Genomic DNA, 57,001 nt, shown 5'->3' with positions numbered 1-57,001 from the left:
AACCTGACCGACTGGATGGCGGACGAAGGCAAGGATGTCACCAATCCGGGCCTCGATCTCAATGACTTCATCGGCATCAAGTTCACCACCGGCCCGGACGGCAAGCTCTACCAGCTGCCCGATCAGCAGTTCGCGAACCTCTACTGGTTCCGGTATGACTGGTTCAACGACGAGAAGAACAAGGCGGACTTCAAGGAGAAGTACGGCTATGAGCTCGGCGTGCCGGTGAACTGGTCGGCGTATGAGGATATCGCCGAGTTCTTCACCGGCCGGGAAATCGACGGCAAGAAAGTCTATGGCCACATGGACTACGGCAAGAAGGACCCGTCTCTCGGCTGGCGCTTCACCGATGCCTGGCTGTCGATGGCCGGTGCCGGCGACAAGGGCGAGCCGAACGGCCTTCCGGTCGATGAGTGGGGCATCCGCGTCAACGAGAACTTCCAGCCGGTCGGCTCGTGCGTGGCCCGTGGTGGCGACACCAACGGCCCGGCTGCGGTCTACTCGATCGCCAAATACATCGAGTGGCTGAACAAGTATGCGCCTCCGGCCGCTGCCGGCATGGTGTTCGGCGAAGCCGGTCCGGTGCCTGCCCAGGGCGAAATTGCCCAGCAGATCTTCTGGTACACCGCCTTCACCGCCGACATGGTCAAGCCGGGCCTGCCGGTTATGAACGAGGATGGCACGCCGAAGTGGCGCATGGCTCCCTCGCCGCATGGCGTGTACTGGGAAGAGGGCATGAAGGTCGGCTATCAGGACGCTGGCTCCTGGACGCTGATGAAGTCCACCCCGGTGGACCGTGCCAAGGCGGCCTGGCTCTATGCCCAGTTCGTCACTTCCAAGACCGTGGATGTGAAGAAGAGCCATGTCGGCCTGACCTTCATCCGCGAATCCACTCTTGCGCATGACAGCTTCACCGAACGCGCTCCGAAGCTTGGTGGCCTTGTCGAGTTCTACCGCTCGCCTGCCCGCCTGCAGTGGTCGCCGACCGGCACCAACGTTCCGGACTACCCGAAGCTGGCCCAGCTGTGGTGGCAGAACATCGGTGACGCCTCCTCCGGTGCAAAGTCCCCGCAGGAAGCCATGGATGCGCTTTGCGCAGAGCAGGAAAAAGTGCTGGAGCGCCTGGAGCGTGCCGGTGTGCAGGGCGATATCGGCCCGAAGCTGAACGAGGTGCAGAGCGCCGAGTTCTGGTTCGACCAGCCGGGCGCGCCCAAGCGCAAGATCCCGGACGAGAAGGAACAGCCGGTTACCGTTTCCTATGATGAGCTGATTGCCTCGTGGAAATAAGTAATTAGCTATCGACAATCAGGGGCGGGGCCGTAAGGTCCCGCCTTTGGGCTGACCGGATCCTGGCGGAAACCGCCGCGGAGCCCGGTTTCATCGAACAACAAGATGCTCCCGTCTCACACGCCATGGCGGAGGGGGCTTCTGCGGCTGGTGCAATCGAGGAGGCTGACTTGACCCATATTCTTGCCATTGACCAGGGCACGACTTCGAGCCGCGCGATCCTCTTCGACAAGCACATGAAGGTGGTTGCGAGCGCGCAGGAGGAATTTCCGCAGATCTATCCCCAGTCCGGCTGGGTGGAGCATGATCCGGCGGACCTGTGGTCGACGACGGCCGGTTCCTGCCGCGCTGCGATTGAGCGCGCCGGGCGCACGGGCCGCGATATTGCCGCCATCGGCATCACCAACCAGCGTGAGACGACGCTGGTCTGGGACCGGAGCACCGGCCAGCCGGTCTATAACGCCATCGTCTGGCAGGACCGCCGCACGGCGGACCTGTGCCGTGAGCTGAAGGACGAAGGCCATGAAGCCACGGTCAGCGCCCGCACCGGCCTGCTGCTGGACCCCTATTTCTCCGGCACGAAGCTGAAGTGGATCCTCGACAACGTGGAGGGCGCCCGTGCCCGCGCCGAAAAGGGCGAGCTGCTGTTCGGCACGGTGGACAGCTTCCTCATCTGGAAGCTGACGGCAGGTGCCGTTCATGCAACGGACGCCACCAACGCTGCCCGCACGCTGCTGTTCGACATTCACAAGGGCGATTGGAGCGCGGAAATCTGCGAGCTTCTCGATATTCCCATGGGGATGCTGCCGGAAGTGAAGGATTGCGCCGCCAATTACGGAAATGCCCGCGCCGACCTCTTCGGCCACGAAATCCCGATCATGGGTGTGGCCGGTGACCAGCAGGCCGCGACCGTGGGGCAGGCCTGCTTCAAGCCGGGCATGCTGAAGTCCACCTATGGCACCGGCTGCTTTGCCCTGCTCAACACTGGGGACAAGCCGGTCGTCTCGCAGAGCCGGCTGCTCACCACCATTGCCTATCAGATCGGCGGCAAGCGCACCTATGCGCTGGAAGGCTCCATCTTCATCGCCGGTGCCGTGGTGCAGTGGCTGCGCGACGGGCTGAAGATCATCCGCGAAGCCAAGGAAACCCAGCCGCTGGCCGAGCAGGCCGATCCCGGCCAGCACGTGATCATGGTGCCGGCCTTCACCGGCCTCGGTGCGCCTTACTGGCGCCCGGACTGCCGCGGCGCGATCTTTGGCCTCACGCGCAACTCCGGCCCCGCCGAGTTCGCCAAGGCGGCGCTGGAAAGCGTCGGTTATCAGACCCGGGACCTGCTGGAGGCCATGCAGGTGGACTGGACGGATGCAGCCGGAAAGCCCGTGCTGCGCGTCGATGGCGGCATGAGCGCCAGCGACTGGGCCATGCAGTTCCTCTCCGACATCCTCGGCGCCCCTGTCGACCGGCCGCAGGTTCTGGAGACGACGGCGCTGGGTGCTGCCTGGCTCGCGGGCATGGCAGCTGGCGTCTATCCGGACATGGAAGGCTTTGCGGAAAGCTGGGCCATCGAAAAGCGCTTCGAGCCGGCCATCGGCGAAGACGAGCGCCAGCGCAAATACGGCGCCTGGAAATCCGCCGTCGCCGCGACCATGAGCCTTTGAAGGCTGGCTGGGATAGATGGTTTAGCCTCTGGCAAAGGTCTTCAGCCTCTCACATGGGTTGAGGCGGTAGCCCGCAGTGACACATCTGGTTTATGACAGGACGCTTCCGCCCCCCTCCCCCTGGTGGGGAGGGGTTAGGGGCGGGGGGCTCTGAAGCAGCAAATATCTGAAAGATAGACGTTTTCTATACAGACTATCAGAAATAACAGCGTCGGGATTATTGGGTTCTTTGCCCTCCGGAAAGGCATTTCCCCCCACCCCCTTGCCCCTCCCCACCAGGGGGAGGGGGGCTGAAAGGCCGTGCTGGAGCAACCCAAATGCCGCCCTTCCCCACGCCGTGGACGGCTGCAGACAAGATGTATGCATGCAGTAGCTGAAGGTGGGAGAGAATCTGATGCCCAGCCGATCTTGTCTCAATTTGCGCGCTTGTGATGTTGCATCGCAGCGTCTGCCGGGTTAGGTAAAATCCCATAAGTCATCAGGACCCGGTGCAATTCCGGGTGGCTCTTCCGGCCGCCGATCCGCCGGACAATTCACGTGATCCCGCATCCATACAGTTTGAACTGGCCGGTTTTCCGCCAGTGATGCCCCGATCATCTGAACGGATTTCCCATGATCTCACTCTCCGCATACCGGAACCAGTGGTTCGGCAACACCCGCGCCGATCTCGTCTCGGGCCTGCTTGTGGCCCTTGCCCTCATCCCCGAGGCCATTGCCTTTTCGATCATCGCCGGGGTTGATCCCAAGATCGGCCTCTATGCCTCCTTCTCCATTGCCGTCATCACCGCCATTGCAGGCGGGCGTCCGGGCATGATTTCCGCCGCGACGGCGGCAACGGCCGTGCTGATGGTCACACTGGTGAAGGAGCATGGCCTGCAATATCTGCTGGCGGCGACCATCCTTGCCGGTGTGCTGCAGGTGGGGGCAGGGCTGCTGCGGCTGGGCCATGTCATGCGCTTCGTCTCGCGCTCGGTGATGACCGGCTTCGTCAATGCGCTGGCGATCCTTATCTTCATGGCGCAGCTGCCGGAACTGATCGGCGTGACGCCGCTGACCTATGTGATGACGGCGGCCGGTCTCGGGATCATCTATCTGTTCCCCTACATCACCCGTGCGGTGCCATCGCCGCTCGTCTGCATCTTCGTGCTGACAGGCCTTGCCATCTGGTTCGGCCTAGATGTGCGCACGGTCGGCGATATGGGCGAACTGCCCTCTACCCTGCCTGTGTTCCTCCTGCCGGATGTGCCGCTGACGCTGGAAACCTTCCTGATCGTGCTGCCTTACTCGGCGGCTGTTGCGGCCGTGGGCCTGCTGGAATCCCTCATGACCCAGCAGCTGGTCGATGAGCTGACCGATACGCCCTCCGACCGCAATCAGGAGTGCATCGGGCAGGGGCTTGCGAATTTCGCCACCGGCTTCATTGGCGGCATGGCGGGCTGTGCCATGATCGGCCAGTCGATGATCAATGTGAAATCCGGCGGGCGCGGCCGCCTGTCCTGTTTCGCGGCAGGCGTCATCCTGCTGTTTCTCATCGTAGTGCTGGGGGATTGGGTGAAGCAGATCCCCATGCCTGCGCTGGTGGCGATCATGATCATGGTGTCGGTGGGCACCTTCAGCTGGTCATCGATCCTCAATCTGCGCAGCCATCCGCGCTCTTCCTCCATCGTCATGCTGGCAACGGTCATCTGTGTGGTGGCAACCCATAATCTTGCCATCGGCGTGCTGGTGGGCGTGCTGCTGTCGGGCATCTTCTTTGCCTGGAAGATCTCCCAGCTGTTCCGCGTCACCTCGGAGCTTTCCGCCGATGGCCGCAGCCGCACCTATGTGGTGGAAGGGCAGCTGTTCTTTGCCTCGGTCGAGGATTTTTATTCAGCCTTCGACTTTCGCGAAGCGCTGGACCGGGTCACAATCGACGTCAGCCGCGCGCATATCTGGGACATTTCCAGCGTCTCGGCGCTGGACATGGTGGTGCTGAAATTCCGGAGGGAGGGGGCGGATGTCACCATCACGGGCCTCAACGAGGCCAGTGAGACCATCGTCGACAAGCTTGCGCTGCATGACAAGCCGGGCGCGCTCGACAAGCTGACGGCCCACTGATGGAGGACAAAGCCATGACAGCCAGAACCATCATCGCCCTCCTGGACGCCTCGGTCTATGCGCCCAGCGTCTGTGAACATGCGGTCTGGGCGGCCTCCCGCCTTGGCCTGCCCGTGGATCTCGTGCATGTGCTGGTGCGCAAGGCCGTGCACAGTGCCGATTACAGCGGCTCCATCGCGCTGGGTGCGCGCACCGCGCTCTTGAGCGAACTGGCCCGCCTGGATGAGGAGCGGGCGCGGGTGGCCCATGAGCATGGCCGCGCCATTCTGGATGATGCCGAGGCGCTGATGCGTGAGCGCGGGGTTGCCGCCGTCTCCAGCCGCCTGAGGCATGGCGAGGTGGTGGAAGCGGTGACCGGAATTGAAGCCGGTGCCGAACTGATCGTTGTCGGCAAGCGTGGGGAGGCGGCGGATTTCGAGACGTTGCATCTGGGCTCCAATCTGGAGCGCCTGGCCCGCAGCGTGTCCCGGCCGCTGCTGGTCGCAGCCCGCAGCTTCCGTCCGGTGGAAAAGGTGCTCGTCGCCTTTGATGGCGGCCCCAGTGTGGTGAAGGCGGTGGACTATATTGCCCGGAGCCCGCTTTTCTCCGGCCTGCATATCCACCTGCTGATGGCCGGCGAGCCCAACACCGCACAGAAGGCGAGCCTGAGTTCGGCCGAAGACAAGCTGAAATCCGCAGGATTTGATGTGCTCACCGGCATTGTGCCGGGCGATCCGGAGCCGGTGATTTCCTCGAATGTGGAGCACAATGGCATCGGTCTGCTGGTGATGGGGGCTTATGGCCACTCGCGCCTGCGCAGCCTGATCATCGGCTCCACCACGACGCAGATGCTGCGTTCCTGCAAGGTGCCGGTGCTGCTGTTCCGTTAATGCCGGATGGGGCAGGGGCAGCCGTGCTAGCTGCCCCTCATGTCTGCTTTCAGGATCAGAGGAAGACGGCCTCGCCGGTTCCATGCGGCACGGCTTGCGGGCGCTCGCAGGTGGTTTCCAGCGTGATGCGGCGGCCTTCGTCAGAGGCGCGTTCGAGGCTCTCCATGATCTCCAGCACATGCAGAGCCAGCGCGCCATTTGCCCGGTGCGGCCGGCCGGTGCGGATGGCAGCCGCCATATCGAAGACACCCGCCATGCGGTAGTCGGCCACCTCGCGCCCGTCGCGCAAGGGGCGGTTGGGGGCGCCGAAGGGCAGGTGCGAGATGTCCTGCGCTTCCCACTCGCCGTTGAGCGCCGACAGCAGAACCTCGCCGCCGAAGAAGTTCGGATCCGGGTTGAGGATGCTGCCTTCCGTGCCGTAGAACTCGATCGGCTTGCGCCCGTGCTTCCACACGTCCCAGGAGGCGGTGAAGGCGACATTGGCGCCATTGGCGAAGGCGAGCACGCCGTTGACCGTGGTCGGCACCTCCACCGTCAGTTCCTTGCCATTGTGCGGCTCGCTGGTGATGACGCGCGTCTCCCGTCCGCGCGAGGCATGGGCCACGACGCTTTCCACCGGCCCCAGGCAATTGACCAGCTGGGTGATCGGATAGCAGCCGATATCCAGCACCGGCCCGCCGCCCCTCTGGAAGAAGAAGAACGGGTTGGGATGCCACATTTCCATGCCGGGGGTGGCGAAGGTGACGGCACCGCCCACCACCTTGCCGATCCTGCCTTCGTCGATCAGCTCACGGGCGCGCTGATGGGCGGCGCCGAGGAACGTGTCCGGTGCAGAGCCAATCCTCAGCCCCTTGGCATCGGCGGAAGCAACCATTTCCTTCGCCTCCGCATAGGTGACGGCAAAGGGTTTTTCGGAATAGACGTGTTTGCCGGCCGCAAGGATCGATCCGCTGACGGCGGCATGGGCCTGCGGCACCGTCAGGTTGATGATCATCTCGATTTCCGGATCGGCCAGCATGGCCTCCACGGTCATGGCTTCAACGCCATAGGCCTCCGCCTTGGCGCGGGCTGCCTCTGCATTGAGATCCGTCACCGCCTTCACCGAAACGATCTGCGATCTGGCGCCGCCGGTCAGATAGGCATCGGAGATGTTGCCGCAGCCGATGATGCCGAGTTTCATGGTCTTCATTTTGGGGGAGTTCCTTCAGGCGCTGCGGGAGGTCTTGGCGGCTTCGCCGGAAAGGCCGGTGAGATAGGCATAGCTTTCGCGGGCAAAGGCGGCTGCATCGGCGGGCTTGTCATGCTCCAGCACCATGAGGCGGACGCCATGGCTGCGGGCGGCTTCGTGCAGCGCCGGCCAGTCCAGCGTGCCTGCGCCCACATTGGCCCAGCCGTCTTCATCAAGATTCTCGCCCTGCGGCGCGATGTCCTTCACATGGATGGCCGACAGCCGGTCCTTGTGCTTTGCCATCCAGGCGAGCGGATCCGCACCGCCGCGCACCAGCCAGGCAAGATCGGCCTCGATCGTCAGCGGAGAACCGGCGGAAGCCTCGATCAGCAGATCAAAGGGGATCGCGCCATCGGCGCTGGGGAACAGCTCCCAATGGTGGTTGTGATAGCCAAGGCCGATGTTATGGCTCTTCATGCGCACGGCCATTTCGCCCAGTTCCACACCGAGCTTGCGCCAGTAGCCGGCGGGCATGCCCTCGCGCTCGCCGGGGGGAACGGCAGGCATGTAGAGCTGGGAGATGCCGATGGCGGCTGCCTGATCCGCCACCCAGTCGAACCGCTCGCGCAGGTCGGCCAGCCCGACGTGACCGGAGGGGGCGGTCATCCCGTGCTGGTCGAGCAGGGAACGGGTTTCGGCGGCATTGGCCAGATGCGAGCCGATGGTCTCCACATGGCTAAAGCCAATGGAGGCCAGCGTCTCAAGCTGACGGGCGAGGTTTCCATAGTCCCGCAGGGAGTAAAGCTGGATGGAGATGATGTCCTGCATGTCGAATGCTCCAGTGAGATGAGGGAAGAAGGGGCAGGGTCAGAGGCGTTCGCCATCCTCGCCGCCAAAGAGGGAAAGCTGGTCCGCGTCAAAGGCGAGGCTGACGGCGGTGCCGAGCGGATAGCTGATGGTGCCGGGCAGGCGGATCTGCAGCGACAGGCTGTCATTGGCGCACCACATCAGATTGTCGGCGCCGTGGGTCTCCAGCAGATCGACCCGGAAGCCCGGCTGTGCATCGGGGGTGTTGACGCGCACATGCTCCGGCCGCACGCCCAGCGTTGCGGCCATGGGCGCACGCACCGGCTCGCGGAAGCGGTACTGGCTCAGCGGCTGGAGGATGCCCGGTGCCGTGAAAACGGGCGCACCGTCACCCGGCTGCACCGTGCCCTCGATGAAGTTCATGCGCGGGCTGCCGACGAAGCCAGCCACGAAGAGATTGGCCGGATGGTGATAGATCTCTGCCGGGGTGCCGAGCTGCTGGATCTTCTGGTCCTTCATCACGGCAATGCGGTCGGCCAGCGTCAGCGCCTCGATCTGGTCGTGGGTGACGTAGATCATGGTCGTGTTCTGCATCTGCTGGTGCAGGCGCTTGATCTCGACACGCAGTTCATTGCGCAGCTGTGCATCGAGGTTGGACAGGGGCTCGTCGAAGAGGAACACATCCGCATCGCGTACCAGCGCCCGGCCAATGGCGACGCGCTGGCGCTGGCCGCCGGAGAGCTGGTCGGGGCGCCGGTCCAGAAGGTGGCTGATCTGCAGCATGTCCGCCGCACGGCTCACCTTGGCGTCGATGCTGGGCTTGGGTGTCTTGGCCATGCGCAGGCCGAAGGACATGTTCTCCCGCACGCTCATGCGCGGGTAGAGCGCGTAGGACTGGAACACCATGGCGATGCCCCGGTCCTTCGGCTCTTCCCAGGTGACGTTGCGCCCGCCGATGTGGATCTGGCCTTCATTGATATCGAGAAGACCGGCGATGGCGTTGAGCAGGGTTGACTTGCCGCAGCCGGATGGGCCGAGCAGGACGATGAATTCCCCGGCCTCGATATCGAGCGACATGCCGTCGAACACCCGGTGCTGGCCGAATGCAACACTGACGTCACGGACTGAAACAGCAGACATGGCGTTATCCCTTGACCGCGCCGGCGGCGATGCCCCGCACGAACCAGCGTCCCGAGAGGAAATAGACCGCAAGCGGAACCAGCGCCGTGAGCATGGTGGCGGCCATGTCCACGTTGTAGGCGCGCTCGCCCTGGGTCGAATTGACGATATTGTTGAGCTGCACCGTCATCGGCAGGTTCTCCCGCCCGGCGAAGGTGAGGCCGAAGAGGAAGTCGTTCCAGATGCCGGTGACCTGCAGGATGGTGGCGACGATGAGGATCGGCGTCGACATGGGCAGGATCACCCGCAGGAAGATCGTCCAGAAGCCGCCGCCATCCACACGTGCCGCCTTGAACAGCTCGATGGGCAGGCCCGCATAGTAGTTGCGGAACAGCAGGGTCATCAGCGGCAGGCCGAAGATGACGTGAACCAGCACGATGCACAGGAGCGAGTTGTAGATGCCGGTGGTGGCGAAGATGCGGACCAGCGGATAGAGGAACACCTGATAGGGCACGAAAGCGCCGATCAGCAGGATGCCGAACATCAGGTTCGCGCCCCGCACCCGCCAGAAGGACAGGGCATAGCCCGTGACGGCGCCCAATGCGACCGAGAAGAACACCGATGGCACGAGGATCTTCAGCGAGTTCCAGAAGCCCGTGCTGATGCCGGAGCAGTCAAGGCCGGTGCAGGCCGAGGACCAGGCACGCAGCCACGGCTCGAAGGTCAGCGCCTTCGGCCAGGCGAGAATGCTGCCAAGCCGGATTTCCTCCATGTCCTTCAGCGAGGTCATGAGCATGATCCACAGCGGCAGCAGGAAATAGAGCGCGCTGATGACCAGGAAGGCGTAGACACCGGCGCGGGCGAGCGTCAGGCGCTGCGGCTTGCGGCCCGAGGGGATGACGGTCTGGCTCATGCGTGCCTCCCGTGTTGCGGGCGGATGTAGCGGGCATAGACCCAGGGGGCGAGAACGCTGGCGACGGCGATGAGCATGGCCGTGGCGGCAGCGGTGGCGAGGCCGATGTTGTTGCGCTCGAAGAAGTGATCCATGACGAACTTGGCCGGCACTTCGGAGGCAATGCCCGGTCCGCCGAGCGTCATGGCGACAACGAGGTCGTAGAGCTTGACCACGCCCGTTGCGAGCAGGACGACGGCTGTGATGATCATCGGCCCGAGCAGCGGCAGCACCACCGACAGATAGGTGCGCCAGACGGGGATGCCGTCGATGCGGGCGGCCTTCCACAGGTCGGCATCAATGCCGCGCAGGCCCGCCAGCATGATGCACATGACAAGGCCCGCGCCATGCCACAGGCCCGCGATGACCAGCGTGTAGATGACCATCTGCGGATTGACGAGCCAGTCGAAGCGGAAGGTTGAAAAGCCGAGGTCGCGGACGATCTGCTGCAGGCCGAGCGTGGGGTTGAGGAACCACTGCCAGGCAAGGCCGGTGACCACGAAGGACATGGCATAGGGATAGAGGAAAACGGTGCGGAACACCGCCTCGCCACGCACATTCTGGTCGATGAAAACCGCCAGCAGAAAGCCGAGGATCAGGCAGCCGGCGATGAAGAGCACGCCGAAGACGGCGATGTTTTCGACCGAGAGCAGGAAGCGTTCATTGGCGAAGAGGCGGGAATATTGCTGCAGACCCACCCAGTCCAGCACAGGCAGAAGCCTGGAACTGGTGAAGGACAGGCGGATGGTCCAGAGCAGGCAGCCCACAAAGACCACCAGAACGATGAGTGCCGTTGGAACGAGGGCCAGCGTGGCTGCCAGATTCCGCCGCCTGCGCGTGCGCACCCGTTCCGGCCGGCCGGCCGGTAGAGCTATGGTCATGACGAGTACCCCTTGATGGGCTCCGGTTGACGGCTCCGGAGGATGGGCTCCGGCAGTGTCACGGTGACATGCCGGAGCCCTGGCTGGGAGCCTTGGGAGCCTGTGCCGGTTCAGCCGGCGGATTGCATCGCGGAAATGAACCGGGCGATGAAGTCATCCGGGGTCATGGACGGGGTGCTCCAGAACTGGGTCACCACATCGCGGGTCGCGCCGACAAGGTCAGGCGATGCGATGAAGTTGATGCTGGGCACCTGCTGCTCGGGGTCCTTCAGGGCGGCCATGCCGGTCTGTGCGCAGCTGTCCATGCCGCTCACATCCACATCCAGCCGCACCGGAACCGAGCCTTTTTTCGTGTTGAAGGTGATCTGGGTTTCGGGATCCAGCATCAGCGTGGCCATGGCGGCCTGTGCTTCCTGGGCGCCCTTGTCGCTGACCTTGGGGAAGACGAAAACATCGCCGCCCATGACATAGCCGCCGGGCATGACGGTGCAGCCGAAGTCCTTGCCCGCTGTAAGCCCAGCGGCCGTGAACTCGCCCTTGGCCCAGTCGCCCATGAGCTGCATGGCGGCCCTGCCGGTGATCACCATGCTGGTGGTGTCGTTCCAGTTGCGGCCGGGGCTGCCCTCGTCGGTCAATGCGCGCAGGGCGGCGAAGGTTTCAGCTGCCTTGCGGAAGCCTTCGCTTTTGGCGGCCTCTGTATCGCGGTCAGCATAGACCTTGTGGAACACGTCCTGGCCCGCTTCCGCCACCAGGACGGCATCGAACAGCAGATGGTCCTGCCAGTTCTGGCCGCCATGGCCGAAGGGCACGATTCCCGCCTCGCGCAGCTTGCCGCCGGCAGCGATCACGTCGGCAAAGGTCTTCGGCGGTTCGACGCCGGCCTTGGCGAGAGCTTCCGGATTGTACCAGAGCCAGTTCTGGCCATGGATATTGACCGGGACAGCATAGAAACTGCCATTGCGCGTCGTCGCGGTGACGATGTCCGGCGGCAGCACATCCCGCCACTTGTTGGCTTCAGCCACCTCATCAAGGGAGCTCAGCATGCCGGTTGCCACCAGCTCGTCGAACTGAAGGCCGGTGTTGAACTGCATCACCGTCGGAGGATTGCCGCCGACAATGCGGTTGATGCCGGCGGTGCGGGCATTGGGGCCGCCGGCAATGGCGGAATCAATCCACTCACCGCCCTTGGCCTTGAAAGAATCTGCAAAAACCTTGATGGATTCGGACTCTCCCCCCGATGTCCACCAATGTAGCACTTCCGCCTTCATCTCGGCGGCCTGACCGGCCGCGGGCATAACCAGGCACATCGCCGTGGCCAGCAGGGCATGACGAAACTTTTTCATATGGTCTCCTCCCATTGAAACGATTTCATGGCCTCTTTGGGTTCTCTGTAATCGTTTACATCATTTTCATAGCACAGGCATGCGCCGCTTGAAAAGGGTAAATATTCGGAAGGACAACCGGGAGGGCGCCGGGGAGGGGCGGTTCGGGGCAGGCTGCAGCAAGATGGCGGACAGCTGAAGTGCTCCCGATGTAGAAGCAGAAGCACAGCTGCACCAAACACTCAGCGTCACCCCGGGCGAAGCGGAGCGCAGATCCGGGGGCCACTCGTTCGCAGAGCGGTGAAGAGTGCTTCCGGTGATGCCTCTGGCTTCGGGCGGGAGCTTGCCGCCATGCGTGTGGTAGCGGCAGCTCTCTGCACGCGAGTGGATCCCGGCTCGCGCTGCGCTTGGCGGGGGCGACTCAGTGCCTGCTGCCTGTTTGCGCGCTCACCTTTCGCTGGCGGGCATTCCCGTGCTGCCGCGTACGACAAGTTCAACCGGCAGGAGCCGGTGCAGGCTGGGCGGGGTGCCGGTTTCGATCAGGTCCAGCAGCACGTCCATGGCTTCCTCGCCGATTTCGCGGCGGGGCTGGCGCACGGTGGTCAATGGCGGAGTGGTGCAGCTGGAGAACTGGATGTCGTCAAAGCCCATCACGGCCACATCTTCCGGCACTTTCAGGCCGCGCCGGGTCAGTTCCATGATCACGCCGATGGCCATTTCATCATTGGCGCAGAAGAAGGCCGTCGGGGGCTCCTCCATGCCATCCATGCTGGCTGCGGCCCTGACACCGCTTTCGATGGAAAAGTCGCCGGGCAGCAGCAGGCCCGGGTCGAGCGGAATGCCCGCTGCCGCGAGCGCAGCAGCATAGCCGTCCTGCCGCTGGCGCGTCAGGATGTTGCGCGCCGGGCCTGCCACATAGGCGATGCGGCGGTGGCCGGCGGCGATCAGATGTTCCGTGGCGAGCCGTGCCGCGGCCTGATTGTCGATGCCGATGAAGGGCAAGCCGGGCATTTCGATTTCCTCGCAGACCGAAATCATCGGCGGCGGGTTGGCCGGAATGCTGCCCGCGGGCCAGGGCAGGCGGCCCGAAAGCAGCACAAGCCCGTCCACCTTGCCCGAGCGCAGGTAGGAAACATAGGTTTCCTCGATGGCCGGATCATTCTCGCTGTTGCCGATGAGCAGACCATAGCCGCGCTGCTGGGCCACGGCTTCCAGCCCGCGCAGGATGCTGGCGAAGAAGGTGTTGCCGATATCAGGCACGATGACGAGAATCATGCGCGTGCTTTTCAGCCGCAGGCTCTGCGCCATGGCGTTTGCGGTGAAGCCGGTGCTGTCGATGGCCGCCAGCACTTTCTTGCGCGTGGCCTCCGCCACCTTCGCCGGATGGTGCAATGCGCGGCTGACGGTGGCGATGGAAACACCGGCGAGGCGCGCAACGTCCTCGATCGTGGCGGTCTTGCTCTGCATGCTGTTCCCTGTCTCTGCCTTGATGCAAGGCTATATGCAACCTCTGACCTATGCCTTGCCAAACTGCGTCTGTAAATGTTTACAGCAACAGTAAAAAGGTTTACATAAGCCATGTAGGCCGTCTGGAGCATGATAATCCACGGCTTGCATCCGCGTTACCCCTGCCGGATGAAATGCAGAAACATGTTCCAGCACGCCAGCCCGGCGTCCTTCCTCAAATGGGTGAGGCGCCGGAACAGGGGGGATTTTGTCATCGCTCGGGAGGTGCGCATGAAAACGATGAAGGGTCCGGGTCTGTTTCTGGCCCAGTTCGCCGGGGATACGGCGCCGTTCAACTCGCTCAAGTCCATGGTGACCTGGGCGGCGGACCTCGGCTATCGCGGGGTTCAGATTCCGACCTGGGACAGCCGCCTGTTCGATCTGGACAAGGCCGCAGACTCTGTTGGCTATTGCGAGGATGTGGCCGGCATCTGCCGGGAGGCGGGCGTCGAGGTCACCGAGCTTGCAACGCATCTTCAGGGCCAGCTTGTGGCCGTTCATCCGGCCTATGACGTGCCATTCGATGGTTTTGCCCCGGCGGCGGTGCATGGCAATCCGGCCGCGCGGCAGGCCTGGGCGGTGGATCAGATGCTGAAGGCAGCCAAGGCCTCGCGCCATTTCGGCCTCAATTCCAGTGTCAGCTTTCCTGGTGCGCTGGCCTGGCCCTATGTCTACCCTTGGCCGCAGCGGCCGGAGGGGCTGATCGAGGCGGCCTTTGATGAACTGGCCCGGCGCTGGCGGCCCATCCTTGATGCCTATGACGAGGCGGGCGTCGATCTGTGCTACGAAATTCATCCCGGCGAGGATATCTTTGACGGCGCCAGCTTCGAGATGTTCCTGGAGCGAGTCGGCGGCCATCCGCGCTGCTGCATCAACTATGATCCGTCGCATTTCGTGCTGATGCAGCTCGACTATCTGGCTTTTATCGATATCTATCACGAGCGTATCCGCGCCTTCCATGTGAAGGATGCCGAGTTCAATCCGGACGGGCGGCAGGGCGTCTATTCCGGCTATCAGCCGTGGATCAACCGCGCCGGGCGTTTCCGCTCGCTGGGCGACGGACAGGTGGATTTCGCCGGTGTCTTCTCCCGCCTCACGGCCCATGGCTATGACGGCTGGGCCGTGCTGGAATGGGAATGCTGCATCAAGCACCCGGAAGACGGCGCGGCCGAAGGGGCGCCCTTCATCGCGGACCACATCATCCGGGTGACGGAAAAGGCCTTTGACGACTTTGCCGCCAGCGGTGCAGATGATGCTGCCAACCGGCGGATGCTGGGTCTTGCCCCGGCTGCGGCCGGCTGAGGGAGGACTGGAACATGGCAATTGAAGCAAGGGGCGGGGCGGGGCAAGGCACCCGCGTGCGCCTTGGCATGGTTGGCGGCGGGCAGGGCGGCTTCATCGGCGCCGTCCACCGCATGGCCGCGAGGCTGGATGGTGACTTTGACCTCGTGGCCGGCGCCTTCTCGTCGGATCCGGAACGGGCACGCCAGTCCGGCCTTGAGCTGGGCGTCGATCCGGCCCGCTGTTATGACAGCTTTGAAGCAATGGCGGCGGCGGAAGCGGCCAGGCCGGACGGCATCGAGGCGGTGTCCATCGTCACGCCCAACCACCTGCATTTCCCGGTGGCCCGCGCCTTTCTGAAGGCTGGCATCCACGTGATCTGCGACAAGCCGCTGACCTCGACGCTGGAGGATGCGGAAGAGCTGGTGAAGCTGGGTGAGGCCAGCGGGCGGCTGTTCGTGCTCACGCACAATTATTCCGCCTATCCCATGGTGCGGCAGGCGCGGGAAATGATCGCCAGTGGCGAGCTCGGCACCTTGCGCCTGGTGCAGGTGGAATATCCGCAGGACTGGCTGACCGAGCCGGTGGAGGAAAGCGGCCAGAAACAGGCCGCCTGGCGCACGGATCCGGCCCGCTCGGGCGCGGGCGGCTGCATTGGGGACATCGGCACCCATGCGTTCCAGCTGGCCACCTTCGTGACGCAGCTTGCCCCTTCTCAAGTGTTGGCCGATCTCAGCACCTTCGTTCCGGGCCGCCGGGTGGATGACAATGTCAACGTGCTGCTGCGGTTTGCGGGCGGGGCGCGCGGCATGCTCTGGGCCAGCCAGGTGGCGCCGGGCAACGAAAATGGCCTGCGCCTGCGCGTTTATGGCGGCAAGGGCGGGCTGGAATGGGAGCAGGAGAATCCGAACCATCTGTGGTTCACCCCCTTCGGCGAACCGCGCCGCCGCCTGACACGCGGCGGGGCAGGCACGGGACCTGCTGCCGCTGCCGTAACGCGTGTGCCCTCGGGCCATCCGGAAGGTTATCTGGAAGCCTTTGCCACGCTCTACCGCGAGGCGGCGGTTGCCATCCGTACGGCACGCGACGGCGGGCCGGTGGCCTTGCCGGAGCATCTGCCGGGCCTCAGCGACGGCCTTGCCGGCCTGCGCTTCATCGACGCCTGCATCCGCTCGTCATCTGCGGGCGGGGTGTGGACGGAGCTGTAAGCTGTTGAAAAATAGGGGCCGGAACATCTGCTGTTCCGGTCCACGCTGAAGGAAAAACCTCTCCTTCGTCATCCCGGCCGAGCGCAGCGCGAGCCGGGACCGGTGAGCCCGGGTCTCCCGGCTATGGCTCCAAAGGCAACCAACTTATACCCCGGCTCACCGGTCCCGGCTCTCACGCTGCTCGGCCGGGATGACGAAGGAGAGGGGAGGGCGGGAAGAGCGCATTCAAGCAAGGCCGGAGCATCCACTGCTCCGGCCTTTTTGCTGATCTTACACACGCACCCGCGTGCCGCTGCGGGCGGCTTCTGCAATGGCGTGGATGACCTTTTCGAATTCCAGTGCCGCTGCGAAATCCGGCCAGGGACGGGTGCCGGTTTCGATGGCGCGGAGAAAATCGGCAGCCTCGATGATCTTCAGGTCGTTGAAGCCGATCTGGTGGCCGGGGGCTGGGCAGAAGGCGCCGTAAACATCGTGATCCGGCCCGGTGAGAATGGTGCGGAAGCCCTGTTCGGCCTTCGGGCCTTCGTTGACGAAGAGCTGCAGCTCGTTCATCCGCTCCTGATCATAGATGATCATGCCCTTGGTGCCGTGGATCTCGAAGCCGAGGCGGTTCTTGCGGCCCCAGGCGGAGCGTGAGGCGGCGAAGGAGCCTTGCGCCCCATTGGCAAAGCGCAGGATGGCGGTGGCCGTATCCTCGTTTTCCACCTTGCCCCGGCCGGTGCCATCGGGCAGGGGGCGGGTTTCATGCACGGTCTGCATGTCGGCGATGAGGCTTTCGATGGGGCCGCAGATGCCGCAGAGCAGGCTGATCAGGTGGCAGCCAATATCCCCCAGCGCGCCAAGGCCTGCTTCGCCAAGCTTTGCCCGCCAGGTCCAGGGCAGGTCCGGGTCGGCCTGATAATCCTCATCCACCGCGCCGCGCACATGCACGATGCGGCCGATCCGCCCCTCCTGCACCAGCTTCTGCGCATGGCGGTAGGCGGGATTGCGGGTGTAGTTGTAGCCGGTCATGGTCAGCTTGCCGGATCGGGCGGCTGCGGCGGCCATCTCTTCGGCTTCAGCCAGCGTGAGGCCCATCGGCTTCTCGCACCACACATGCTTGCCCGCCTCAAGAGCAGCAATCGCCATGTCCTTGTGGAAACGGTTTGGCGTGGTGATCGACACCACGTCCACCTTCGGGTCATTGACCAGCGACTGCCAGTCTCCGGTGGAGCGGGCAAAGCCGAACTGGCTGGCGAAGGCGGCGGCCTTGTCTTCCGGCGTATCGCAGAGCAGTTCCAGCCGCACGTCCTGCACGTCGCCCATCACGGCGCGGGCATTGCGCCAGGCAAGCGCATGCGCCTTGCCCATGAAGCCTGTTCCGATCAGGCCAATCCCCAGGGTCATTGATTTCCTCCCGAAACCAAATAGAATTTTTATTCCATTATTGTCATCCTGCGGCTATCCTGTTTTGTCAAGCAGGATCAACGAACTGGCAAACCGCAATGTCGCACCTCTCCGCCCCGCGCAACATCGAAGCCTTCCATGCCCGTCTGCTGGAAGCGGCGGAAACCCTGCCGAAACGCCTGCGCCAATGCGCGGAATATCTGGCGGCGAACACGGACCGGATCGCCGTTTCAACGGTGGCGGAGATGGCGCTGGCGGCCGGTGTGCAGCCCTCGGCGCTGATGCGATTCTGCAAGATCCTGGGCTTTTCCGGCTATTCGGAGATGCAGCGCCTGTTCCGCGATGCCTATGCGCAGGGCTGGCCGGACTACGCGACACGGCTCAGAAACCTGCGGGAAAGCGGCGCTGGCAGCCCATCCGCCCTGCTGGCGGAGTTCATCGATGCGGGCCGGATGTCGCTGGAAAATCTCGCCAGCAGCGTCGACAGCCGCAATCTGGACAGGGCGGTGAAGATCCTTTCCGAAGCCGGAATGGTGCACCTCGTGGGCCTGCGCCGTGCCTTCCCGGTGGCGTCCTATCTCGCCTATGCCTTTGAAAAAATGGATGTTCCGGCGTTTCTGCATGATGGTGTGGGCAAGCTGGATCACCGCCATGCCATCCGCCCGGGCGATGCGCTGGTGGCCATCACCTTCTCGCCTTACAGCGGGGAAACGGTGGAACTGGCAGAGTTTGCCCGCGGCCAGGATGTGCCGGTCATCGCCATCACCGACACGGTGATGAGCCCGCTGCAGAAACTGGATGCCACGGTGCTGAGTGTGGCGGAAGTTGACTTCGGTGCCTTCCGTGCGCTGTCGGCGACGCTCTCGCTTGCCATCACGCTGGCAGTGGCCGTTGGTGCCGGACGAAAAGCCGCATCATAAAAAAACTGTTGCATCAAACCTAAAAATGGAATGAATATTCCATACCCGACGCCCGGACATATCCGGGCCGGGTGGCCGCCGGGGGGAGCCGGCGGATCCGCACTCTGGGAGGTTATGATGAGAAAAGCGCTTACCGCCGTCGCCGCTGCGGCCATCGCCGTGGCAGGCCTGTCTGCTCCGGCTGCTGCCGAAGGTGAAAAGTTCGTCCTGGTCAGCCATGCGCCGGACAGCGACAGCTGGTGGAACACCATCAAGAATGCCATCGCCGTTGCCGGCGAGCAGATGAAGGTCAGCGTCGAATACCGCAACCCGCCGACCGGTGATCTGGCCGACATGGCCCGCATCGTGGAGCAGGCGGCTGCATCCAACCCGAATGGCATCATCGTCACCATCGCTGACTATGACGTGCTGTCCGGCCCGATTTCCAACGCTGTGGCCAAGGGCATTCCGGTCATCACCATCAACTCCGGCACCATCGAGCAGTCCAAGAACCTGGGCGCGCTGCTGCATGTGGGCCAGCCGGAATATGACGCAGGCTTCGGCGCGGGCGAAAAGGCCAAGGCAGCCGGTGCCACCTCGTTCCTGTGTGTGAACCACTACATCACCAACCCGGCCTCCGTGGAACGCTGCCAGGGCTTTGCCGCAGCGCTCGGCGTGGAACTCGGTAACCAGATGATCGATGCCGGTCAGGACCCGTCCGAAATCCAGAACAAGGTCTCGGCCTATCTGCAGACCAACCCGGACACGGGCGCCATCCTTGCCCTCGGCCCCACCTCTGCGCACCCGACGCTGGCGGCGCTGGAGCAGAATGGCAAGGCTGGCCAGATCTTCTTCGGCACCTTCGATCTGTCCTCCGAAATCGCCACGGCCATCAAGGCTGGCACCATCGCCTTTGCCATCGACCAGCAGCCCTATCTGCAGGGCTACCTGCCGGTGGTGATCCTCACCAACTACGCCCGTTATGGCGTCGTGCCGGGCAACTCGATCAACTCGGGCCCGGGCTTTGTCACCAAGGACAACATCGAACTGGTTGAGAAATACGCCGGTCAGTACCGCTAAGCGGCTGATCTGAGCTGAGGTTTCAGCCCCGGCCGGGGCGGTGTGAAAGCGCCCCGGCCCCTTGCAACAGACGTTTCCTGAAAATCGAGGCAACTCATGACGGACGAGCGCATCAAGCAGGTCTCGGCCCTGCGCCGTGCCATGATCCGGCCCGAGCTGGGTGCGACCACCGGCACCGTTCTGGTCTTCCTTTTCTTCCTTCTGATCGCCGGCAACTCCGGCATGTTCGCGCCGGAAGGCATCATGAACTGGACCGTGGTGTCCGCCCAGTTTGCCATCATCGCCGTGGGCGCCTGCCTGCTGATGATTTCCGGCGAATTCGACCTTTCCGTCGGCTCCATGATCGGCTTTGCCGGCATCGTCATCGCCATTCTGAGCGTCAAATTCGGCTTGCCCGTCTGGGTGTCCATCATCGCGGCCTTTGTCATCTGCGTGACGCTGGGCTGGATCAACGGCATGCTGGTGATCAAGACCGGGCTGCCGTCCTTCATCGTGACACTGGCCTTCCTATACATCCTGCGCGGCCTCACCATCTGGCTGTCGATCCTCACCACCCGCCAGACCATCATCGGCGGCGTCAAGGATCTGGCACAGAACGACTGGCTCGCCTTCCTGTTCGGCGGCGTGATCTTCAAGAACCTCTTTGTCTGGTTCGCTGATATGGGTCTTGTCGGCAAGTTCGTGGCTGGTCCCAAGGCCGGGCTGCCGGTGGTGGAAGGCGTGCCGATGCTGGTGGTCTGGGCGCTGGTGCTCGTCGCCTTCGGCCATATCCTTCTCACCCGCACCAAGTTCGGCAACTGGATCTTTGCCTCCGGCGGTGATGCGCAGGCGGCCCGCTATGTGGGCGTGCCGGTCAACCGGGTGAAGGTGCTGATGTTCATGTTCACCGCCTTCTGCGCCACCGTATTTGCCACCTGCCAGGTGATCGAATTCGGTTCGGCGGCGGCGGACCGCGGCCTGCTGAAGGAGTTCGAGGCCATCATCTGCGTGGTCATCGGCGGGGCGCTGCTCACCGGCGGCTATGGCTCGGTCATCGGCGCGGCGCTGGGCGCCATCATCTTCGGCGTGGTGCAGCAGGGTCTTTTCTTCTCGGGCGCTGAAAGCTCGCTCTTCCGGGTGTTCCTCGGCACGATCCTGATCCTCGCCGTGATCCTCAACACCTACATCCGCCGCATGATCACGGGAGAACGCTGATGTCCGCCCCGCTCATCGAACTGCGCAACATCGAAAAGCATTTCGGCCCCGTGATCGCGCTGGCTGGCGTCAGCTTCGACGTGAAGGCCGGAGAATGCCACTGCCTGCTCGGCGACAACGGCGCCGGCAAGTCCACCTTCATCAAGACCATGGCCGGCGTGCACAAGCCGACCAAGGGCGAGATCCTGGTGGACGGCAAGGCTACGGCCTTCAACAGCCCGCGTGACGCCATGGGTGCAGGCATTGCCACGGTCTATCAGGATCTGGCGATGATCCCGCTGATGTCGGTCACCCGGAATTTCTGGATGGGCCGCGAGCCGGAGAAGAAGTTCGGCCCGTTCCGCTTCATCGACTTCGACAAGGCTAACCGGGTGACGCTGGAGGAAATGGCCAACATGGGCATTCACCTGCGCGAGCCGGAACAGGCGGTCGGCACGCTTTCGGGCGGCGAGCGCCAGACGGTGGCCATCGCCCGTGCGGTCTATTTCGGCGCCAAGGTGCTGATCCTCGACGAGCCGACTTCGGCGCTCGGCGTGCGCCAGACCTCCAACGTGCTGGCGACCATCGACAAGGTGCGCAAGCGCGGTATTGGTGTCGTCTTCATCACCCACAATGTGCGCCATGCCATGGCGGTGGGTGACCGGTTCACCGTGCTGAACCGGGGCAAGACGCTGGGCACCGCAAAACGCGGGGAAATCAAGCCGGAAGAATTGCAGGACCTGATGGCAGGCGGCAAGGAACTGGCTGAACTAGAGGGTTCGCTCGGCGGCACGATCTGATGTGTTGCGGGCTCATTTAGGAAAGACCGACATGACAATGCGTTTCGCAGTATTGGGGGCAGGGCGGATTGGCCGCGTCCATGCCAAGGCGATCGCCGCGACGGAAGGAGCCACGCTGATTGCCGTGGCCGATCCCATCGCAGCGGCGGCTCAGTCGCTGGCGGCGGAGCATGGCTGCTCCATCCGCACCATCGACGAGATTGAAGCGGCAAAGGATGTGGATGCGGTCATCATCTGCACCCCGACCGACACCCACGCAGACCTGATCGAGCGCTTCGCCCGCGCCGGCAAGGGCATCTTCTGCGAAAAGCCGGTGGACCTGAACGTCCAGCGCGTCAAGGACTGCCTGAAGACGGTGAAGGAAACCGGCGCGACGCTGATGGTCGGCTTCAACCGCCGCTTCGATCCGCATTTCGCCGCGCTCAAGGCCACCATCGACAGCGGCCGCATTGGCGATGTGGAGATGGTGACGATCACCTCCCGCGATCCTTCGCCCCCTCCGTATGAGTACATCTCCCGCTCGGGCGGCATCTTCCGTGACATGACCATCCATGACTTCGACGTGGCCCGCTGGCTGCTGGGCGAGGAAGTGGAAACGGTGATGGCTTCTGCCTCCGTTCTGGTCGATCCGGAAATCGGCAAGCGCGGTGATTTTGACAGCGTCAACATCATCCTGCGCACTGCGTCGGGCCGACAGGCGATCATCACCAACACCCGCCGCGCGGTCTATGGCTATGACCAGCGCATCGAGGTGCTGGGTGCCAAGGGCATGGTGGCTGCCGAGAACCTGCGCGAAGCCAACATCGAGGTGGCTGATGCCAGCGGCTATCACAAGCCGCCGCTGCTCGACTTCTTCATGACCCGCTACACGGCAGCCTATGCCGCCGAGATCACCGCCTTCATCAAGGCCGTGACGGACAAATCCGTGCCGCCCACCACGGGCGAGGACGGGCTGAAGGCACTGGCTCTGGCGGAAGCGGCGCTGAAGTCGGTTGCGGAAGGGCGTGCCGTGCGCCTCTCGGAAATCACGGGCTGAAGGACCAACGCGGATGAGCAAGACCCTCGATCTCATCACCATCGGCCGGTCCTCGGTCGATCTCTATGGCTCCCAGGTGGGTGGCCGTCTTGAGGATATGGGCAGCTTCCAGAAATATATCGGAGGCTCGCCCACCAACATTGCCGCCGGTTCCGCGCGGCTTGGCCTCAAGGCTGGCCTCATCACCCGCGTGGGGGATGAGCACATGGGCCGCTTCATCCGCGAACAACTGGTGCGCGAGGGCGTGGACGTGACGGGCGTGAAGACCGACCCGGAACGCCTCACCGCCCTCGTGCTGCTGGGCATCCGTGACGACAAGCAGTTCCCGCTGATCTTCTACCGCGAGAACTGCGCCGACATGGCGATCTGCGAGGACGACATCGACCCCGCATATATCGCCAGCGCAAGGGCGGTGGTGGCCACCGGCACGCACCTGTCCCATCCGCGCACCGAAGCTGCCGTGCTGAAGGCCCTGCGCCTTGCCCGCGAAAGCGGCGGCCAGACGGCACTCGACATTGATTACCGCCCCAACCTCTGGGGCCTGTCCGGCCATGGCGACGGCGAGAACCGCTTCATTGCTTCGGCCAAGGTGACGGCCCGCCTGCAGCAGCACCTTTCCCTGTTCGATCTGATCGTCGGCACGGAAGAAGAGTTCCACATTGCAGGCGGCTCCACCAACACCATCGAGGCGCTGCGCGCCGTGCGGGCGCTGACGGGGGCGACGCTGATCTGCAAGCGCGGGCCCATGGGCGCTGCCGCCTTTGCCGGGGCCATTCCCGATACGCTGGATGAAGGCGAGGCTGGGCCGGGCTTTCCCATCGAGGTGTTCAACGTGCTGGGCGCGGGCGACGGCTTCATGGCGGGCCTGCTGAAGGGCTGGCTCGACGGCGAGACCTGGCCGCGTGCGCTGACCTATGCCAATGCCTGCGGTGCCTTTGCCGTGTCGCGCCATGGCTGCACGCCGGCCTATCCGTCCTGGGAGGAGCTGCAGTTCTTCCTGAAGCGCGGCGTCGTCACGCCAGCGCTGCGCAAGGATGCGGAGCTGGAGCAGGTGCACTGGTCCACCAACCGCTCCTATGACTGGCCGTCGATGCATGTCTTTGCCTTCGACCACCGCCGTCAGATGGAGGAGCTGCCGGGGGCAACGCCGGAGAAGATCGGCGCCTTCAAGAAGCTCTGCCTTGCCGCCGTGGAAGAAGTGGCTGCCGGCAAGACCGGGTACGGCCTTCTGTGCGACAACCGCCTTGGCCGCGATGCGCTGCATCAGGCGGCGGGCAAGGGGCTGTGGATCGGCCGTCCGGTCGAGTGGCCCGGCTCGCGTCCGCTGACGCTGGAGCCGGAGCTGGGGCCGGACTATGGCGGGCTCGCCGAGTGGCCGCTGGAGCATGTGGTCAAGGTTCTGTGCTTCTGCCATCCGGAGGACGATGCGGCCCTGTGGGCAGAGCAGGAAGCGGTGATCCAGCGCCTGTTTGCCGCCGCCCGCCGCAACCGGCTGGAATTCCTGCTTGAGGTCATCCCCTCCAAGGTTGGCCCGGTGGATGACGAAACGACCGCCCGTATCATCGAGCGCTTCTACAAGCTGGGTGTTTATCCGGACTGGTGGAAACTGGAGCCAATGCGCTCCGATGCTGCCTGGAAGCGCACCTGTGACATGATCAAGGCCTATGATCCGCGTGTGCGCGGCATCGTGGTGCTCGGTCTTGACGCGCCGGAGGACGAGCTTGCGGCCTGCTTTGCCACGGCTGCCCAGCATGATCTGGTCAAGGGCTTTGCGGTGGGGCGTACCATCTACAGCGAGGCGGCACGCGGCTGGCTCGCCGGAACCATGACGGATGCTGAGGCCATCGCACAGATGGCCGGAAAATTCGCCCGCCTGTCCGCCACATGGGATGCGGCACGCGGTGCAACGGGAGTTGCGGCATGAGCAAGGTAAGACTGACTGCCGCCCAGGCCATGGTGCGCTGGCTTTCCAGCCAGATGACCGAAGACGGCGTGCCCTTCATCGCCGGTGTCTGGGCCATCTTCGGCCATGGCAATGTGGCCGGCATTGGTGAAGCGCTGTACGGCGTGCGCGACACGCTGCCCACGTGGCGGGGCCACAACGAGCAGGGCATGGCCCATGCGGCCATCGCCTATGCCAAGCAGCTTGGCCGCCGCCGGGCCATGGCGGTGACTTCCTCCATCGGCCCCGGCGCCACCAACATGGTGACGGCGGCAGCGCTGGCCCATGTTAACCGGCTGCCGGTGCTGTTCGTGCCGGGCGATGTCTTCGCCAATCGCGGGCCGGACCCGGTGCTGCAGCAGATCGAGGATTTTGGCGACGGCACCATCAGCGCCAACGACTGCTTCCGCCCGGTCTCGCGCTATTTCGACCGCATCATGCGGCCAGAGCAGCTGCTGACGGCCCTGCCGCGCGCCATGGCGGTGATGACCGATCCGGCCGATTGCGGCCCGGTGACGCTTGCCTTCTGTCAGGATGTGCAGGCGGAAGCCTATGACTGGCCGGAAGAGTTCTTCGCCCCCCGCGTCTGGCGCCAGCGCCGCCAGCGCCCGGACGAGGCGGAACTGGCCGAAGTGGTGGCCCTGATCCGCGCCGCGAAAAAGCCGGTGCTGATCGCAGGCGGCGGCGTGCATTATTCCGGCGCGACGGAAGCGCTGAAGGCCTTTGCCGAGGCGCATCAGATCCCCGTGGCGGAAAGCCAGGCGGGCAAGTCGGCCCTGCCGTGGGATCATCCGCTCAACCTTGGCCCGGTCGGCGTCACCGGATCGGAAAGCGCCAACAGCGCCGCGAAGGATGCCGATCTCGTTATCGGCGTTGGCACCCGTTTTCAGGATTTCACCACCGGCTCCTGGGGCCTGTTCCGCAATCCGGCGCGCAAGCTCGTCTCCATCAACGTCGCAGCCTATGACGCCATGAAGCATGGCGCGGTGCCGCTGCAGGGCGATGCCCGCGTCTGCCTTGGCGAATTGTCAGCGCAGCTGGGTGCCCACAAGGGCCCGGTCGTTGCCGCAAGCCTCAAGGCGGACTGGTTTGCCAAGGTCGATCCGCTGACGGCTGCGCCGGAAGCGGATGCTAACGGCCTGCCCACGGATCAGCAGGTCATCGGCGCCGTGCAGCGTGCCGCTGGTCCCGATACGGTGGTGATGTGCGCCGCCGGCACCATGCCGGGCGAATTGCACAAGCTGTGGAAGGCGAGCCGCCCCATGTCCTACCACATGGAATACGGCTTCTCTTGCATGGGCTATGAGATCGCCGGAGCGCTGGGCATCAAGATGGCCGAGCCGGAGCGCGACGTCATCTGCATGGTCGGCGACGGCAGCTACATGATGATGAATTCCGAACTCGCCAGCGCCGTGATGCTGGGCCAGAAGATCACCGTCGTCATCACCGACAACCGGGGCTACGGCTGCATCAACCGGCTGCAGATGGGCACCGGCGGAGCCGAGTTCAACAACCTTCTCGACCACACCAACCACACCAACCCCAGCCATATCGACTTCGTCGCCCATGCAGGTGCCATGGGGGCGAAGGCGGTGAAGGCCGGGTCCATTGCGGAGCTGGAGGCAGCCCTTGCCGAAGCGAAGACGGCAAGCGGCCCGTTTGTGGTGGTCATCGACACCGATCCCTATCCTTCCACGCCCCATGGCGGCCACTGGTGGGATGTGGCGGTGCCGGAAGTTTCCGCCCGTGCCGAAGTGCGGGCGGCGCGCGAGTCCTACGAACGTTCGCTTCAGGAAAGAAACTGAACCATGATCCTCTATGGCACCAACCCTATTGCCTGGTCCAACGACGACGACCAGACCCTCGGCGCCCATATTTCGCTTGAGCAGTGCCTCGACGAAACCGCCAAGATCGGCTTCGACGGCATCGAGAAGGGCCACAAGCTGCCCGCGACGCCGGAAGGCATCGCCAAGGAGCTGGGCGGACGCGGCCTGAAATACATCTCGGGCTGGCATTCGCTGAACCTTCTGACCAACTCCGTCGAGGACGAGAAGGCGGCGATGCAGCCCTTCCTCGACCTGCTGAAGGCGGTGGGTTCGAAGGTGATCATCACCTGCGAAACCTCCAATGCCATTCATGGCAATGACGGCGTGCCGGTGAACAACAAGCCGGTGCTGGCCGCTTCCGAATGGGCGGACTTCGGCCGGGGCGTCGAGGCGCTGGCGGCCTTTGCGGCAGAGCAGGGCATCACGCTGGTCTATCACCACCACATGGGCACGGTGGTGGAGAGCGAGGCGGAAATCGACCTGTTCATGCAGCACACGGGACCGGCCACCAAGCTGCTGTTCGACACGGGCCATTGCTACTTCGGCGGCGGCAATCCGGCAGCAGTGGCCGAGCGCCACATGGCCCGCGTGCGCCATATCCATGCCAAGAACGTGCGGCCGGACATCATGCGTCAGGTGCGTGAGGAAAACCTCTCCTTCCTCGAAGGCGTGCGCCGCGGTGTCTTCACCGTGCCGGGCGATGCGGAAGGCGGCGTCGATTTCCTGCCCGTGCTGAAGAGTGCAGCCGCGCACGGCTACGAAGGCTGGCTTGTCATCGAGGCCGAGCAGGACCCGAGCGTTCGCAATCCCTTCGAGTACCAGAGCATGGGCTTCAACGCCCTGCGCAGCTTCGCCCGCGAGGCTGGGCTCGACAAGGGCAGGTGATGGAGGGGGCTGCCGGATCTACATATCAGGTCCGGAGATTGCCCGCAGTGATGCGTTTGATCTATGGCAGGGCCTCTCCGCCCCCCTCCCCCTCGTGGGGAGGGGTAAGGGGTGGGGGTATGATCCCACAACTATCTGAAGTATATATGATTTCTTGAAGAGGCGTCAGGAGGAGCAGCTGTCTCTGGTCAATGGATGCTTTGCCAGACGGAAAGGCTTTCCCCCCACCCCTAACCCCTCCCCACGAGGGGGAGGGGAGCGGAGGCGCCGTGCCTGAGTGATCAGGATTCAGACTTTCACCGAGGTTACCTTCGGCTTCAGGTACGATGTATGCATGCAGTAAAAAGGGGGAGAGGGGTGCTGCGGCAAAAGGCAGAGCTAGGGAAACACGGCAGGAAGCTTTAAACCATATATGTTTCAGCACAGGCCCCTGCCATCTGCTACGCTCGGCGTTCCCGCTTTCCCCTGATCCCAGGCAGCAAAGAGACCTTGATGAAGATTATTGACCCGACCCATTCCTTCTACGGCCCGCTGTGGCGGCGCATTGCCATTGTGGTGGTTGCGGCTGGCTGGGCCGGGTTTGAATACTGGAACGGCTCCACCGGCTGGGCGCTGTTCTTCGCGGCCATTGCGGCCTATGCCGCATGGGCGCTGATCATCACCTACAAGCCGCAACAGGGCGGAGACGGAACGGCATGAGCAAGCTTCTGAGAAAGCCGCAAGGCACCCACGGCAAGACCCACGCCATCACGCCGGAAAGCGCCGGCTGGGGCTATGTGGGATTTGATCTTTACCGACTGAAGGCGGGCGAGACTGTTGGTGAGGCCACCGGCGGACGTGAAGTCATCCTCGTGCTGGTCGAGGGCAAGGCCCGTCTTTCCGCATCGGGCAAGGACTTCGGCGAGATGGGCCTGCGCATGGACGTGTTCGAGCGCCTGCCGCCCGCCTGCCTCTATGTGCCGGACCAGTCGGACTGGGCCGTCACCGCCACCACGGATCTGACGCTGGCCGTCTGCTCGGCACCGGGCAAGGGCACCCATGAAGCGCAGGTGCTGGGGCCGGATGGCATCCAGCTCGACCAGCGCGGGCAGGGCACCAACACGCGCTACATTCACAACATCGCCATGGAGGGGCGCGATGTGGCCGGCAGCCTGCTGGTGACGGAAGTCTTCACCCCCTCCGGCCATTGGTCCTCCTATCCGCCGCACCGGCATGACGAGGACAACTATCCGGACATGACCTATCTGGAAGAGACCTATTACCATCGGCTCAACCCGGCGCAGGGCTTCGGTATCCAGCGTGTCTTCACCGAGGACGGCTCCCTCGACGAGACGATGGCCGTTTCCAACCACGACGTGGTTCTGGTCCCCAAAGGCCACCACCCCTGCGGCTCGCCTTATGGCTACGAGATGTATTATCTCAACGTCATGGCCGGCCCCTTGCGCAAGTGGCGCTTCAAGAACCACCCGGACCACGACTGGATCTACCAGCGCGACATGGTGAAGTGAGGAATAGGGAGCGTCCCAGCTAGGTTTTGGCTGTTTTCTCTCGCAGATGCACATGTCTGTTTCGAAAAGAAGCCCCCGTGATGCTTTAGGTTTGTGGCAGGACCTCTCCGCCCCCCTCCCCCTGGTGGGGAGGGGTAAGGGGTGGGGGGCTGCGCCTGCAAGGGTTTGAAAACTGAACCTTTTTCTGAAGAAGCATCAAGAGGAGCGGCTCCGCAGAACCGGTGAATACCCTGCCCGCCAGAGAAGCCCCCTGTACCACTTATCGCGATCCGTTCTGCTTTGTCGTAGGCTGTTCGGATCGGGCGAGCCTGCCGGGAGCAACCTATCGCCCCTGTGCCTTGAGCACCTGGGGGGGACCTGTGCCCCGGCAGGAGGCCGTGGTGGATGCCTTGTGGGGAGTCCGCGCCATCGAGCGCCAGTACAGGGATCGGCAGGCATCGCGGCGGCTCGAGGATGACTTGAGGAGATCGTCATGGACGAGGATCGGCCGGACTGGTTCGTGGGCGTCGACTGGGCATCGCAGACGCACCACGTTGTTCTCATCGATGCCCGCGGCCGCAAGATTGCCGAGCGTGGCTTTCCTCATGGCGGGGAAGGCATGGCGGAGATGACGGCCTGGATCGGCAGGCACACGGGAGCGGCGCCAGCGAAGGTCCCCGTGGCCATCGAGGTGCCGCATGGTCCCGTCGTCGAGGGGCTGATGGAGCGTGGCTTTCCCGTCCACGCCATCAACCCCAAGCAGCTCGACCGCTTCCGCGACCGCTTCTCGACCGCTTCCGCGACCGCTTCTCGACCGCTTCTCGACCGCTTCCGCGACCGCTTCTCGCCCGCTGGCGCCAAGGACGACAGCCGGGACGCGGAGGTGCTGGCGAGTGCGCTCAGGACCGATCCGCGCTGCCTCCGGCGCCTGGAGCCACTCGACCCGGCCGTCGTGGAATTGCGCGAGTGGTCGCGCATCGCCGAGGACCTGCGGCATGACCGTAACCGGCTCGGCAACCGCGTCCGCGAGCTTCTCTGGCGTTACTATCCGCAGATGCTGGAATTGACCGATGACGCCGCTGCGCCCTGGTTCCTGGAGCTCTGGGCGCTCGTTCCAACACCCGGCAAGGCTGCCCGCGTCCGCGAGCTCACCGTCGAGCGGCTCTTGAAGAAGCATCGCATCCGCCGCATCTGCGCGGCTGAAGCCCTCGGCCGGCTGCGTGCACCCGCGCTGACTGTCGCGCCCGAAACGCAGAGTGCAGCGGTGGACCATCTGGCGTCCGTCGCCAAGCGGCTCCAGCTCGTCAATCGCGAGATCGCAAGCGCCGATGACCGCCTCGACCGGTTGACCGCCCGCCTCGCCGGGGCCGGGGACGGGGCCACGGACGGAGAGGGGGACGGCCGGGAGACCGGGCCGGGGCAAATCCCTGAGCAGCATGACGTGACGATCCTGCGAACCTTGCCGGGCGTCGGAAGGATCGTCATCGCCACGCTGCTCGCAGAAGCCTACGAAGCCCTGCGGCGAAGAGATTATCACGCTCTGCGATGCCTGTCCGGCGTCGCACCCGTCACCCGGCGCTCCGGCAAGAGCCGCATCGTCGTCATGCGCCAGGCCGCCGATGGCCGGTTGCGAAACGCAGTCTACCACTGGGCACGCGTCGCCACCCAGCACGACCCGGTCAGCCGCGACAGGTACACCGCCCTCAGGAAACGAGGCCACAATCACGCACGCGCACTCCGTTCCGTCGCAGACCGTCTCCTCGCCGTCGCATGCGCCATGCTCACAACAGGAACGGCCTTCAACGCAAATCACGCCACGAAAGCCACTTGCTAAATGGTGGGGGGGGACTCCCCACCCCTAACCCCTCCCCACGAGGGGGAGGGGGGCTGAAACGCTGTGCCGGGTGCTCTATTCAGATTGGCAGGAATGCCTCCCCCTGCTCACACGGCGCAATCCTGACCGGTTCCGAGGCATCGGCACCGATCGTGTGGCAGGTGCCGTTTGCGCAGAGGGTCCAGCCGGAGACGGTGGCACCGGAGGCTGCGAGCAGAAGTTCCGGTTGCGGCGGCAGGGTGGGTGTCCAGATCCACCAGCCGTCCTGAAGCCGGGCGCCATCGCCCGGTTCCATGCCTGCGCCCGAGCCGCGCACGCGGGCCTCCTGAAGTTTGAGGCCGTCCTGCGTCACCACCCAGGTTTCCTGCCACTGCGTCTTTTCGACGGAGTGGGTCCATTCCAGCGTGAAGGGGCCGGAGAGGCTGAGCGTCAGCGCTCCGGCCAGAAGGCAGGCGCTCATGTGCCTGCGTTCGGGGTGGCCTTCTTGCCTGCCGCCATGTTGGCCCTCCAGACGAGGAAGGCGAAGAGGGCGAAGAGCCCCAGCCCCACTTCATCCGTGACCGGCAGGGCCGCCACCAGCGTGAAGGCCGAGGCGATGGCAAGCACCCGCATCCACCAGGCCAGCGGCACGCCGAGCCAGCCGATGACGGCTGCGCCCCACAGGCTGATGGCAATGGCGACCTTGAGGACGATGTAGATCACCGCCGGGACATAGCCGATGCTTTCTGCCAGCGCCCCGCCATCCTGCAGCATCAGGGCCGGGGTATAGACGGCCATGAAGGGGATGACGAACCCGGCTGCCGCCACTTTCACGGCCTCGAAGGAGATCTTCAGCCCGCTTTCCTTGGCGATGGGGCTTGCGGCAAAGCAGGCGAGCGCAACGGGCGGGGTGAGGTCGGCGAGGATGCCGAAATAGAACACGAACATGTGGCTGACGATCAGCGGCACGCCGAGTTCCAGCAGGGCAGGGCCTGCGATGGACGAGGTGATGATGTAGTTCGGGATGGTCGGAATGCCCATGCCCAGCACGATGCAGGTGATCATCGTCAGAAGCAGCGAGAGGAACAGGCTGTTCTGGCCGACGCTGACGATGAACTGGCCGAAGGTGGTGGCCGCGCCCGTCAGCGTCATGGTGCCGATGATGATGCCGACGAGGGCACAGGCGACGCCCACGGGCAGGGCGGTGCGGGCGCCTTCTCCAAGGCTGTCGCGGCACAGGGCCAGCGTGTTGCGCCCGCCCTTGGTGAAGATGTTGAGGAGAATGAGCGCCGAAATGGCGATCAGCAGCACCTTGATGCCGAGGGAGAAGAAGGCAGCCCCCGTCAGCCCGAGGCCGATCCAAAAGATCGTGCGGATGACACCCTGCGGCAGGCCGAGGGCAACGGAGCCGCCGAGGATCAGCAGGACGGTCAGTCCCAGACCAATGGTGCCGGCGAAGAGCGGCGTGTAGCCGCCGAAAAGGAGATAGACCAGCACGCCGAGCGGCAGCAGCAGGAACCAGCCTTCCTTCAGCGCCTTCACGGCGGAGGGCAGTTCGTCCTTCGGCAGGCCGCGCAGGTTCCGCTTGCCCGCTTCCAGATGCACCATCCAGAAGGCAGAGGCGAAATAGAGCACGGCAGGAATGAGGGCCGCCTGCACCACCTCGTAATATTCGACGCCCAGCGTTTCGGCCATGATGAAGGCCACCGCGCCCATGACCGGCGGCATGATCTGGCCACCCATGGAGGATGTGGCCTCCACACCACCGGCAAAGGCCGGGCGGTAGCCGAAGCGCTTCATCAGGGGAATGGTGAACTGGCCGGTGGTGACCACATTGGCAACGCCCGAGCCGGAAATCGTGCCCATAAGCCCTGAGGAAATGACCGACACCTTGGCGGCCCCGCCCGTGGCATGGCCGACGAGGCCGAGGCTGACATCGGTGAAAAGCTTGATCATCCCGGCCCGCTCCAGGAAGGAGCCGAAGAGGATGAACAGGAAGATGAAGCTGGAGCTGACATAGACCGGAATGCCGTAGATGCCTTCCGTGCCATAGGTCATGTGCTCGACAACCTGCGCAAAATCGTAGCCGCGATGGTCCAGCGGCGCGGGCAGATACTGACCGAATAGGCAGTAGGCGAGAAACAGCCCCGCAATGATGGGCAGCGCCAGCCCCATCATGGCCCAGGCGGCGGCAAAGACCGTGACGAGCGCGACGACTCCCATTGCCAGATCCCGCGGCAGCGGGTCGCCTGCCCGGATCAGAAGGTCCGTGTAATCCCACCACTGGTAGGCCGCGACGGAAACGGCGGCGAAAGCCATCAGCCAGGCGGCGATGCGCACCGGCAGCTTGTCATGCCGGGCGGCGGCGACCAGCGGGAAGGTCAGCAGGCCGAGAAAGCCGACATGCACCGCGCGCACGATCTGGCTCGGCAGGTCGATGACATGGGCGGCCGTGGCGATCTGGAAGGCGGAAAAGGCAAAGGCGATCCAGAACAGCAGGCGGCCTTCAAAGCCTTCCTGAAAGCCAGCGCCATGCGGGTCTTCCTGAGGCGCAGCAATCTGGGTCTGCGGAGAGAGGGGTGTGCTCATGCGCGGCTCGAACTTTCGCGGGGTGCGGCAATGCGGAAAGGGAAAAAGGGGGAGCGCAGATGCTGCGCTCCCCCCGTCAGCCGGGGCCCTTACATCAGGCCCTTTTCCTTGTAGTAGCGTTCGGCACCGGGATGCAGCGGCACGGGCATGCCGGTGAGGGCATTGTCGAGGCTGATGGCCCGGGCGGCCGCATGGGCGGCGACCATTTCCGGCAGGTTCTCGAACAGCTGCTTGGTCATCTGGTAGGCGGTTTCTTCCGAGACATCCTCATGGGTGATGAGGAAGTTGACGACCGCGACCGTCGGCACATCGGCGCTCTGGCCGTCATAGGTGCCTGCCGGAATGGTGGCGGCGATATAGGGGGCACCCAGTTTTGCGACCACATCTTCCGGTACGGCCACCATGTTGACCGGAACCGAGGTGGCAAGGTCCTTCAGCGAGGCAACGCCAAGGCCTGCGGACTGCAGGGTGGCGTCGAGCTGGCGGTTCTTCATCAGTTCCACGGACTCGGCGAAGGGCAGGTATTCGGTCTTGGACAGATCCGAGTAACCCATGCCGGCGGCGGCAAAGATGGCGCGGGCATTCAGTTCGGTGCCGGACTTGGCCGCACCCACGGACAGGCTCTTGCCCTTCAGGCCGGCCAGATCGGTGATGCCGCTGTCCTTGGAGGCAACGATCTGGATGTAGTTCGGATAGATGGCGGCAATGCCGCGCAGCTTGGTCAGGGGCGCCTTGAAACCGGCCTCGGCATCGCCTTCCCAGGCGAGCTTGACGGAATCACCGAGGGCAAAGCCGATCTCGCCCTTGCCTTGCTGGAGCAGGTTGAGGTTTTCGACCGAGGCCTTGGTGGCCTGCACCTGCGGGCGGGCGCCTTCGATCTTGTCGCCATAGATTTTCGACAGGGCAACGCCCAGCGGATAGTAGACGCCGGATGTGCCGCCCGTGAGCACGTTGATGAATTCGGCCTTGGCCGGGGCCATGGCAACGCCCATTGCGGTGGCAGCGATGGCAGCAGCACCAAGCGAACGCTTGATCAGGTTCATGAATATGCCTCCCTTTTGGTTCCGGTCTTTTCGTCCGGCATGCAGCACGGCTGGGGCCGCAACTGCCTTCTGGCTCATGGCCACACGGGCACAAGGTCTCCTCCCGTGAGCCTTACCGGCAGCAAACGTAGCGGGGGAAACGGCGCAAGAGCAACCGTGTTTATACCGAGGCCATCCGGGGGAGGGTGCCTGTGGAACGAGGTGCGTTGCTCAGCCGCCGAGGGCAGCCTCGATCAGCCGGGGAAGGCCCAGCCTTGCGGCACCTGTCAGCGGGGCGCCGCCGCCGAGCTGCGAGCGGCGGATCTCCGGCGGAGCAGGGTGGCACAGCGGCAGAAGCGTGCTGACGCGGGCGATGAAATCCGGCCTTGCGCCGATCGAGCCGCCCAGCACCACAAGGGCGGGGTTGGTGATGGCGGCAAGGGCGGCAATGGCGCGGGCGGCCAGCCGGGCGGTTTCGTCCAGAACGGCTTCGGCGGCGGCATCGCCTTGTTCTGCCCGGGCGAAAATCTCCGGCACGGTGATGTCTTCACCGCTCAGGGCAAGGTAACGGCGGCGCATGCCGTGGGAGCCTGCTTCCTGCTCCAGCGCGCCGCAGTCCCGCGATTGCGGGTCAAAGGGATCGGCGCCAAACGGCAGGAAGGCGATTTCTCCGGCCGCATGCGCGGCGCCGCGCAAGAGCCGGCCATCGCAGATGAGGCCGCAGCCGATGCCGGTGCCCACGGAAACATAGGCCATGTCCAGAACAGGAGCTGCGGCGGACAGCGCCCACCTTTCGCCTTCGGCGGAGAGGTTCACGTCATTTTCCAGCTGCACGCTGCACCCGAGCGCTTCGGCAAAGGCGGCACGCACGTCGAATGTGTCGAAGGCCGGAATGTTGGGGGCCATCATCACCCGGCCTGCCGTGAGGTCCGGTGCGCCGGGCACACCGATGACGGCATGGCGCACCCGGCTCCAGTCAAGCCCTGCAGCCGCAGCCGCTTCCCGGCACAGGCGCGCGATCTGGGTGATGACGTGCTGGCCGCCCCGGTCATCCGTTGGCTCTGTCAGGCCGGGCAGAAGCGTGCCGGTGAGGGTTGAGAGCGCAACCGCCACCTTGGTGCCGCCCAGATCCACCACGGCGCAGCAGGCCGCGTCCGCAATGGGCGCGAAAACGCAGGCGCGCCGCCCGATATGACCTCCGGTCTCGCCGGTCTGCCGGATGAGGCCCGCGGTCTCCAGCGCCCGGCAGATGAGCGTCAGCGTCTGTTTCGATAAGCCGCAGCGGCGCGCCAGTTCAGCCCGGGACATGGGGCCATCCAAGAGAAGCTGCCGGAAGACGGCGTGATGCGTGGCCGGATGCTGCGGGAGTGGTGACATATTAGGTGCTTTTAGTTCGTCAGGTTGACGAACTAAATTCCTGATCCTCCTTGTTGTCAAGCGCCGGACCGTCTTGCAGCGCCGGAGTGCATGTAATAATGTAACATCGTCGCGCGCGCTTGCCAGTGCGTGCCAGATGCTTATCTCTAGCCGGGATCCTGGCCGATTGCCTTCAGGCAGGACAGGGTGAGCTGCAGCCGCCGGTGCGAGGAATTGGGGACGGAATGCCAAAGATCACGCAGAAAATCCCCGTTATCGTCCTCACCGGCTTTCTGGGCTCGGGCAAATCCACGCTCTTGCAGGAGTTGCTGACCCGCGAGAACGGGCAGGACACGGCGGTCATCATCAATGAATTCGGCGAGGTGCCGATTGACCATGATCTGGTCCGGGTGGGCCGGGGCGAGCTGATGCGCACCTCCACCGGCTGCCTGTGCTGCACCGCCGGGGCCGATGTGCGTGCCACCCTGTACGAGCTGTATGAAGCGGTGGAGAGCGGCGATGTGGCCCCGTTCTCCCGCGTCATCATCGAAACCACGGGCCTTGCCGATCCCGCGCCGCTGGTCAACCAGCTGGTGGCCGGCGCCATGCCCGCCATGGGACTGCGTGATCATGTGGTGGCACGGCACTTCGTGCTCGCCGGTGTCGTCACCACGGTGGACATCATCACCGGCGAAATCACGCTGGAGAACCATTTCGAAGCGGCCAAGCAGGTGGCCTTTGCCGACCGGATCGTGCTGACCAAGACAGATCTGGCGCAGGACCCGGCGAGCAAACGCGATATCGCCCTGCTGGCAGAAGGCCTGCGGCAGCTGAACCCTGCGGCTGAACTCATCGACCGGCACGGGGAGGGTGTTGATCTCGACAGCCTGTTCGTGCCGCGCAACTATCAGCCGGCCAGCCTTGGCGAGGATGTGCTGGGCTGGCTCGCCATGGATCAGGCGGTCAGCGCCGAAGGCGGCCATGCGCATGGCAAGAGCGGCCTTTCCCGCCACGCCGCGCGGGTGAACAGCTTCGTGCTCACCTCCGATGCGCCGTTCGCGGAGGCCAACTACAAGCGCTTCATGGATGTGCTGGTCAAGGCGGCCGGGCCGCGCCTCCTGCGCGTCAAGGGATTGATCGCGCTGGAAGATGCGCCGGACAAGCCGCTGGTCATCCATGCGGTGCAGCATGCCGTGTTTCCGGCGGTGCAGCTGGAGGCCTGGCCGAGCGAAGACCGGCGCGGGCGCCTCGTCTTCATCACGGATGAGCTGGAGGAAAAGCCCGTCCGGGACCTGTTTGAAGCGGTGCTCGTCGGCCGTCCCTCGGCCATGGAGCGACTGCGCAGTGCAATCGGGCTGGGGCCCAAACCAACACGGGACGCCTGACACATGACGGCATTCATCAATCCGCTCAAGCCGCGTTCGCGCGGTATTCCGCAGAAGATCGCCGAGATCAAGGGCTGGGTCCGCACGGCCTTTGCCCTTGAGGAGGGTGTGGCCATTTCCTTGTCTGAGCTGAGCTGCCGCGATGAGGGCTGTCCGGATGTGGAAACGGTCATCGGCCTGCTGCGCGAGGGGCATCCCATCGAAGTGCATCGTCTGCACATGCCGCTGACGGAGGTGAGCGAAGCGGATGTGCTGAAACTGGCGGCAGGTGGCTGAACTTCCGGCGTTTTTCGGGTTGACGTCGCACGAGGGCGAATAAGGCGGTATGTCTTTGGGAAACTAAAGACCTGCGCAGGCTCGATTCGATGAGTACGCAACCCGCCCTGGACCTTCCTGCATCACGGCTGTTCAGCTGGACCGGTGAATTCCGGAACCGTGAGCAGGAAGACGCCTATTGCACGGCGTCTCTCCGCGAAACGCTGGGGACGGCCAAGCTCTGCGTCGGGGCAACAACGATTGCCAGCCTGGCCTTCGCGCCGATGGATATCATGATGCTTGAGGAGCCGCGCCTGCTGCTCTTTCTTGGCATCCGGGCGGTGCTGGGCGTGCTCTGTGTCGTGGTGCTTTACTTTCTGGTCAAGGCGGAAAGCCATCACCGGATCGTTGTGCTGACCTATGCGCATATCCTGCCGTTCTTCTTTCTCAATGCGCTGATTTTCGACCATCCGGCGCTGACCCGCCATGGCGGTCTGCTGCTGCCGCTGATCGCCATGTCCATGGCAATGTATCTGCCTGGGCGCTTCTGGGTGGTGGCACTGACCAGCGCCTATGCGCCGCTGGTCAGCCTGCTGTTCTGGGGCGTGTTGCGGCCGCAGCCTGAAACGCCGCTGGATCTGGCCTCCATCTTCCTGGTGATCACGGTGGCTTACGTGGCGGGCAGCGTGGCCAGAGTGCAGCTGAACAGAATGCGCCGCGAGGAGTTTCTGCATATCGAGCGGGAGCGGCAGATCAATGAGGAGCTGCGCCAGGCCAAGGATGCGGCGGAGGCCGGTGCCCGCGTAAAGGCTGACTTCCTTGCAGTCATGAGCCATGAGATCCGCACGCCTCTCAATGGCGTGCTCGGCATGGTGCGGCTGGCGCAGGCCGAAGAGCTGCCGCCGGTCGCCCGCACGCGGCTGGAAATCCTGCAGCAATCCGCCGAGGCTCTGGCCACCATTCTGGATGACGTGCTGGACCTGTCCAAACTGGAGACGGGAACGGCGGAACATGAAAATGTGCCGCTGGACCTGCATCAGATCCTCAAGGATGTGGTGACGCTGGTCAGTTCCAAGGCGCAGGAGAAGGGGCTTTCCGTCCGTCTGGATTTCCATCCCGATGTGCCGCGCAGGGTGATGGGGGATCCGGCAAGACTGCGCCAGATCCTGCTCAATCTGGCCGGCAATGCGGTGAAGTTCACGGAGCAGGGCTTTGTCACCATTACGGTGGACCTGCAGGGGCAGCTGTCCGGCGGAACACAGGCGGGCCGCGGGCTTCTGCCGCTGCGCTTTTCCGTCCGGGATACGGGCATCGGCATTTCGGAGGAAGAGATGCCGCGCCTGTTCCAGCCCTTTTCGCAGGCCGATGCCTCGATCCGCCGCCGCTATGGCGGCTCGGGGCTGGGTCTTGTCATCTGCCGCCGGCTGGCCGAGGCCCTGGGCGGCAGCGTCTCAGTGACCAGTATCAAGGGAGAGGGCAGCTGTTTTCAGCTCAATCTGCCCATGGCACGGGCGCTTGAAGGAGCGCTGGAGGCGGCTGCAGCAGAGCTGGATGCCGGCACCCATTCCGGGCTGGTGCCGCTGCGCAGCCTGGCGATCCTTCTGGTGGAGGACAATCCGGTGAACCAGCTGGTCGCCAGCGGGTTGCTGGAACGCGAGGGCCATGTCTGCACTGTGGCAGACAGCGGCGAGGAGGCACTGAAGCTGGTGCAGGCACGGCCCTTTGATGTGGTGCTGATGGACCTGCAGATGCCGGGCATGGACGGATATGAAACCTGCAGCGCCATCCGGGCGCTGGGCGGGGCCTTCCGCCATCTGCCCATCATCGCGCTGACGGCCAATGCGCTTCCGGAGGACCGCCGCCGGTCGCAGGAGGCGGGCATGGATGGGCACCTGGAAAAGCCGGTGCGGCCGGAGATTCTGAACGATACGCTGCACCGGGCCGCCAGCCGGAGGCAGGCGCAGGAGCGCTCCTTGGCGGAGCGGCGGCCCATGCGGCCGCTCAACATCCTGCCGGGCGCCGATATTCTGATTGCAGGTGACGTTCCCCCGGGCCTGCCCGAGGGTCTCACGGGCCTTGGTTACCGCGTGTTTCCGCTCCCGGACATCAAGGCAGCCCGGCATATCCTGGCTGTCCGGCCGTTTCCGGTGATGATCCTCTTCCCGCGCCGAATGGGCGATGTGGCGGCGGCGCAGGAGCTTTGTGAAGGCGGCATGCAGCTCGTTACCTGCGCTTGCGGGCCTGCGGCGCTGGATGAACTGCAGCGGCTTGGGGTCGACGCGGTCTTCGATTGCGGCCGTGCGGAAGGCAAGCGCGTGCAGGATCTGGCGGAAGAACTGGGGCAGATCCTGAGCGGCCCTGTGGTGTCCGGGGAGGCGGGACATATGGTCACAGCCCCAGCCCAGCTTCTGGGGCCTGACCGGCTTGCGCAGCTCAAGATCCTGTTCCTTGAGAATTTGAAAGAGCAGCTTCAAGCTTTGCGTAAGGCGGAAGGTGATAGCGTGGAACTGCAGCGTGTTGCACACCGCGTGAAGGGCAGTGCGGCCAACATGGGTTATACTGACCTCCAGCATGCTGCCGGGCTCTTGTTGACAGAAATAACCGCGCCAAGTAACGGCGCTATCGATAAGCTTTCAACCGCACTTAGTGCGGCGATTGCAGAGCTTGAAACGAATACAGGCGCCAAGGCAACTGACGCGCCCGGGAAGACAGCACGCTGATGACCGCAACAGTCCTTGTCGTTGAAGATGCCCCCGAAAGCCTGGAGATGATTTCCGGCTTCCTCAAGGATAATGGCATGACGGTGATCGCTGCGGGCAGCGGTGCGGATCTGCGGGCCCGGTTGCAGGGTTTGCAGCCGGACATCATTCTGCTGGACGTCAATCTGCCGGACGAGGACGGCATCGAACTGGCGCGGCAGTTACGCCTTGGCGAGCGGTTCGGTCTCATCTTCGTCACGGGGCGGGATTCCGATGATGATGTTCTGGCCGGGCTCGATGCGGGCGGGGATGACTATGTCACCAAGCCGATCAACCTGCGCACGCTGCTGGCCCGCATCCGCAGCGTGCTGCGCCGCTCGCGCGAGCCGGTGATCACCTTTGACGGGTGGATCCTGGACGTGGTGCGGCGCGAATTGTTCCGCCCCAACGGTCAGCTGGTGGAGCTGACGGCCGGTGAGTTCAACATTCTCGTGGCGCTGGCCTCCCGCCAGATGCAGCCGCTGAGCCGTGACTTTCTGCTGGATGTGATTTCCAACCGCGACCCGCGCGACATCAGCGGCCATACGGTCGACAACCTGATCGCCCGCCTGCGCAAGAAGATGCAGCATGAAGGAAAAGACGCGCCGATCGTCACCATCCGCGGTGTCGGCTATGCGCTGATGCCCTCGCAGCACAAGGTGGACTGACGGAAGACGGGCCTCCTTGCAGAGTTCCGTCCTGCGTTGAGACCAGCCCGCTCAATCGAGCAGCGGCTTGTGGCTTTCCAGGATGCTGTCGGCCCACATGGCATGGGGGCGGAAGCGGCGGTCGAGAAGGCGGCAGACCTTGGCGCCTTCCGTTGTGGTGGGCTGCAGGATGAGGCTGGACTGGAGGCCGCGTATCTCTTCCAGCCGGGCCAGAAGCTCGCCCATCCCGGCAATCAGTGCAACATGCCAGTGGACGGACGGCGACAGCCAGCCGCAGGGCAATGTCCAGCGCCCGGGCGCCGAATGATGTTGCGCCAGAAGCCAGCCCAGAAGCTCTCCCCCGGCACCGAGGAGCACCTGCGAGACTTCCCGGTCCAGCCCGTCCTGCCACAGCTGCGGATTGGCCCAGGCGGGCAGGGCGTGGCGGGCGGTGAGCCCGGTCGTGGCAGCAGAAAGGCCTGCTTCCTCGCGGGCGTTCAGATTGGTCAGAGATTTCAGAACGAGGCCCCGGCGCTGAAGCTGCTGCATCAGCATCCCGTGCTGCGGCAGGGCGTCGTGCCGTTCGCCTACGTGAAAGGCCATGCGCAGCCGCGCCTTGGCTGCAGGCTGCCAGCCGGAGGCGGCCAGCAGACCGGCGAAGGCCTCGCCCTGCGGCAGCCGTTCGGACCATTGGGTGGCGAGCTGTGTGCGCCCTTCCGCCTTCATTCTTGCGGCAAAGGCTTCCAGCAGGCGGAGCGCCAGACGCTGGCGGCGCAGAAGCGGCAGCACCATCACGGACAGAAGCTCCTGCTCGCCGGGCACCATGCTGCTGTGCCGGGACAGAAGCAGTCCTGCGGGAATGTCGCCCAGCCACAGGCCGAGATGGCAGTAGCGGTCCTGCTCCGCGCCGGTGATCCCGTCACGCAGCGTGGACGAAAGACCCTGCGCCGTCAGCGGCGCGAAGCGGGGCAGGTCGTCCGGCCTGCAAGGTCTGATCTCAATCGGCTCCGTCAGATGCATCGATGGGGGCCTGGCTGGTGTCGGGGACATGCACGTGCTCACAGTGGTGTTGTACGGGCTCCGGAGCATTCAGTCTGCGCTGAATATGTATTCGCTCTCGAAGAGATAATCGGTGGAAGCTGCGTGGCTGCCGAAGTGCTTGTAGAGCATCTGCTCCATGCCGCCGGGCACATCGGCGGGCGGCTGGCAGATGAGGAGGGTGTCGGGCCCGGCCTCTTCCTCCAGCACCTGCACCAGCCGGGCAATGCCGCCCAGAAGCCAGCCCTGCTGGATGCGCTCGCGCACGACCCAGCCCTGCGGAATGTACCAGCGCTGGAAGGCGGATTGCTGCACGCACACAAGCCAGCCCTGAACCGCGCCCGTTCCGTCAAACAGGATCTGGCTCAGGCCTGCCCCTTCGCCTTGCGCCCAGTATGCGGGATTGGACCATTCCGGGGCGCAACCCTGCGCAATCAGGTCCTGCCCCTCCTGCACAAGCTGCCGGCGTCCGGCGTCATCCAGAGCGTCGAGGCGGGTGCAGCGCAGCCCCTTGGCCTCCAGCCGCGTGAGGATGCGGTCGCGCGAGGGAAAGCCTTTCGGCCAGTCACCAATGCGCCAGGACATGCGGCGGCGCGAGACTTCGGGCTGGCCCCATCCAGAGGAGGCCAGCAGCCGGGCAAACTCGGCGGCACGCGGCAGGCGGCTGGACCAGCGGGCATAGATGCCGCGCCGCCCGCCCTTGCGCAGGGTCTGGCTCAGCCGGGCCAGCAGCATCATGGCGATGCCCCGGCCACGCCACTGTGGTGCCACCATGATGGAGGTGAGCTCCTGCAGGCCGCCTTCGCCAGCACAGGAGAGGACCAGTCCGGCGGGCTCATCGCCGATGAAGGCGGCAAGGCGCAGCACACGCATGTCCTCAGTGGGCGCGGCAAGCATCCACTGCAGCGCGCCTGCGGTCAGCGCGGCAAGGGCCGGTGCTTCTTCGGGTCTGGTTTCGCGGATCTGCGGCACATGCGTGTCCAGATCCTGTGCTGTCATGGTGTCCATTTGGGCCTGCCGCCATAGACCGGCCGCCCCGCGGCTGCCCGGTTTGTCTGCCCTCTTACTAGCGCAGGCGCGGCGGTTTGTTTTGGCACTTTTGAGGTCCAATCCGGCAGGGCCCGGTCCGCTGCGCCTATAACGGGGGCAGATGATTTCTGCAGCCTGGGCGCCATCTGACGATGAGCCTGCCCGGCGGGCAGGATGGCTTGCACGGCCTGCCCGACTGGCTGGCCCTGAATTGTTTTCCAAGACAGAGGCGGAGAGAAAATGTCCCACGTTCCCGATCCCATGACGCAGGCCCGTCAGCATATCGAGCGCGCGCTGATCGACACGGCGCAGTCCGACGAGGCCTTCCGCAAGCTGTTGCTGCAGGACCCGCGTGCGGCGCTGAAGCAGCTGATCGGCGTCGATCCGATCCCCGGTTTCAAGATCCGTGTGCTGGAAGAAGTGCCGGGCGAAGTGGTTCTGGTGCTGCCGCGCGCCATCGCGCAGGACGAGCTTCCGGATGAAATTCTGGACTATGCAGCGGGCGGTGCCGAGGGCAACCCCTGCCCGGACCCGCGCGGCGGACAGCGCGGCACCATCGTCAAGATCCGTCCTGCGTCCAGCAACTGACGGAAGCTTTCTTCTCCTGCTGCATGGCCGGGCTTGTCCCGGCCATCTGCAAATCAATTGATTTGTGTAGATCCTCGGCACAAGGCTGAGGAGGACGATGGAGAGACCGAAGGGTTGTCAGCAAACTCAGGCGCCGGCCGTCTGGCTGGCGCCTTTTCTATGTCTGGCATCAGACAGTGGCGAGCAGGTAAGCGAAGTTGCCGGTCAGCCAGCTGTCCATCGCGTCCCAGGCACTCTGCCGGACTTCGATGTCGCGGCCGCCGCGTGCGTGCAGCTGAACGAGGCCCTGCGTTTCGGCTTGTTCCATCAGCAGGCGGGCGTGGGTTCTGGAAATGCCGGCATGTTCCGAGATGGATTCATAACCCATCTGGATGCGGCTGCTGCCGGTCTGGGCAGCCTCATGCAGCAGCATCAAAAGTGTAAGGTAACCGCCGTCCCGCTCGGCCAGCGCCGAAATGGACCGGTGCTGCATCCGCATGCCGAAGTAATCCTGCAGCAGGGGGGCAAAGCTGCGGCGCCAGTTGCGGTGGCCTGCCGTTGCCGGGGCGATGCTGCGCTCCGACCAGGCCGGTGCCATCGGGTCGGCATGCTGGTGCTGGCTGCCATTTGCCTCGCCGCCATGGCTGAGACGCGCCAGAAGCTGGCTGGCGCCGGCAGACGTTTCTTCCTGGCCGTGCTCCCGGCACAGGGGGGACAGATGCATTTCAGTGAAAAGCGCATCGGCGGACCACATGCGGGCTGTCGGCATCAGGATGCTGATCCGCAGATCCTCTTCCGCCTTGCGCCGCTCGATGAAGCCATAGCGCTCGAAAATGGCCACCAGCGCTTCGATCCGGTTGCGGCTGGTCAGGCCCGACGAGGAGAGGCGCGCCTGAAGGCGCCCGAGTGTCAGCCAGCTGTCCCGGTCTTCCGGGTTCTGGGCGGCGCTCAGGCACAGGATGGCCTGAAACACCATGAAGCGGCCTTCCTCCAGCATCAGCCGTGCCAGCAGATAGTCACCGCGGAAGAGGGACACGAGGTTCTGGACAACGGCGTCGCGGACGGGGGGCGTGATGACCTGCTGCCCGGCGTTGAGGATCTCAAGAGCTGCAGCGTTCTGAGGCTCCGTGCCCTCCCACAGGCATCCAGCCGCGGCACGGAGCGTGCCCGGAACAGGGTGCTTGAGAGGGGCTGCAGCATTCATCAGGTGATCTCCAGACCGGCTTCCGCTGATCAGCACCTTGCGCTTGGCAAAGGCTTCGACGATCGCACGTACTCTGTCCGATATTGATACCACGTAATTTGATGTGCTGAAGTAGTGGAATATCAATGGCCGTTGATCTATGGCTTATCAGTCGTTATTTCATATATGCCTATTCTCATTATTGTTGATATTCTTTTGGATGTGAGTATTTTTTATTTGTTTTTGTTTAATTTTCAGATGATTTTTTGCCGCCTTCAATAGTTCTCCTGCTTGATTTCGGGTGTGTATTGAACGCCGCCGGGATTGCCAGTGCCTGCTCTTTGATGCTGGATGCGGCTGGCGTTTTTTGGGTGCTTTCGGGGTTGCTCCGCCGCCGGGTGTTACGTGTTTGGGGAATGTGGGGCTGGTATGTGGCGTGTCGGGCGGCTTGGAGTGATGCGTAAGGGGATTTCGCTCCCGCTTGCCGGGGTGAGGCGCGTCGGGGCCGTGGGGCTTCTGGGTGCTCTGCTGTCCGGCTGCGCGCTGGTGGGCAATCCGCTTGTGCCGTCCGATGATTTTTCTCCGGCGATGCCGTCCGCCTATATCCATCAGGACCCGCGCAGTCAGGCGCTGATGCGTGCACCGGTTGCCGCGCCGGCGTTCTGGGCGGCCTTTGGCTCGCCGGAGCTTGCTGCGCTCGTTTCCCGTGCCGAAGAGGGGAGCAAGGATATTGCAGCCGCGATTGCCCGCGTCCGTCAGGCAGAATGGGGTGCGCTGCAGGCCGGAACGGGGCTGCTGCCATCGGGGTCGCTCAGCGGAACGACAACGACCTACCGGTCATCCGCCACGGCCGCGGGGCTGGAAAGCGGGCGCCTGCCGCAGCAGCAGCTGCGCCGTGCGGGCCTGTCTGCTTCCTGGGAATTGGACTTCTGGGGCAAGAATGCCGCGCTTTACTCCGCCGCAGCCCGCCGTGAGGAGGCAGGTGTCTTTGCGCTTGCCGCAACACGTCTGGCTGTGACGGCGGAAACGGCACAGACCTATGTGACCGTTCTGTCCCTGCGTGACCGGCTGGCGATTGCGCGGCAGAACCTCACGCTTGCCCGCAAGGTGATGGACAGCATCCGCGAGCGGGTGGAGGCCGGGTCGGCCACACAGGTGACGCTGGCCCAGCAGGAAACTGTGGTGCGCCAGCAGGAGGCCGCGATCGTCAGCCTCAGAAGGTCGGCGTCGCAGGCGGAACTCTCACTGGCGCTGCTCGTTGGCACCCGTCCGGGGGATGTCAGCCTTGGCAAGGGCGGGCTGAAGGGCCTGAAGCTGCCGCCGCTGACCGCCGGGCTGCCCTCAGATGTGCTGAGCCGCCGGCCGGACGTGCGTCAGGCCGAAGCGCAGATTCTGGCTGCCTCGCAGGATGTGGGTGCTGCCCGGGCGGCGATGCTGCCCAGCCTGAGTTTCTCGCTGCAGCGCGGCTTCGAGAGCTTGACCACGAGCACGCTGATTTCGCCTGCATCCGGGGTTGCCAACTTCACCAGCCAGCTGACCCAGCCGCTCTTCGATGCGCCCCGGCTGGCGGCGCAGATGAAGGGGGCCGAAGCCCGGCGGGAGGAGTTGATTGCCACCTACGAGCAGGCGGTTCTCTCCTCCCTGTCCGATGTGGAGAAGGCGCTGGTGGCGCTGAACACGAGCGGAGAGGAACTGGCGATTGCCGGAAAGGCCGTGGATGCGGCGCGCCGGGCCTATGAGCTGACACAGGAGCAGCTGGAAGCCGGGCAAGTGGACATGACGACGGTGCTGAACACCCAGCGGGAATATTTCTCCGCCTCTGACAGTCTGGAACAGCTGCGCCTTGCGCGCTTCCAGGCCGCCATCGCGCTTTACCGGGCGCTGGGCGGGGGATGGTCGCCGGAAGATGCAAGGCTGCTGATGCAGCCGAAGGAAACGCCGTCCGCAAGCGGAACGAAGACCGTAGCCGCCGCACGTGCTGCTGCGGCGCAGTAAGAGAAGGCAGGGGCCATGTCATCGCAACCGAGCCCGGCGCCGCAGGACGGCGCGTCCAATCAGGCCATCCGGCTGTTCCGGCAGGCGGCGCTGGACCGGCTTTCCTCTCCCGAGCAGCTGGACCAGCTGATCTCGCTGACGCGCCCGCGCGACCTGCTGGCCATGCTGACGCTGTTTGCCCTCATTGCGCTGGCGATTGGCTGGTCCATTCTGGGCCGTGTGCCCGAACGGGTGAAGGGGTCGGGCATTCTGATCACCACGGGTGGGCGCGTTGTCGATGCGGTGGCGACGGGTGACGGCACGCTGACGGATATTCTGGTGGAGGTCGGCGGCGGCGTGCAGCAGGGGCAGGTGGTGGCACGGGTAATCCAGCCCGCCCTGCGCCAGCAGCTCGACAACATCAACGCGGTGATCGCGGAGCGCAAGGCGCTTCTGGAGGAACTGAAGGGGCAGGTGGCGGAGCGCACCCGTGCCGCCGATCAGACGCAGGCGGCCCGCGTCAACGCCCTGACCATGCGTGTCAGCGATGCGCAGGAGCGGGTGCGGGTGCTGGACGAGCAGGAAAAGCGCGATACGGCGCTGTTCGACCGGCGGCTCATCACCTGGCAGCAATTGCTGGAAACCCGCAGGGCGCTGGCCGAGGCGCGGCAGAGCGAGCTGGAAGCGCGCAGCCAGATCTCGCAGGTGGAAAGCGACGCCATCGTGCAGCGCAATTCCAACGACCGGGACATCCGCTCCTCCGAGGAACGGCTGGCAGATGCAGAACGGCAGAAGGCCGAGCTGGAAATCCAGCTGCGTCAGCAGGAAACCATCACCAGCCCCGCAAATGGCCGCGTGGTGGAGTGGAAGGCCGTGCCCGGCACCCGCATCGCGCCGGGGCAGGCGCTGCTGAGCATCGAGAGCGGGGCGGCCGGGCTGGAGCTTCTGCTGTACCTTCCGCCCAATGATGGCAAGCGCGTGGTCTCCGGCATGCCGGTGCAGATCGCCCCCTCCACGGTCCGGCGCGAGGAATATGGCATGATGGAGGGCACGGTGGCGGCGGTTTCCGACTTCCCCACCACGGCCCAGGCGATGCAGGCCATCCTGCGCAATGACCAGCTGGTGCAGAGCTTCTCGTCCAAGGGCGCGCCCTTTGCTGCGCGGGTGCTGCTGACACCGGACGCCAATACGCCGAGTGGCTTCGCCTGGAGCGGTGGCTCCGGGCCTGAGCAGCAGTTCAGCAGCGGTTCGATGGCCGAAGCGGAAGTGACCGTCGCCTGGCGGCGCCCGATCAGCTACGTCATTCCCTGGCTGCGCAAGGTCTCGGGGCTGGCAGGGTGAGCGGCCGCATGAGCACGGACACGCCCCCCAAACCCGCAAAGCGCCGCCGCAAGGCCACGCCGTCCATCCTGCAGATGGAGGCGGTGGAATGCGGTGCGGCCAGCCTTGCCATGATCCTCGCCCATCACGGAGCCTGGATTCCGCTGGAACAGCTGCGCGTTGCCTGCGGCGTTTCGCGTGATGGCTCCAAGGCCAGCAGCCTGCTGAAGGCTGCCCGGCAATATGGCTTCACCGCCAAGGGCTTCCGCAAGGAGCCGGAGGCGCTGACCGATCTGCCCTGGCCCGCCATCCTGCACTGGAACTTCAACCACTATGTGGTTTTCGAGGGCATGACGGAGACCCATGCCTATATCAACGATCCGGCGCTGGGGCCGCGTGTCATCACCCGTGAGGAGCTGAGTGAAGCCTTCACCGGTGTGGTCCTGACCTTCGAGAAGACGGATGCCTTCCGCAAGACGCGCAAGCCCGAGGGGCTGCTCTCCGCCTTCCGCGCGCGTGTTTCGTCCTCGCACGGAGCGCTGTGGCTGATCGGGCTTCTGAGCCTTGCGCTCGTCATCCCCGGTGTGGTGCTGCCGGTCTTCGCCAAGATCTTCGTCGATGGCATCTTGATGCAGCAGCAGGAGCATCTGACGCGCCCGCTGCTGATCGCGCTGGGTCTGACGGCCCTGATCAAGACCGGCCTCACATGGCTGCGCTCGTCGCTGATCCTGAGATTGCGCACCAAGCTGACGATTTCCGGCGCGGGTGCCTTCGTCTGGAGGGTGCTGCATTTGCCCATGTCCTTCTTCTCCCAGCGCAGCGCCGGTGAAATTGCCTCCCGCGTCGAGGCGAGCGAGCGGGTGGCGGAGGTCATCTCCGCCGACATGGCCAATGCGGTTCTGAACTGGGGCACGCTCGCCTTCTTTGCCGTGGTGCTGGTCAGCTATGATCCGGTGCTGGGTGCGCTGACCATTGCGCTCAGCCTGCCGAACCTCGTGGTGCTGCGCGTGGTGCAGGAGCGGCTGAAGCAATCCTCCATCCGCCTCGCGGTGGAGCATGGCAAGCTGGGCGGCACCACGGTCGGTCTCATCTACAACATCGAGACCATCAAGGCCTCGGGCCTTGAAACCTCCTCCTTCGGGCGCTGGGCCGGCATTCATGCAAGGCTGCTCAATGCGGTGCAGGAATCGGGCTCGCGGGCGCTGATCACCTCGCTCGCCCCGGCGCTGCTCACCGGTCTGGTGGATGTGGCCATTCTGGGCGCGGGCGCCTTCCGGGTGATGCAGGGGGCAATGACACTGGGCGATCTCGTGGCCTTCCAGCTTCTGGCCGCCAGCTTCTCCGCGCCGCTTGTCAGCCTCGTGGCCCTGTCGCCGAAGCTTGCCAACATCCGCGCCGATCTCAACCGCGTCGATGACGCCATGCGCAACCAGCCCGATCCGCTGACACAGAGCCCGGCCGGTGGCGCGTCGCGGCTGATGAGCGGTGCACTGGAGGTCGACGCCATCCGCTATGGCTACAATCCGCTGGATGAGCCGCTGTTCGAGCGCATTTCCCTGTCCGCCCGTCCGGGCGAACGTATTGCCCTTGTCGGCCGCTCGGGCTGCGGCAAGTCCACGCTGGGGCGGCTGATCTGCGGGCTCGTGGCGCCCTGGGAAGGGGAAATCCGCCTCGATGGCGTGCCGCTTTCCCAAATGGACCAGTTCCAGCGTGCGGCCAACATCGCCTATGTGGATCAGGACATCTTCCTCTTTGAAGGCACCGTGCGCGAGAACCTGACGCTGTGGAACCCGGATGTGCCCGATGATGCCATCACCCGGGCGCTGGAAGATGCGGCGATCCTTGATGACATCGTGTCGCGCCCCGGCGAACTCGACGCTCATGTGGAGGAGGGCGGGCGCAACTTCTCCGGCGGCCAGCGCCAGCGGCTGGAACTGGCCCGTGCCCTTGTCGGCGACCCGGCCATTCTGGTGCTGGATGAAGCCACCGCTGCCCTCGATCCGCAGACGGAAAAGGCCATCGATGACAACCTGCGCCGCCGCGGCTGCACCTGCATCATCATCGCCCACCGGCTCAGCACCGTGCGCGACTGCTCGGAGATCATCGTGATGGATCGGGGCGAAATCGTCGAGCGCGGCACCCATGACAGCCTGATGGCCGCCAATGGTGCCTATGCGGATCTCATCCAGACGGGCGCGCAGTGAGGCGGACATGACACAAGGCTCCCATCCCGCTCTGGTTTCTGGTGCTTACCTGCCCTCCGGCAGTGCCCATCCGCATGTGCTCGATGACCCGGCACAGTGGATCCTCATCGAGCGCGGCTATCTCGATGTGTTCGCCGTCTTCGGCGCGCCGCTTGAAGGCCGCCGCCTGTTCCTGTTCCGGCTGGAAGAAGGGGCGCTTGCGCGCGGCATCGCCGCTGCTGCGCTGAGCGATGGCCGCAGCCTGGCCCTTGTTGGCGTTGGCGGTGCGGACAGTGCCTTGCGCCGTTGTGCCCCCGGCGAGCCGGTGGCCGCAGAAGCGGTGCAGCGCTGGCAGGAGGTTCTGGCCCAGGCCGCGGACCTGCCGCCGGTGCCTGATGACGCGGCAGAAGGCGGTGAAGGCAGCGACGCCGTGCTGCTGCTGGCGCTGGCCAACAGCCTTTGCGAACGCGAAGCCTTGCGCAGCCAGCACGACTGGCGCAGCGAAAGGCGCAAGCTGGGCGAAGCGCGCAAGACGCAGGCTCTTTCCGAACTCGCCTCTGCCGCCGCCGGGCATGCAGTCGAAGCGGCCGTCACTCCGGCTGCTGCCGAAGACCCGGATCCGCTGCGCTCCAGCCTGTTGCGCATCTTTGGTGCCCTGAAGGTTGCGCCGAAGCTGGAAGCCTTCGACACGCCGGGCGGGCTTGAGGAGGGGCGCAGCCGCCTCGACATCATCGTCTCGCGCCACCAGATGACCCGGCGCACCGTGCTGCTACGGCCCGGCTGGACGCTGCTGCCCGGCCTGCCGCTGATCGGCTTCATGGGCGAAGAGCGCCGTCCCGTGGCGCTGCTGTTCCGCAAGGGGCGCTGGCATGTGCATGACGGCCCGCGTGTGACGCCGATTGCCAGCGACGGCACGGAAGGCAGCGGCACCACCGGCCTTGCGGCCGATGCTGTGCAGATCTATCCCGCGCTGCCCGCCAGCTCCCTGCGCTTCCGTGACCTCTTTGCGTTCGGCTTTGCCAGCCTTGCGGCGGACCGGGTGCGGCTGGTGCTGCTGATGCTGGCCGCCGCCATTCTGGCAACGCTGGTGCCCTATGGCTCGCGCTTCCTTGTCAGCGACGCGATCCCCTATGCCAATCTCAACCTCACCTGGGTGATCATCGGCGGTTTGCTGGCTGCAGCGCTGGCCCGGGCGGTGTTTGATGCGGGCAAGGGGCTGACCATGCTGCGCTCCGAACTGGGTTTTGAAAGCCGCCTGCAACCGGCGATGCTGCTGCGTCTGCTGCGGCTGCCGCCCGCCTTCTTCCGCCGCTATGCTGTGGGCGACATTTCCGACCGTGTGCTCGGCATTCAGGCCGCGCGTGAGGTGATCACCTCCAGCTTCACCAGCGCGGCGGCGAGCAGCGTGTTCTCCATCATCAGCCTCGTGCCGATCCTCACGGTGGACAAAAGGCTGGCGCTGATCGTGCTGCTGCTGGCGGTGTTCATCGGGCTCATCAACGTGGCGATCAGCTACCGCGCACTCATTCACGAGCGCCAGCGCATGGCCCTGAAAGGGCGGATCGAAAGCTTCGTGGTGCAGATGCTGATGGGCGTCACCAAGCTCAAGGCCTCTGCCAGCGAGGCGATGGGCTTTGGCCGGTGGTCGGGCCTTTTCGCGCAGAACATGCGCCATGCCGTGAAGGCCGGTCGCTGGGCCAATCTGCAAGGTGCTGCCGATGCGCTCCTGCCGCAACTCGCCACCATCGTGCTCTATGCCATGATCCTCTATTTCCTGAAGGCGGACATGGAGAAGGCGGCGAGCGGCGGTGATGCAGGCAAAGGCTTCTCGCTGGCCGATTTCATCACCGTCTCGACGGCCTTTGCCCAGGTGCTTGGCGGCATTTCGGCGCTGGCCGGGGCGCTGATCCAGTCGCTTTCTGCGGTGCCGCTGATCGAGCGTGCCGGGCCGATCATCGAGGCCGTGCCGGATGCACCGCCGCCGGAAAGCCGCCCGGTGAAACTCTCCGGTGCCATCGACATCCGCAATGTCTCCTTCCGTTATTCGGAGAAAGCCCCGCTGGCGCTCAACGAGCTGAGCGTGCGCATCGGCAAGGGCGAGTTCGTTGCCATCGTCGGGGCATCTGGCTCCGGCAAATCCACGCTCCTGCGGCTTTTGCTCGGCTTCGACCGGCCGGAGCTGGGCGACATCTTCTTTGATGGCCATTCCCTCAGCCGGCTGGATCTGGCGCAGGTGCGCCGCCAGATCGGCGTGGTGCTGCAGCATGGCCGCATCATGGCCGGCAGCATCCATGACAACATCGCCGGCGAAAGCGGCCTCGGCATGGATGCCTCGCTGGAGGCGGCGAAGATGGTCGGCCTCGACAAGGACATCGAGCAGATGCCCATGGGCCTGCACACGGTGATGCTGGACGGCGGCGGCACGCTGTCGGGTGGCCAGCGCCAGCGCATTCTTCTGGCGCGGGCGCTGATCAGCAAGCCGGCGGTGCTGTTCCTCGATGAGGCGACAAGCGCCCTCGACAACCGCACGCAGGCCATCGTCACCGAAACCCTGCAGCGGCTGCCGGTGACAAGGCTCGTCATTGCCCACCGGCTCAGCACCATCGAAAGCGTCGACCGCATCATCATGCTCGACAAGGGGCGGGTGGTGGAGACCGGCAGCTACGCCGAACTCATGGCACTCAATGGACATTTTGCGGCGCATGCCCGCCGCCAGCTGGTTTGAACTGAGGACGGATTTTCATGCGCAAGGTTCTTTACATACTGGGTCAGCTGGATGACGCGGACATCGCCTGGATGGCCCAGACCGGCGAGCGCCGGACCGTGGCTGCGGGCGCTGTGCTCATTCAGGAAGGCCGCGCCACGGCGGATCTCTTCATCGTGCTGGACGGGCAGGTGGATGTGCAGGTGACCGGTGTCGGCACCGTCGCCAGCCTGTCGAGCGGCGAAATCCTCGGCGAAATGTCCTTCGTCGACAAGGCGCCGCCCTCTGCCACCGTCGTGGCCGCCCGCGAGACCCGCGTTCTGGCACTGGAAAAGCGCCGCATCGAGCAGCGGCTGGAGGAGAACGCAGCCTTCGCCGCCCGCTTCTACAAGGCGCTGGCCGTGTTTCTGGCCGACCGCCTGCGCACCACGACCCTGCGCGGCAAGGGCGGCGGCGGCCAGGCCGAGGATGAGCTGGATGACATGGTGCTGGATGGGGTCTCCATGGCCGGGCTCCGCTTCCAGCACCTTCTGGAAATCCTGAACGGGGGCAACGGCTGACATCAAGCCTTTGGCACCCTCAGGAAAAAAGGCCGTGCAGAGGTGGGTCTGCACGGCCTTTTTGGTGCTTGGAATGGTGTTGGAAGGGGGCGGGGATTCACACATCAGCTTCGGAGACCGCCCGCAGTGATGTATCGGATCTGTGGCAGGACCTCTCCGCTCCCCTCCCCCCTGGTGGGGAGGGGTAAGGGGTGGGGGCTCTCAGCCTGCAAGCGTTTGAAAAATGAACCTTTTCCTGAAGAGGCTTCAAGAGGAGCGCTCGCCGGAACCAATGAGTGCTCTGCCAGACTGAAAGGCTTTTCCCCCCACCCCTAACCCCTCCCCACGAGGGGGAGGGGGGCTGAAACGCCATGCCGGAGTGACCAGATTGCAGCCTTTCCCCAAACCGTCTCCGGCTTCGAGCAAGATGTGTGCATTCAGTAGCTCAAGAGGGCAGAGGGGCGCTGCGGCCTCAGGCAGTTTCTTCCTCTTCCTTTGAATGCGTTTCTCTCACCTGCCGCGCCGCCCGTTCTTGCCATCAGTCAGGCCTATGTCTTGCTGCAGGTGCTCCGGCAAGGCATCCTTACGGGGAACCCAGACCCTGTGCTGGTCTTCCAGCCTTGCAGACATGGCTGCCTCCTGTGTGGAAGAGGCCGCCAGAAGCTTGAGAACAAGACGGAAAATCAGGTTTCCCGCGCTGCCGTGGAGCGTCATTTCGGTTCATGTCCCGGTTGAAGTTGCCCGCACCATACGTTTGATGCATTGTTCCGATCCAATCAAAGCTCGCGCAGGAATCATAAGGACAGCTTGTGTCAGACTTGCCTCCTCTGGCGGCGCTCCGCGTTTTTGAGGCCGCCGCCCGCCATAGCAACTTCACCCGTGCCGCCGAAGAGCTGGGGATGACGCAGGCCGCCGTCAGCTATCAGATCAAGCTGCTGGAGGAGCGGTCCGGCGGGCCGCTGTTCCTGAGGAAGGCCCGTCAGGTGGAGCTGACGGAACTGGGCCGCCGTCTCGCCGGGCCTGTGACGGAAGCCTTCGATCTCATCCGGGGAGCGTTCTCCAGCGTCCGGCAGGAAGCGCAGGGCGTGCTGGTGATCAACTGCGGCCCCACCTTTGCGGCCCGCTGGCTGGCCCAGCGGATCGGCACCTTTCAGCTGCAGCATCCCGAACTCGCCGTCCGGTTCGACGTGTCGAACCATCAGGTGGATTTTGCCCGCGAAGCGGTGGATGTGACCATCCGTGCGGGGTTTGGCAACTGGCCGGGTCTGGCGGCGCATCTGGTCAAGCCCGCACCTTTCACCCCCATGCTCAGCCCGCGCCTTGCCGCCTCCATTGGCGGTGTCCGGGAACCGGCAGATCTCCTGAAGCTGAAGATCATCGACCCGAGCGATCCCTGGTGGCAGGTCTGGTTCAAGGCTGCCGGGTATGATGCGGTGGCACTCGATGCCCGTTCGCGCTCACAGATGGGGGCGCAGGTGCTGGAGGCGCAGGCGGCGGTGGCCGGGCAGGGGGTGGCCATTCTCACGCCGGATTTCTACCGGGAAGAACTGGAGCGGGGCCTGCTGGTGCAGCCTTTTGATCTCGTGGTCAGCAATGGTGAGGGCTATTGGCTGGTCTATCCGGAAGGCCGGAGGAACAACCGCAAGATCCGCGCCTTCCGGGAGTGGATCGTCAAGGTCGCGGGGGAAGCGTGACCGGAACGGCTTCTCCGGTCACGCCCTGGCTTGTCAATGGCTGCGGGTGGCCCCGCCATCCACGCGGATCAGCGAGCCGGTGACATAGGACGCCCGCTCCGAGGCGAGGAAAGCCACCATGGCGGCAAACTCGTCCGGGCGGCCGTAGCGGCCAACCGGAATGGCTTCCGCCGAGGCGCGCGCCACCTCTTCCACGGGCTGGCCGGTGCGCTTGGCAGCCGCCGCATCCAGTTCCTCAAGACGCGTCGTCAGAATGCGGCCCGGCAGCACCACGTTGACGGTCACCCCGTCCCGGGCAACTTCGGCGGCCAGCGTCTTCGACCAGCCGGTGACGGCAGCGCGGATGCCGTTGGAAAGCGCCAGATTGGCAATCGGCTGTTCCACGCCGGAGGAGGCAACGGTGATGACGCGGCCCCAGCCTTTCTTCTGCATCTGCGGCACAAGGCGGCCCGACAGATGGAAGAGGTTGGCAGCCATTGCCTCGAAATGCTGGATCCACAGGCTGCGTTCCATGGTCAGGGCCGGGCCGGGGGGAGGGCCGCCGATATTGTTGACGAGAATATCCACCCCGCCTTCCGCCAGCAGCTTGTCCAGCGCCGCGTCAATGGCGGCGAGATCGGTGAGGTCCAGCTTCAGCGGCGTGACCTGCGCGCCGGGAATTGCACCGGCCCAGGCTTCGATGGCCTCGCTGGTGCGGGCCGCGGCGATCACATGCGCGCCTTCCCGGGCGAGTTCCTCGGCAATCGCCCGGCCAAGGCCGCGGCTTGCACCCAATACGAGGGCGCGCTTGCCCTTCAGTCCAAGATCCATCAGTTCAACTCCTTCAGACGCTTCTCAAGGCGGGCCATCAGCCGGTCCACTTCCGCACGGGACAGGGGATCGAGCGGCGCGCCGGGTTTGCGCAGGGCGGGGCTTGCCAGAATGCCGCGCCGGTACATGATGTATTTGCGGATGGCGAGACCGGCGCCGGGCTGTTGTTCCATCCGGGCCAGCGGCAGATAGGCATCGAACAGATCCCGCGCCCGCTCCATATCGCCCTTGCGGTGATTTTCAACGACGCCCGTCATCATTTCCGGATAGGCAAAGCCTGTCATGGCGCCATCGGCACCCCGTTCCATCTCTTCCGGCAGGAAGACGCCGCCATTGCCGCACAGGATGGAGATGCGCCGGTTCAGCGTGCCCTCCTTGCGCAGGGCGGTGATCTTGGCCAGCCCCGGCCAGTCCTCATGTTTCAGACAGACGGCGGTGGGCAGGGCATTGAAGATGCGGGCGAGTGCCGGAACGGAGATCTGCACACCCGTCACGAGCGGGAAGTCCTGCAGCACGAAGGGGGTATCTCCGAGGAACTCGGCCACCTGCATATAATAGGTGACGATTTGGTCGTCGGTGCGCAGGGAACCGGGAGGGGCAACCATGACACCGGCTGCGCCCATATCCATGACGCGGGCGGTGAGGTCCTGCATCTGCGCAAAGCCCGGTGCTGAGGCGCCAACCACGACCGGCACCTTTCCATCCACCCGCTTCATTATATGGCGCACGATGGCTGCGGACTCGTCCGAAGTCAGCTTCGGCGCCTCGCCCATGATGCCCAGCAGCGTAAGGCCCGTGGCGCCTGCATTCAGATAATGATCGACCATGCGGTCGCAGCTGTTGAAGTCAATGTCACCCGTCTCGGTGAACGGCGTGGCGGCGATCACATAGACCCCGCTGGCCGCTTCTGTCAGTCGTGTCATTGGTGTTTCCCGTGATGCTGGCCGTCGTCCGGCCGGTGGAAAGGCAGACTGCATTTTTCAGCTGCAGCTGTCAGCAGAAACCGGCGATGGGGGCCTCAGGGGAGGGGCTTAACAGAAGGTTTATGCAGCAGGATCAGGAGGTTCTGCCGGGCGCGGGCTGGCCGCAAAGTTTTTTGAAGGAGCCTGTTGAAAACTGTCATGCCCCTTGCAGCCGCAGAATTCTGCGGGGTTGAGGGGTGGGTGCGGGGAGGTTGTCCACATGTCGCCGTCAAAAATTCATCCGCCTCGCAAAAAATCGTCACGAAAGCGATTGACCGGTCCGGTGGGTCTGCGTATAAGCCTGTTCATCGACGGCGGCAACGTCGCTGGCGGCGGGGACGCTGTTCCCGAGACTTCCCGACAGGGTGGCTTTGGTGGCCGGATGAGAGTTCGGCGGCGGGTTTCTGTTGGGTGATGAACGCTTCTGTGTTCAGTTCTTTGACAATTAGATATTTGAAGGAAGGGAAACGCGGCCGGCGTTGACTTTGCGCTTCGGCGAGACCAGCGATGGTTTTGCTAAGAAG

General features: G+C 64.5%; 46 protein-coding genes and 1 other annotated feature (1 of these 47 cut by a window edge). Of the genes, 28 read left to right on the top strand and 18 right to left on the bottom strand.

The features are described 5' to 3' along the window. From ACVNHC_RS17385 to ACVNHC_RS17370, 4 genes are all read left to right on the top strand, one after another. Positions 1–1,287 carry the 3' portion of an ABC transporter substrate-binding protein gene (locus ACVNHC_RS17385; RefSeq protein ID WP_122521958.1) on the top strand. Its footprint begins 420 nt before the window's first position, so 1,287 of the gene's 1,707 nt are visible here — the last part of the coding sequence; the start codon falls outside the window, past its left edge; its stop codon occupies positions 1,285–1,287. A 125-nt stretch (positions 1,288–1,412) separates the two neighbouring features. Then, positions 1,413–2,945 (top strand): glycerol kinase GlpK, encoded by a 1,533-nt coding sequence (gene glpK / locus ACVNHC_RS17380; RefSeq protein ID WP_457168335.1) that lies wholly within the window; start codon positions 1,413–1,415, stop codon positions 2,943–2,945. A gap of 478 nt (positions 2,946–3,423) precedes the next feature. Next, positions 3,424–3,479: a sequence feature (sul1 is cis-regulatory element that is thought to sense ions involved in sulfur or methionine metabolism; They are found in Alphaproteobacteria), on the top strand. Positions 3,480–3,557: 78 nt separating this feature from the next. Continuing rightward, positions 3,558–5,042 (top strand): SulP family inorganic anion transporter, encoded by a 1,485-nt coding sequence (locus ACVNHC_RS17375; protein WP_122521956.1) that lies wholly within the window; start codon positions 3,558–3,560, stop codon positions 5,040–5,042. 14 nt (positions 5,043–5,056) lie between these two features. Then, positions 5,057–5,911, top strand: a complete 855-nt coding sequence (locus ACVNHC_RS17370; protein ID WP_457168332.1) for a universal stress protein — start codon at positions 5,057–5,059, stop codon at positions 5,909–5,911. A 55-nt stretch (positions 5,912–5,966) separates the two neighbouring features. Here the strand turns inward: ACVNHC_RS17370 and ACVNHC_RS17365 are convergent, their stop codons facing one another. The 7 genes from ACVNHC_RS17365 to ACVNHC_RS17335 all read right to left on the bottom strand — a co-directional run bounded on the left by ACVNHC_RS17365 (position 5,967) and on the right by ACVNHC_RS17335 (position 13,627). Beyond that, positions 5,967–7,100 (bottom strand): Gfo/Idh/MocA family protein, encoded by a 1,134-nt coding sequence (locus ACVNHC_RS17365; protein WP_457168330.1) that lies wholly within the window; start codon positions 7,098–7,100, stop codon positions 5,967–5,969. A gap of 15 nt (positions 7,101–7,115) precedes the next feature. Continuing rightward, positions 7,116–7,907, bottom strand: a complete 792-nt coding sequence (locus ACVNHC_RS17360; protein WP_457168329.1) for a sugar phosphate isomerase/epimerase family protein — start codon at positions 7,905–7,907, stop codon at positions 7,116–7,118. Positions 7,908–7,946: 39 nt separating this feature from the next. Beyond that, complete coding sequence (locus ACVNHC_RS17355; protein ID WP_457168327.1) at positions 7,947–9,026, bottom strand: ABC transporter ATP-binding protein; 1,080 nt, start codon at positions 9,024–9,026, stop codon at positions 7,947–7,949. A 4-nt stretch (positions 9,027–9,030) separates the two neighbouring features. Next, positions 9,031–9,918: a carbohydrate ABC transporter permease gene (locus ACVNHC_RS17350; RefSeq protein WP_050475224.1), complete on the bottom strand. Its 888-nt coding sequence runs from the start codon at positions 9,916–9,918 to the stop codon at positions 9,031–9,033. Continuing rightward, positions 9,915–10,838, bottom strand: a complete 924-nt coding sequence (locus tag ACVNHC_RS17345) for a carbohydrate ABC transporter permease (protein ID WP_082206157.1) — start codon at positions 10,836–10,838, stop codon at positions 9,915–9,917. Before ACVNHC_RS17345 ends, ACVNHC_RS17350 begins: the two co-directional genes overlap by 4 nt. Positions 10,839–10,948: 110 nt before the next feature. Then, complete coding sequence (locus ACVNHC_RS17340; RefSeq protein ID WP_457168324.1) at positions 10,949–12,181, bottom strand: ABC transporter substrate-binding protein; 1,233 nt, start codon at positions 12,179–12,181, stop codon at positions 10,949–10,951. Positions 12,182–12,607: 426 nt separating this feature from the next. Further along, complete coding sequence (locus ACVNHC_RS17335) at positions 12,608–13,627, bottom strand: LacI family DNA-binding transcriptional regulator (RefSeq protein WP_457168322.1); 1,020 nt, start codon at positions 13,625–13,627, stop codon at positions 12,608–12,610. 270 nt (positions 13,628–13,897) lie between these two features. Here ACVNHC_RS17335 and ACVNHC_RS17330 point away from each other — a divergent pair, with 270 nt between their 5' ends. Next, on the top strand, positions 13,898–14,968 hold the full coding sequence (locus ACVNHC_RS17330; RefSeq protein ID WP_457168320.1) for a sugar phosphate isomerase/epimerase family protein: 1,071 nt from the start codon (positions 13,898–13,900) through the stop codon (positions 14,966–14,968). Positions 14,969–14,982: 14 nt separating this feature from the next. Further along, positions 14,983–16,155, top strand: coding sequence for a Gfo/Idh/MocA family protein (locus tag ACVNHC_RS17325; protein ID WP_457168318.1), 1,173 nt, complete (start codon positions 14,983–14,985; stop codon positions 16,153–16,155). A gap of 270 nt (positions 16,156–16,425) precedes the next feature. Here the strand turns inward: ACVNHC_RS17325 and ACVNHC_RS17320 are convergent, their stop codons facing one another. Beyond that, a complete protein-coding gene (locus ACVNHC_RS17320) occupies positions 16,426–17,541 on the bottom strand; it encodes a Gfo/Idh/MocA family protein (RefSeq protein ID WP_457168316.1) in 1,116 nt (371 codons plus the stop codon). A gap of 98 nt (positions 17,542–17,639) precedes the next feature. Here ACVNHC_RS17320 and ACVNHC_RS17315 point away from each other — a divergent pair, with 98 nt between their 5' ends. The 11 genes from ACVNHC_RS17315 (at position 17,640) to ACVNHC_RS17265 (ending at position 30,503) form a co-directional block, all read left to right on the top strand. Next, positions 17,640–18,461 (top strand): MurR/RpiR family transcriptional regulator, encoded by an 822-nt coding sequence (locus ACVNHC_RS17315; protein WP_457168314.1) that lies wholly within the window; start codon positions 17,640–17,642, stop codon positions 18,459–18,461. A gap of 117 nt (positions 18,462–18,578) precedes the next feature. Beyond that, positions 18,579–19,520, top strand: coding sequence for a sugar ABC transporter substrate-binding protein (locus ACVNHC_RS17310; RefSeq protein WP_457168312.1), 942 nt, complete (start codon positions 18,579–18,581; stop codon positions 19,518–19,520). Positions 19,521–19,616: 96 nt separating this feature from the next. Then, on the top strand, positions 19,617–20,714 hold the full coding sequence (locus tag ACVNHC_RS17305) for an ABC transporter permease (protein ID WP_374631023.1): 1,098 nt from the start codon (positions 19,617–19,619) through the stop codon (positions 20,712–20,714). Beyond that, complete coding sequence (locus ACVNHC_RS17300) at positions 20,714–21,493, top strand: ATP-binding cassette domain-containing protein (protein ID WP_050475231.1); 780 nt, start codon at positions 20,714–20,716, stop codon at positions 21,491–21,493. Before ACVNHC_RS17305 ends, ACVNHC_RS17300 begins: the two co-directional genes overlap by 1 nt. 31 nt (positions 21,494–21,524) lie before the next feature. Further along, positions 21,525–22,529, top strand: coding sequence for an inositol 2-dehydrogenase (gene iolG, locus ACVNHC_RS17295; RefSeq protein WP_374631025.1), 1,005 nt, complete (start codon positions 21,525–21,527; stop codon positions 22,527–22,529). A gap of 13 nt (positions 22,530–22,542) precedes the next feature. Then, positions 22,543–24,453, top strand: coding sequence for a bifunctional 5-dehydro-2-deoxygluconokinase/5-dehydro-2-deoxyphosphogluconate aldolase (locus ACVNHC_RS17290; RefSeq protein WP_457168309.1), 1,911 nt, complete (start codon positions 22,543–22,545; stop codon positions 24,451–24,453). Further along, a complete protein-coding gene (gene iolD, locus ACVNHC_RS17285) occupies positions 24,450–26,276 on the top strand; it encodes a 3D-(3,5/4)-trihydroxycyclohexane-1,2-dione acylhydrolase (decyclizing) (RefSeq protein WP_457168307.1) in 1,827 nt (608 codons plus the stop codon). Before ACVNHC_RS17290 ends, iolD begins: the two co-directional genes overlap by 4 nt. Positions 26,277–26,279: 3 nt before the next feature. Next, a complete protein-coding gene (iolE, locus tag ACVNHC_RS17280; RefSeq protein ID WP_457168305.1) occupies positions 26,280–27,182 on the top strand; it encodes a myo-inosose-2 dehydratase in 903 nt (300 codons plus the stop codon). Positions 27,183–27,674: 492 nt separating this feature from the next. After that, entirely contained in the window at positions 27,675–27,881 is a 207-nt protein-coding gene (locus tag ACVNHC_RS17275; protein ID WP_050475236.1) for a hypothetical protein, read from the top strand. Next, positions 27,878–28,690 carry a 5-deoxy-glucuronate isomerase gene (gene iolB / locus ACVNHC_RS17270; RefSeq protein ID WP_409842007.1) on the top strand — a complete coding sequence of 271 codons (813 nt, stop codon included), beginning with the start codon at positions 27,878–27,880 and terminating at the stop codon, positions 28,688–28,690. The genes ACVNHC_RS17275 and iolB overlap by 4 nt, the downstream gene beginning before the upstream one ends. Positions 28,691–29,162: 472 nt before the next feature. Continuing rightward, positions 29,163–30,503 carry an IS110 family RNA-guided transposase gene (locus tag ACVNHC_RS17265; protein WP_457168302.1) on the top strand — a complete coding sequence of 447 codons (1,341 nt, stop codon included), beginning with the start codon at positions 29,163–29,165 and terminating at the stop codon, positions 30,501–30,503. Positions 30,504–30,582: 79 nt separating this feature from the next. On the opposite strand, the gene ACVNHC_RS17260 is transcribed toward ACVNHC_RS17265, so the two are convergent. From ACVNHC_RS17260 to ACVNHC_RS17245, 4 genes are all read right to left on the bottom strand, one after another. After that, positions 30,583–30,963 carry a DUF1850 domain-containing protein gene (locus tag ACVNHC_RS17260; RefSeq protein WP_457168300.1) on the bottom strand — a complete coding sequence of 127 codons (381 nt, stop codon included), beginning with the start codon at positions 30,961–30,963 and terminating at the stop codon, positions 30,583–30,585. Then, the gene (locus tag ACVNHC_RS17255; protein ID WP_457168298.1) at positions 30,960–33,071 is read right to left on the bottom strand and encodes a TRAP transporter permease; all 2,112 of its coding nucleotides are present in this window, start codon (positions 33,069–33,071) and stop codon (positions 30,960–30,962) included. The genes ACVNHC_RS17260 and ACVNHC_RS17255 overlap by 4 nt, the downstream gene beginning before the upstream one ends. Positions 33,072–33,160: 89 nt before the next feature. Then, positions 33,161–34,114: a TAXI family TRAP transporter solute-binding subunit gene (locus tag ACVNHC_RS17250; protein WP_123195100.1), complete on the bottom strand. Its 954-nt coding sequence runs from the start codon at positions 34,112–34,114 to the stop codon at positions 33,161–33,163. 210 nt (positions 34,115–34,324) lie between these two features. Further along, the gene (locus ACVNHC_RS17245) at positions 34,325–35,470 is read right to left on the bottom strand and encodes an ROK family transcriptional regulator (RefSeq protein ID WP_457168296.1); all 1,146 of its coding nucleotides are present in this window, start codon (positions 35,468–35,470) and stop codon (positions 34,325–34,327) included. Between the two features lie 224 nt (positions 35,471–35,694). Here ACVNHC_RS17245 and ACVNHC_RS17240 point away from each other — a divergent pair, with 224 nt between their 5' ends. The 4 genes from ACVNHC_RS17240 to ACVNHC_RS17225 all read left to right on the top strand — a co-directional run bounded on the left by ACVNHC_RS17240 (position 35,695) and on the right by ACVNHC_RS17225 (position 40,495). Beyond that, the gene (locus ACVNHC_RS17240; protein WP_457168294.1) at positions 35,695–36,834 is read left to right on the top strand and encodes a CobW family GTP-binding protein; all 1,140 of its coding nucleotides are present in this window, start codon (positions 35,695–35,697) and stop codon (positions 36,832–36,834) included. Between the two features lie 3 nt (positions 36,835–36,837). Beyond that, positions 36,838–37,110 (top strand): hypothetical protein, encoded by a 273-nt coding sequence (locus tag ACVNHC_RS17235; protein ID WP_050475242.1) that lies wholly within the window; start codon positions 36,838–36,840, stop codon positions 37,108–37,110. 89 nt (positions 37,111–37,199) lie between these two features. Further along, positions 37,200–39,809, top strand: a complete 2,610-nt coding sequence (locus tag ACVNHC_RS17230; RefSeq protein WP_457168292.1) for an ATP-binding protein — start codon at positions 37,200–37,202, stop codon at positions 39,807–39,809. Continuing rightward, a complete protein-coding gene (locus tag ACVNHC_RS17225; protein ID WP_050475244.1) occupies positions 39,809–40,495 on the top strand; it encodes a response regulator transcription factor in 687 nt (228 codons plus the stop codon). Before ACVNHC_RS17230 ends, ACVNHC_RS17225 begins: the two co-directional genes overlap by 1 nt. A 51-nt stretch (positions 40,496–40,546) precedes the next feature. On the opposite strand, the gene ACVNHC_RS17220 is transcribed toward ACVNHC_RS17225, so the two are convergent. Both ACVNHC_RS17220 and ACVNHC_RS17215 read right to left on the bottom strand, forming a co-directional pair. Next, complete coding sequence (locus tag ACVNHC_RS17220; protein WP_457168290.1) at positions 40,547–41,494, bottom strand: hypothetical protein; 948 nt, start codon at positions 41,492–41,494, stop codon at positions 40,547–40,549. A gap of 69 nt (positions 41,495–41,563) precedes the next feature. Next, positions 41,564–42,520, bottom strand: a complete 957-nt coding sequence (locus ACVNHC_RS17215; RefSeq protein WP_457168288.1) for a GNAT family N-acetyltransferase — start codon at positions 42,518–42,520, stop codon at positions 41,564–41,566. Between the two features lie 261 nt (positions 42,521–42,781). Here ACVNHC_RS17215 and ACVNHC_RS17210 point away from each other — a divergent pair, with 261 nt between their 5' ends. Next, entirely contained in the window at positions 42,782–43,129 is a 348-nt protein-coding gene (locus tag ACVNHC_RS17210; RefSeq protein WP_050475247.1) for an NHLP leader peptide family RiPP precursor, read from the top strand. A gap of 169 nt (positions 43,130–43,298) precedes the next feature. Here ACVNHC_RS17210 and ACVNHC_RS17205 read toward each other — a convergent pair whose 3' ends face one another. Then, positions 43,299–44,312 (bottom strand): hypothetical protein, encoded by a 1,014-nt coding sequence (locus tag ACVNHC_RS17205; RefSeq protein WP_457168286.1) that lies wholly within the window; start codon positions 44,310–44,312, stop codon positions 43,299–43,301. 435 nt (positions 44,313–44,747) lie between these two features. Here ACVNHC_RS17205 and ACVNHC_RS17200 point away from each other — a divergent pair, with 435 nt between their 5' ends. The 6 genes from ACVNHC_RS17200 (at position 44,748) to ACVNHC_RS17175 (ending at position 54,705) form a co-directional block, all read left to right on the top strand. Then, positions 44,748–46,286 carry an efflux transporter outer membrane subunit gene (locus ACVNHC_RS17200; RefSeq protein WP_457168284.1) on the top strand — a complete coding sequence of 513 codons (1,539 nt, stop codon included), beginning with the start codon at positions 44,748–44,750 and terminating at the stop codon, positions 46,284–46,286. Between the two features lie 15 nt (positions 46,287–46,301). Further along, positions 46,302–47,606 (top strand): NHLP bacteriocin system secretion protein, encoded by a 1,305-nt coding sequence (locus ACVNHC_RS17195; RefSeq protein WP_094463937.1) that lies wholly within the window; start codon positions 46,302–46,304, stop codon positions 47,604–47,606. A gap of 8 nt (positions 47,607–47,614) precedes the next feature. Continuing rightward, complete coding sequence (locus ACVNHC_RS17190) at positions 47,615–49,789, top strand: NHLP family bacteriocin export ABC transporter peptidase/permease/ATPase subunit (protein ID WP_457168282.1); 2,175 nt, start codon at positions 47,615–47,617, stop codon at positions 49,787–49,789. A gap of 7 nt (positions 49,790–49,796) precedes the next feature. Continuing rightward, positions 49,797–52,493 (top strand): ATP-binding cassette domain-containing protein, encoded by a 2,697-nt coding sequence (locus tag ACVNHC_RS17185; protein ID WP_457168280.1) that lies wholly within the window; start codon positions 49,797–49,799, stop codon positions 52,491–52,493. 17 nt (positions 52,494–52,510) lie between these two features. Continuing rightward, positions 52,511–53,032: a cyclic nucleotide-binding domain-containing protein gene (locus ACVNHC_RS17180; protein WP_457168278.1), complete on the top strand. Its 522-nt coding sequence runs from the start codon at positions 52,511–52,513 to the stop codon at positions 53,030–53,032. Between the two features lie 797 nt (positions 53,033–53,829). Beyond that, positions 53,830–54,705, top strand: coding sequence for a LysR substrate-binding domain-containing protein (locus ACVNHC_RS17175; RefSeq protein ID WP_457168585.1), 876 nt, complete (start codon positions 53,830–53,832; stop codon positions 54,703–54,705). Positions 54,706–54,738: 33 nt separating this feature from the next. Here ACVNHC_RS17175 and ACVNHC_RS17170 read toward each other — a convergent pair whose 3' ends face one another. The 3 genes from ACVNHC_RS17170 to ACVNHC_RS17160 form a co-directional block, all read right to left on the bottom strand. Then, positions 54,739–55,515, bottom strand: a complete 777-nt coding sequence (locus ACVNHC_RS17170; protein WP_457168277.1) for an SDR family oxidoreductase — start codon at positions 55,513–55,515, stop codon at positions 54,739–54,741. Beyond that, a complete protein-coding gene (locus ACVNHC_RS17165) occupies positions 55,515–56,438 on the bottom strand; it encodes a dihydrodipicolinate synthase family protein (protein ID WP_457168275.1) in 924 nt (307 codons plus the stop codon). The genes ACVNHC_RS17170 and ACVNHC_RS17165 overlap by 1 nt, the downstream gene beginning before the upstream one ends. A 344-nt stretch (positions 56,439–56,782) precedes the next feature. Then, the coding region (locus ACVNHC_RS17160) for a hypothetical protein (protein ID WP_457168273.1) at positions 56,783–57,001 on the bottom strand (219 nt) is incomplete at its 5' end.

The organism is Pannonibacter sp. Q-1, assembly GCF_054073275.1.
Note: the sequence above shows the minus strand (reverse complement) of the source record. Positions and strands in the feature narration are given on the sequence as shown.

What these genes read in the sequence shown, in the direction of transcription:
- ACVNHC_RS17370 (WP_457168332.1), top strand. Translation starts at nt 5,057, where the DNA reads ATGACAGCCAGAACCATCATCGCCCTCCTGGACGCCTCGGTCTATGCG.
- ACVNHC_RS17165 (WP_457168275.1), bottom strand. Translation starts at nt 56,438, where the DNA reads ATGACACGACTGACAGAAGCGGCCAGCGGGGTCTATGTGATCGCCGCC.
- ACVNHC_RS17195 (WP_094463937.1), top strand. Translation starts at nt 46,302, where the DNA reads ATGTCATCGCAACCGAGCCCGGCGCCGCAGGACGGCGCGTCCAATCAG.
- ACVNHC_RS17240 (WP_457168294.1), top strand. Translation starts at nt 35,695, where the DNA reads ATGCCAAAGATCACGCAGAAAATCCCCGTTATCGTCCTCACCGGCTTT.
- ACVNHC_RS17275 (WP_050475236.1), top strand. Translation starts at nt 27,675, where the DNA reads ATGAAGATTATTGACCCGACCCATTCCTTCTACGGCCCGCTGTGGCGG.
- ACVNHC_RS17375 (WP_122521956.1), top strand. Translation starts at nt 3,558, where the DNA reads ATGATCTCACTCTCCGCATACCGGAACCAGTGGTTCGGCAACACCCGC.
- ACVNHC_RS17355 (WP_457168327.1), bottom strand. Translation starts at nt 9,026, where the DNA reads ATGTCTGCTGTTTCAGTCCGTGACGTCAGTGTTGCATTCGGCCAGCAC.
- ACVNHC_RS17350 (WP_050475224.1), bottom strand. Translation starts at nt 9,918, where the DNA reads ATGAGCCAGACCGTCATCCCCTCGGGCCGCAAGCCGCAGCGCCTGACG.
- ACVNHC_RS17365 (WP_457168330.1), bottom strand. Translation starts at nt 7,100, where the DNA reads ATGAAGACCATGAAACTCGGCATCATCGGCTGCGGCAACATCTCCGAT.
- ACVNHC_RS17305 (WP_374631023.1), top strand. Translation starts at nt 19,617, where the DNA reads ATGACGGACGAGCGCATCAAGCAGGTCTCGGCCCTGCGCCGTGCCATG.
- iolE (WP_457168305.1), top strand. Translation starts at nt 26,280, where the DNA reads ATGATCCTCTATGGCACCAACCCTATTGCCTGGTCCAACGACGACGAC.
- ACVNHC_RS17180 (WP_457168278.1), top strand. Translation starts at nt 52,511, where the DNA reads ATGCGCAAGGTTCTTTACATACTGGGTCAGCTGGATGACGCGGACATC.
- ACVNHC_RS17200 (WP_457168284.1), top strand. Translation starts at nt 44,748, where the DNA reads ATGCGTAAGGGGATTTCGCTCCCGCTTGCCGGGGTGAGGCGCGTCGGG.
- ACVNHC_RS17360 (WP_457168329.1), bottom strand. Translation starts at nt 7,907, where the DNA reads ATGCAGGACATCATCTCCATCCAGCTTTACTCCCTGCGGGACTATGGA.
- ACVNHC_RS17300 (WP_050475231.1), top strand. Translation starts at nt 20,714, where the DNA reads ATGTCCGCCCCGCTCATCGAACTGCGCAACATCGAAAAGCATTTCGGC.
- glpK (WP_457168335.1), top strand. Translation starts at nt 1,413, where the DNA reads ATGGCGGAGGGGGCTTCTGCGGCTGGTGCAATCGAGGAGGCTGACTTG.
- ACVNHC_RS17185 (WP_457168280.1), top strand. Translation starts at nt 49,797, where the DNA reads ATGACACAAGGCTCCCATCCCGCTCTGGTTTCTGGTGCTTACCTGCCC.
- ACVNHC_RS17170 (WP_457168277.1), bottom strand. Translation starts at nt 55,515, where the DNA reads ATGGATCTTGGACTGAAGGGCAAGCGCGCCCTCGTATTGGGTGCAAGC.
- ACVNHC_RS17225 (WP_050475244.1), top strand. Translation starts at nt 39,809, where the DNA reads ATGACCGCAACAGTCCTTGTCGTTGAAGATGCCCCCGAAAGCCTGGAG.
- ACVNHC_RS17310 (WP_457168312.1), top strand. Translation starts at nt 18,579, where the DNA reads ATGAGAAAAGCGCTTACCGCCGTCGCCGCTGCGGCCATCGCCGTGGCA.
- ACVNHC_RS17260 (WP_457168300.1), bottom strand. Translation starts at nt 30,963, where the DNA reads ATGAGCGCCTGCCTTCTGGCCGGAGCGCTGACGCTCAGCCTCTCCGGC.
- ACVNHC_RS17210 (WP_050475247.1), top strand. Translation starts at nt 42,782, where the DNA reads ATGTCCCACGTTCCCGATCCCATGACGCAGGCCCGTCAGCATATCGAG.
- ACVNHC_RS17190 (WP_457168282.1), top strand. Translation starts at nt 47,615, where the DNA reads ATGAGCACGGACACGCCCCCCAAACCCGCAAAGCGCCGCCGCAAGGCC.
- ACVNHC_RS17245 (WP_457168296.1), bottom strand. Translation starts at nt 35,470, where the DNA reads ATGTCACCACTCCCGCAGCATCCGGCCACGCATCACGCCGTCTTCCGG.
- ACVNHC_RS17255 (WP_457168298.1), bottom strand. Translation starts at nt 33,071, where the DNA reads ATGAGCACACCCCTCTCTCCGCAGACCCAGATTGCTGCGCCTCAGGAA.
- iolG (WP_374631025.1), top strand. Translation starts at nt 21,525, where the DNA reads ATGACAATGCGTTTCGCAGTATTGGGGGCAGGGCGGATTGGCCGCGTC.
- iolB (WP_409842007.1), top strand. Translation starts at nt 27,878, where the DNA reads ATGAGCAAGCTTCTGAGAAAGCCGCAAGGCACCCACGGCAAGACCCAC.
- ACVNHC_RS17250 (WP_123195100.1), bottom strand. Translation starts at nt 34,114, where the DNA reads ATGAACCTGATCAAGCGTTCGCTTGGTGCTGCTGCCATCGCTGCCACC.
- ACVNHC_RS17230 (WP_457168292.1), top strand. Translation starts at nt 37,200, where the DNA reads ATGAGTACGCAACCCGCCCTGGACCTTCCTGCATCACGGCTGTTCAGC.
- ACVNHC_RS17335 (WP_457168322.1), bottom strand. Translation starts at nt 13,627, where the DNA reads ATGCAGAGCAAGACCGCCACGATCGAGGACGTTGCGCGCCTCGCCGGT.
- ACVNHC_RS17220 (WP_457168290.1), bottom strand. Translation starts at nt 41,494, where the DNA reads ATGCATCTGACGGAGCCGATTGAGATCAGACCTTGCAGGCCGGACGAC.
- ACVNHC_RS17315 (WP_457168314.1), top strand. Translation starts at nt 17,640, where the DNA reads ATGTCGCACCTCTCCGCCCCGCGCAACATCGAAGCCTTCCATGCCCGT.
- ACVNHC_RS17345 (WP_082206157.1), bottom strand. Translation starts at nt 10,838, where the DNA reads ATGACCATAGCTCTACCGGCCGGCCGGCCGGAACGGGTGCGCACGCGC.
- ACVNHC_RS17325 (WP_457168318.1), top strand. Translation starts at nt 14,983, where the DNA reads ATGGCAATTGAAGCAAGGGGCGGGGCGGGGCAAGGCACCCGCGTGCGC.
- ACVNHC_RS17330 (WP_457168320.1), top strand. Translation starts at nt 13,898, where the DNA reads ATGAAAACGATGAAGGGTCCGGGTCTGTTTCTGGCCCAGTTCGCCGGG.
- ACVNHC_RS17205 (WP_457168286.1), bottom strand. Translation starts at nt 44,312, where the DNA reads ATGAATGCTGCAGCCCCTCTCAAGCACCCTGTTCCGGGCACGCTCCGT.
- ACVNHC_RS17215 (WP_457168288.1), bottom strand. Translation starts at nt 42,520, where the DNA reads ATGGACACCATGACAGCACAGGATCTGGACACGCATGTGCCGCAGATC.
- iolD (WP_457168307.1), top strand. Translation starts at nt 24,450, where the DNA reads ATGAGCAAGGTAAGACTGACTGCCGCCCAGGCCATGGTGCGCTGGCTT.
- ACVNHC_RS17235 (WP_050475242.1), top strand. Translation starts at nt 36,838, where the DNA reads ATGACGGCATTCATCAATCCGCTCAAGCCGCGTTCGCGCGGTATTCCG.
- ACVNHC_RS17320 (WP_457168316.1), bottom strand. Translation starts at nt 17,541, where the DNA reads ATGACCCTGGGGATTGGCCTGATCGGAACAGGCTTCATGGGCAAGGCG.
- ACVNHC_RS17265 (WP_457168302.1), top strand. Translation starts at nt 29,163, where the DNA reads ATGGACGAGGATCGGCCGGACTGGTTCGTGGGCGTCGACTGGGCATCG.
- ACVNHC_RS17340 (WP_457168324.1), bottom strand. Translation starts at nt 12,181, where the DNA reads ATGAAAAAGTTTCGTCATGCCCTGCTGGCCACGGCGATGTGCCTGGTT.
- ACVNHC_RS17290 (WP_457168309.1), top strand. Translation starts at nt 22,543, where the DNA reads ATGAGCAAGACCCTCGATCTCATCACCATCGGCCGGTCCTCGGTCGAT.